Below are 57,671 nucleotides of genomic sequence, written 5' to 3' on the forward strand. Positions count from 1 at the left end.
TGGTGGTTGTGGGAGAGTAAGTGACTGCCGCAATATTTTTTAGGGAGGCCATCCTGTCGTTGACAGGGTGGCCTTCCTGCTTTTTGGTGAGGGGTCATTCCGCTTCGGTGGGATGGCCCCTTTCTCGCATTCATAGGTGTTTCAGGACCAGGGGCGCTGGTGCAAGTGTTGGGTTTTCCCTATTCGACAGTTGAGTTTGCCTCAGTTCAACTTTCCAGCTTCCGTTCTACAGTTGCAGTATGCAACACAACCTGCGTCTCAACGAAGATCCTGTGGCCGACGAAGAGGACGGCGAAGGCTGCCGAAATGGGAATGGCTCCTCGGCCGCACGTGCAACGGATCGCACCCAAGCTCGCAGCCCCGGCAAGACGCGATTGATTACTGTCCGTGTCTTGTGGACCGGACACTGGCTGCTTCGCATCTGGCTGGCAGGCTACCTGCTGATCTACGGGTGGTCGAAGGTGTTCCTCATGCAGATGGGACAGGCCGACTACTCCGACGCGCTCGTCCAATATGGAGAGATGAGTCCCATGGGATTGCTATGGCGTTTCATGGCCTTCTCTCCGAGCATCCAGATCCTGGCTGGCCTGGCCGAGGTCGCAGCCGCAGCCTTCCTTCTGTTTAGGCGCACAGCCTGTTTGGGTGCCCTTCTCGCGGCTCTGAACATGGGGATTGTGTTCCTGCTCAACCTGACCTTCGACGTGCCCGTCAAACAGCTTTCAGGCATCATGGCTCTTGCAGGAGTCATCCTCCTCATTCCCAACCTGCGCCGGCTATGCCGCTTCGTGGTCGGCAAGCCCACAGGTGCAAGAGTGGCAGGTCTGATCTCCACGAACCGTATCTTCGTGGCGATCACACGGTGGGCCGCGCCCCTGCTTGCCATCGCAATGTTGGTCGGCTCGGGCGTCGTATTCGGAAATATGACCGACTGGGGCAGACTCGATGAGCAAAGCGCCATAGCTGGGGTCTACTCGGTCTCAGGCGAGAGCAGAGCGGACTTCAACGACTCTCAAATCACGCAGGCAGCCTTCGGACAACTGTCCAAAGAAAAGACTGCCGCCGTGGGCCTGCGTTACGCCGACGGAAGCCTGCAGAAGGGCTCCTACGGCGTAGATGGGGACAATAAGGTCAGGCTCAAGCTCTACCCGGAGCAGAAGGGCTCGCAAGGTCTCATCAGAGACTATGTCGACGAAGCGACCCTCACCTTCGCCATCGATGACTCGGGCGAAATCACCCTGACAGGTGAGGGCCTTGACGCGACGCTGACGCCCGACCGGGAACGTCGGTACCTCTTCGACCGTGACTTCAGCTGGGAGCCGCGCACACCCGTCAACCGATGACGGGTGGTCAGCACCTGCAGATCAGCGGCCGAAGAGCTTCGAGAACAGACCCTTCTTCTTTTTCGGTTCCTCAGACTTGGTCTCTGCCTCGTCGGTCTGACGATCGGTGTCGTGCGTGCCTTCCGTGCCCGACCCTGCAGGCTCAGTCTCGGCGTCCGCTGCCTGTTCCGATCCGGTTGCAGGCGTGGGACGAGCGTAAGTGGAGTCGAGCTCGTTCTCGGGTGCCGCCTCGGCGGGGGAGGTGGTCGGAACATTCGAGGGAGATGCCTCGGTTGTGGAATCGCCTGGCGACTGTGTAAGCGTTGATGCCGAGTCTGCTGCTTCCACATCGGTCGGAGCAGGTTCTCTGCTCTCAGGCCGTGTTGCACTAACCGGCTCGGAATCTGAGCGCGGTGCGGTGGCAGCAGGATTCGACTCGGTCGCCGCGGCAGGAACATCCGCGGCCTCTTCTGCGGGCGCGGACGTCCCGGTGGCCTGCGCATACTGCTGCGCGGCTTCACCTTCGAGCGGTGCACCCATCTCGCAATTGGAGATCCGGTTCTGGTCGTCAAAGGACAGGTCAGCCGACCCATCGGCGAAGAGCAGACGTAGTCCGGCCTCGGGCAACACTGCGGTGGGGATGCCCCGCTTGGCCACATATGCCTCGAGGGCGACGCGATGATCGGTCACAGTCGTCTGTGTCAGTCCCTGCATGAGAGCTCGCACAGTGGCCTTGACCTGAGGCTCGGGCAGAGTCAGCTCCGGAGCATCGACGAGCAGCCAGACCGTCGTGCCTGCACCGGCTGCAGCAGGATAGTGAGCCCACTTTCCGGTGGCCTCCTTCGACGCCAAGGTCAGACGCAGCGCAAGCTCCTCATCCAGGGGGAGCTCCTCAGAGATCAACTCGGCGACATCCTCGGCGGCGCCGAACTTGCGAACCTCGTGGGCGAGGCCGACGACAGCCTCGGGGAACTCGTTGATGTTCTCCCAACCCCACAGCCATGTACTCTGCCCATTCGACTCCGAACCGAGCAGATGCGGGCGGCCACGCAGAACAGTCCCCTCCGCAGAAGTGAAGGTCAGGTGTGGGTCGGACGAGAAATCGACCTCCCATTCGGCATCGGCGATGAGAGCGCCGAAGTGCGTCTGCATCTCTGTGGAGAAGAAGACGGCGCGATTGACGAGGTCCTGCAAAGTTGTGCTCATGATTTCAAGACTAGAGGTGTCCGCCCGATTAGCGAAGAGGCACGCGGAGCTACCGCCGAGGTCGGAGCCGGTTTTACCTGTTCGTGTCAGTGCCGTGTGGTGAACTGCAACGAGAAGGGAAACAGGTTCAACCTATTGTTCGAGAGGGGAACGCATGTAAGATAGCCTGTTGCGCTTTCGAATTTCTCAACGCCTGTTTCGCGAACTACTACCTTATCTGGACTTCCGCTGTGGCCCTATTACGCCTGTCTCTGAAATACGCCCGATCCTATTGGCTCTACATCATCTTCGTCGTCGTCCTGCAACTGGCCGCAACCATTGCGGCGCTGTTCCTGCCGAGTCTGAATGCGCAGATCATCGACCAGGGCGTCGCGAAAGGTGACACCGATTTCATCTGGTCGACCGGCATGACGATGATCGTCGTCTGCCTCGTCCAGGTCGTCACGGCAGTCACCGCCATCTTCTTCGGTGCTCGCACCGGCATGGGAGTCGGGCGGGATCTGCGCCGTGCCATCTACAGCAAGGTCGATGAGCTCTCGACGCTTGAAGTGGGCAAGTTCGGCAGCGCCACCCTCATCACCCGTAACACCAACGACGTGCAGCAAGTCCAGATGCTGGTGCTCATGACCTTGAACTTCATGGTCTCCACACCGATCATGTGCATCGGCGGAATCATCATGGCACTGCGCGAGGACGTGGGGCTGTCCTGGCTGGTGTGGGTGTCCGTGCCGTCGCTGTTCATCGTCGTCGGCATCCTCGTCTATCTGCTCATGCCGCTGTTTCGACGGATGCAGGAGCAGGTCGATGACATCAACGGAGTCCTCCGCGAACAGATCACCGGCATCAGAGTTGTCCGCGCGTTCGTGCGCGAACCATTCGAAACCGACCGCTATGCCCTCGCCAATCGGGCCCTGACGGAAACCTCGGTGAAGGTCGGCAACCTCTTCGTTCTCATGTTCCCCGCGATCATGATGATCCTCCACCTCGCCACCGCCGCCGTGCTGTGGTTCGGCGGACACCGCGTTGACGCCGGTCAGATGGAAGTCGGATCGCTGACGGCCTTCCTGCAGTACATTCTGCAGATCCTCGTGGCCGTCATGATGGGGGTGTTCATGATGATGATGATTCCCCGCGCAGTCGTCTGCGCCGAACGCATCTCCGAAGTCCTCGATTCGACCACGTCGATGGTCATTCCCAAGGGCGTGGATGAACTCCCTCGCCGAGGTGAGCTCGAGTTCCGCAATGTCACCTTCGGTTATCCCGGGGCCGAGATGCCAGTCCTCGAGAACCTCAGCTTCACCGCACAGCCAGGCACGACGACTGCGATCATCGGTGCCACGGGCGCCGGCAAATCCACGATCGTCAACCTCATCCCGCGGCTGCTTGACCCGCAGTCGGGCGAGGTCCTCATCGACGGTGTTCCGGTCAGCGCCTTCAATAGGCATCAGCTGGCGCAGCTGGTGGGCCTCGTCCCGCAGAAGCCGTACCTGTTCTCGGGCACGATCGCCTCTAACCTGCGGTTCGGAAACGAGTTCGCTGATGATACAGAGCTGTGGGAAGCACTGACGACGGCTCAGGCCGCGGACTTCGTCGCCGATAAGACTCATCAGCTCGAGGAAGGCGTCGCCCAAGGTGGCACGAACTACTCGGGTGGGCAGAGACAGAGGCTGTGCATCGCCAGAGCATTGGCGGCTAAGCCGAAGATCTTCGTCTTCGATGATTCATTCTCTGCTCTCGACGTGGCCACCGACGCCCGTCTGCGCAGCGCCTTGGATGACACCACCGGTGATTCGACCGTCGTGGTTGTGGCGCAGCGAGTCTCGACTATTCGAGACGCCGACCAGATCATCGTCCTCGATGAGGGCAAGATCGTCGGCCGGGGAACACACGAAGAGCTCGTGGACGCGAACGAAACCTACCAGGAGATCGTCGAATCCCAGCTGGCCACGGAAGGGGTGAACTGACTTGACGAACAAGGAATCCAAGGAGTCAACGACGTCAACCACCTCGGCGGCAACAGCGACCGTCGTTCCCGACACAGCGCAGACCACCGAAGAGGACTACCTGCCCCACGGCGACGAGGGGGACATGTTCAGCGATACCCCGGCTAGGAAGGCAAAGCATTTCTGGCCCTCGGTCAAACGACTGTTTGGGCTGATGGGTGCGGAGAAGCTGGGCCTCATCAACGTCGTCCTTCTCGTCATCGGTTCAGTCGTGCTCACCGTCATCGCACCGAAGGTGCTGGGCAAGGCCATGGATATCATCTACTCCGGTGTCATCGGCTCCCAGATGCCTGCGGGCGCCAACGCCGACGACATCATCGCCGGCGCTCGGGCTGAAGGCAGAGACGACTTCGCCAATATGCTCTCCACCGCCGAGGTTGTTCCCGGCCAGGGCATCGACTTCACCGCTCTGGGCCAGATCATCATCCTCGTGCTCCTCATGTACCTCGTGGCCTCGATGCTCATGTGGGCGCAAGGCTACATCCTCAACGCCCTCGTCATGCGCGTCGTCTACCGACTCCGCGAAGACATCGAACGCACCATCAACAAACTGCCTCTGCGATACTTCGACACCAGGCAGCGCGGCGATGTGATGTCGCGCGTGACCAACGACGTCGACAACATCCAGCAGGCACTACAGCAGGCCTTCTCGCAGCTCGTCCAATCCGCTCTGACCATCCTGGGCATCGGCGTGATGATGTTCATCGTGTCCTGGCAATTGGCACTGCTGGCGCTTATCGCACTCCCACTCTCAGCGCTCATCGCCGGTGTCATCGGCACCCGGTCGCAGAGGTTGTTCAAGGCACAGTGGAAGCACACCGGTGATGTCAACGGACATGTCGAAGAATCGTTCTCCGGCCTCGACGTGGTTCGCGCCTTCGGTCGTGACGAGATCATGCTCGAGGAATTCGATCGCCGCAATGAATCCCTGTACCAAGCCTCGGCCGGTGCACAGTTCGTGTCGGGCATGATCATGCCCGCGATGCAGTTCGTGTCCTACCTCAGCTACGTCCTCATCGCCGTCGCAGGCGGCCTCAAGGTGGCCTCGGGGCAGATGACACTGGGCGACGCGACGGCCTTCATCCAGTACTCCCGTGAGTTCTCCCAGCCGATCTCTGAGATGGCTGGTGTGGCGAACATGCTGCAGTCCGGCGTCGCCTCGGCAGAGAGGACCTTCGAACTCCTTGATGCTGAGGAAGAAGAACCCGACGACGCTGAGGAGACGCTGCCGCAGCGCACTCCTGGCAGGGTCGAGTTCTCCGAGGTCAGCTTCCGCTACACCGAGGACACTCCGCTCATCGAGAAGGTCTCGTTCACGGCCGAGCCCGGCCACACGGTGGCCATCGTCGGACCGACTGGGGCTGGCAAGACCACCTTGGTCAATCTGGTGATGCGCTTCTACGAAATCACCGGCGGCCACATCTTCCTCGATGGCACTGACACTCAGGACCTGTCCCGAGCAGATCTGCGGTCCCATGTGGGCATGGTGCTCCAGGATGCGTGGCTGTTCGAGGGCACCATCCGAGAGAACATCCGGTACGGCAGGCTCGACGCCACCGACGACGCGGTCATGGCTGCAGCGCAGGCAACCATGGTCGACCGCTTCGTGCGTCAGCTGCCCGATGGGTACGACACGATCATCGACTCCGACGGCGGCAGCGTCTCTGCCGGAGAACGTCAGCTCATCACGATCGCGCGAGCATTCCTCGCAGATCCGTCACTGCTCATTCTCGATGAGGCGACATCCTCGGTCGACACCCGCACCGAGGTGCTCGTCCAGCAGGCTATGGCCGCTTTGCGAACGGATCGGACATCGTTCGTCATCGCACACCGACTGTCGACGATCCGCGATGCCCACACCATCCTCGTGATGGAGGACGGAGCCATCGTCGAACACGGAAACCACGAAGAGCTGCTGAGCGCAGAAGGAGCGTACTACCGTCTCTACATGTCGCAGTTCCGAGGGGAGGACGCTGAAGAGCAATTCACCGCTGAGGTGCTGGCGGAATCAGAGGCCGAACCTGGAATCCTCATCGAGGAACCCACTGGCGTCGAAGCCGATGAGGGTGGTGACGAAATCGAGACCCAGCGCACCGGTGAGGCCTGACCTAGTGGAGAGTCGCCGGCCACGGACGGTGACAACACCGGTGTGATCGGCTCGAGCGCTGATCGAGCAGCGCCGGATTCGGCCCCCGCATTTCACGTGCGGGGGCCGAATCGTCTTCTGAAGACGGTAACGATCTTTATGCGAAGTCAGGCGATCTCCGGACATTGTGACCATGATGTTCCCTGCACCCAGCGGTACGAGATGCCGGACGGTTGCTGATGAAGATCGAGGTGGGCTCGGTCAGCAGAGCATTGAAAATTCAGAGATCGATTCAATTGACGGATCTGGATGTCTCAAGGGGATAACCATTTCAACATTTCCCTATTGCATTTCCGTCATGAACTAAATGAACAAAAATGTCTCCTTCCTAACTACGTACGTATGGTCTTTTCCATAACCGAACATGGCAGCCACCCAGATCTCTGGAAGGATCCTCATGAAACGGCTGGCACTTGCAGCAGCTTTCGCCTTGGCAGTCTCCACCGTGGGAGTCGGGCCAGCAGCTGCAGAATCTCTGACCACCGCCGAGGCACTCGCCGCTCAGGCTCGCGTTGAAGCTCCGACCGAAGCTGCAGCCGATCCGGGGGACGGCGCCGATCCCGGAACGGGCGAAGGACAGGACGCCTCGGAAACAGATCCGGATCGGGACCAAGATGGAGGTGAATCGACTGGCCCCGGTGAGTCGACCACTGCTGGCGAAGAGGCCTCTGACCCAGAGGATAGCGAGGATGAAGAGAACGAGGACGACGCAGCGAAACCTCAAGCAATCGAAGCGAACTTCGTTCTCGATAAGAAGAAGATGACCGCAGACGAGATAGGCGATCCTGACAAGGGCATCGGTTACACGATTGAACCCCTCGAAGTCGGAGATGTCGTCACCGCCGAACCCGGTGAGGCCGGTTCGACCACTGTTGAAGCTGACGGTGCGTTCACCGGCACAATTCTCGGCAACACCGGAGTCAAGGCTGGCGAGACGCTCGACGTGAGCGTCACGGTCACCCGTGACGGCGAGGATCCGAAGACCTTCAGCGGCAGCGTTCAAGTCGTCGCTCCAGAAGATGATGACGGCGATGGCGACCTCACTGTCTCGCCGAAGACCCAAAGTCTTGGCGATTTTGCCTCAGGCGGTGTCCGGATCGCACTCGACAACTGCACGATCGGTGGCGAGGTCAACTTCCGCATCACCCGCAAGGGCGATTCGGACACGACATTGTGGGAGGACACGCAGAAGGCCGATGAGAACTCGACCGGATCCACCACCTTCGTCCCGGACTCCAGTGAGGACGGCTGGATCGGTGACTTCGTCGTCGAGGCTACCTGTGGTGACAAGAGCACCAAGTCGGCCTTCACCGTGACCGATGAGGGCGGCGAGGATTCCGATGCTGACCTTACGGTGACGCCGAAGAGTCAGGAGCTGCAGGAGTTCCTCAATGACGGTGTGTACATCACGCTCGTCAATTGCCGCGTCGACGATGATGTGAAGTTCAGGGTGAGCACTAAGAATGACCCTGACACTACGATCTGGGAAGAGACGCAGAAAGCAGGAGAGGACGCCGCCGGATTCGTGAATTTCGTTCCCCAAGGCGAACGTGGAGCCTCCTGGGCCGACGAATTCCTTGTCATGGCGTCCTGCGGGGACAAGACCGCGGAGACGACCTACACTGTGACCGATGACGGCAGCGTCATCGATCCGAAGCTCTCTATCGACCCGGAGAAGATCTCCGGAGAGGATTTCATCAACGGCGACAAAGGCGTGACGATCACCGTCACAGACTGCGAACCTGGCAGCGATGCCAAATTCGAGGTCTGGGGATTCGAACCCAGTGAAAAGCTCTATGACCAGAGTGCCGAGGTCGCCAAGAACGGAGCCGCATCGGTTCATGTCTACGGACTCGGCAACAGTTCCGAAGTCTATGTGGGCGCCTACCAGGTGAAGGTGAACTGTATGGACCAGGGTTTGAATGGTGGGTTCGTTGTCACGGGTGCAAGCGATGGGGGCGGCTCTGGCGATTCGGGCAACGCCGGCTCGATGCCGCGCACTGGCGCCGAGCTCACCGGTCTCGGTGCAGGGGCCGTATTGATCTTGGGAGGCGCAGCGACGATCCTCTTCGCTCGCCGCCGAGCTCAAGTAGGTAGGTGAGCTCAATCAGGACAGCGAACGATGACCCGACGGGTTGGTGAAGACTCCCGGCCCGTCGGCGCGAATCGACACTGTTAAGAGGGTATTCGACTCCGGAACATAGATGGATCAGCCTGTGTTCCGGAGCCGAAATGCGTGCTCCGAACATGGTTATGCGTCAGGAGCACACCACCTTGCGGCGACGTCGTCAGGCGAGGACAGGGGGCTCTGCGCAGAGGTCTGGGCGTCGACGGTGTTATCGGCGATGACACGTGGGCAGTGGAGCTGCATGCGGCGTCAGCGACGCTCGGGACGGCCGTCGTGCTCAGATGAGCCGCAGGCTGAAATGGCTGATAACGATTGGATCGCGCACATTGGAAGGCTTCATCCGGACGTGATCCCAGAACTGAGTACCAGCTGAACGCAGGTGTTCGCATTGTCCTCAGGGTTCGTTCAGCCCGTCGCAGTTGCACGCGGGTGACCAGGAATGAAGCTACGTCTGCGGAAGATGTGAGAGTCAGCTGCGAAAGAGTCATCTCAGCGTCGGCTCAGCATTTCGGTGTGTAAGTTTCGTTGCCATTACAGAATGACGGAACTGTCATGACAGGCCTGTCATGACCACAATGAACACAACGCCACAACTCCTGTCTTTCGCTCGTATCGTCGTTGGCACAACTGGATACGGCAACACATCTTGATCTGACCCAATGATGCGAAAGAAGGATGATCACAATGAAGAAGCTCGCACTCGCAGCTACCGTCGCTCTAGGATTCTCCACGCTCGGAACCGGACCGGCGACCGCTTCAGGGCTCGGAACGGCACCCTCGGACTCTGCTCCGTCGGTCGGAACTTACTCGAACGAGGCTGCTTCCCCAGGCGTAGACAGCTCGAATGAAGATTCGGTGATGAAAGAAGCGGACTTGGCGTTGAAGTACAGGACGATGACTCCTCGGGAGGTCACAGGCGATAAGGGCATCGAGTTCACGATAGACGGGCTCAAGAAGGGCGATGACGTCACCACAAGCCTGGACAACGAGATGTGGACAGTGGAGCAGGACGGACCGTATGACGGAGCGGTTGTGATGAATGAGAAGCCTGACGATACGAACGTCAAGTTCACGATCACGGTCAAACGAGGTGATGAGCCGGACCGCTTGTTTCACGCCCGCGTCCACATCATCGAAGGCGATCGGGGCGACTACGATGACGGCACCCTCGTGATGGACCCGGAAGAGAAGATGCTCGACGAAGGGCTCTACCAGGAGGGGCTCAACCTGACGATGGTCAATTGCTCGAGCAAGGACCAAGTCAACTTCCAAGTGTTCAAGAAGAACGAGAAGAACAAGACGAAGGTCTGGGAGAAGAGCCAGCTCGCCGGTGAGGACGAGTCTGCATCGGTGAGATACATGCCCCGAGATGGCATGCCCGATACGGGCAAATACGAGGCCGTCGCCACGTGCGGTGATCTCAAAGACAGCGCATCAGTGACGGTTGACCCGACCGAACCGCCGGCGTGAGGTCATTCCGGCCAATAACGAGGCAAGGACGAACGAGGGTCCCGAGGCTCGGCATCATGCCGCGCGTCGGGACCCTTTCGTGTGCCAGTCGGTGAGGTCAGCGACCTTCGACGAGCGAGCGCACGGCCGAGGAGAAGAATCCCTGGCCGTCGATTCCGCCGCCGTCTTCTGGGCCGAAACCGGCCTCGACAGCGTGTTCGGGGTGGGGCATGAGTCCCACGACGTTTCCAGCTTCATTCGTGATGCCGGCGATGTTGCGCAGGGAACCATTGGGGTTGTGCCCCTGGTAGCGGAAGACCACACGGCCGGAGCCTTCGAGGTCGTCGAGGACCTCATCGGTGGCGACGAATCCGCCCTCACCGTTCTTCAGAGGAATGCGAATCGTCTGGCCTTCGGTGTAGTCGCCGGTCCACGCGGTATTCGTGTTCTCGACAACCAGTTCCTGGTCGCGGCAGATGAAATGCTGGTGGTCATTGCGGATGAGGGCACCGGGCAGCAGGTGCGATTCGCAGAGGATCTGGAAGCCGTTGCAGATGCCCAGGACCGGCATACCGGTATTGGCAGCCGCGACGACGGACTCCATGATCGGAGCAAAGCCCGCGATCGCACCGCAGCGCAGATAGTCACCATAGGAGAATCCACCGGGCAGAATCACTGCGTCCACACCTGCAAGGGTGGAATCGGCGTGCCACAGGTTGACCGGTTTTGCACCGGCCAAACGAACCGCACGTGCGGCATCACGATCATCGAGCGTCCCGGGGAACGTCACGACACCGATCGAAGCACCGGATTCAGCACCCGCCTCGGCGGTGGTGGGATCCGTGGCGACAGCAGTCATCAGGCTTCCTCAGCGACGCGAACGGCCACGACGTTCTCGATGACAGGGTTCGACAGGAGCTTCTCCGCAGCCTCACGAGTTTGGGCGAGAACCTCCTCGGTGACCTCACCTTCGACTTCGAGTTCGAAGCGCTTTCCCTGTCGGACCTCACCGAAACCGGTGAAGCCGAGTCGGGACATTCCACCGGAGATCGCCTTACCCTGAGGGTCTAGGATCTCGGGTTTGGGCATCACCTCAACGACGACACGTGCCATGCGTGTTCTGCTCCTTCAAGAAAGTGTTCGGGAATTCCTCCCGCGCTCGCTGAAAGTCTATCAAGCGCGAGAGGTTCCCCAGCCTCCGGTCCGAGCCGCGGACGTCACTGGAAGGCTCAGGAGTCGAAGCCCATGCCCACCGCATCGAGTGCCTTGAGCAGCGGACCACGTCGGCCTTCGTTGCCGTCGGCCTTGATGAGCGCGTTCGTCGTCATCTGGATGCCCAGCCACGCCACAGGTTCGGGAGGGAAAGGCAGGGGCAGTTTGCGCACCATCTCCAACTGGGTCAGCTCGGTTTCCTGTCCGGTCAGCAGGTCGAGCATGACCGTGCCGGCGAAGCGCGAGGCGCCCACACCCAGTCCGGTGAAGCCAGCAGCCATGGCGACCTTCTTGCCGTAGGCGGTGGTGAAGAAGGAGAAGAACCGCGAACAGGTGTCGATCGGTCCACCCCATTTGTGGCTGAACTTCAGGCCGGCCAGCTGCGGGAAGGTCTCGTAGAAATGTTCGGCCAGAGTCTCGAAGGTCTCCGCGCGTTGGTCATACTTCCACGACACCTGCCGCCCGTAATGATAGACGGCGTCCCATCCTCCGAAGAGGATCCGGTTGTCGGCCGAGAGCCGGTAGTAGTGGAACCGGTTCGCGCAGTCGCCGATGCCCTGCCGCCCGTTCCATCCGATGGACTCAAGCTGCTCATCGCTGAGGGGTTCGGTCATCAGCGCGTAGTCGTAGACCGGAACGGTGTGCAGGCTGGCGCGTTTGAGCAGCGAGGGGAAGACGTTCGTCGCCAGAGCAACGCGTTTGGCGGAGATGGTGCTGTACGGAGCGGTTCTGCAATCTTCCAGGGTTTGAGCCGTCACCCCAGTCGTGACCTGCACTGTTGACTTCCGGTCACTGACATCGGTGACCTTCGTGCCCTCGAAGACCTCGACGCCGAGTTCCCGGATGACCCGCAGCAGCTCCCAGCACAGTTTGGCCGGATTGACCATGGCGACCTCACGAGAGTCCCAGAGAGCACCCTTGTACGTCGGGGACTTCACGATCTGCGCCAGCTCCTGCTGATCGTAGAAGATGAAACCTGACTCCGGGTCGTGTGCCTCTCGCAGCTCGGGGACCTGGTAGTCCTCGGTTGCGACGTCGAGTTCGCCGGTGCGTTCGAACTCGACGTCCATGTCGTATCTGGCTACGGCGGCCGCGATCGCATCGAGGTTCTCGCGCCCCAGCTGTGCCAGGCGGTCGTTCTCATTCGGCAGATGGGACTCGCCGTTGTCATAGCCGTGGGTCAGGCTGGCAGCGCAGAAACCGCCATTGCGCCCAGATGCGGCCCACCCGATCGAGTTCGCCTCAACCAGGAGGACGTGGCGCTTCGGGTCACGCTCCTTCGCCTGCAGCGCCGTCCACAGCCCGGTGAAACCGCCTCCGACGACGACAAGGTCGGCCTCCAGATCGCGGGTCAACGGTGGCAGGGGCTCCGGACGCTGGTCGGAATCGAGCCAGAACGGCACGGTGGAAGCGTCGGCCAATGCGGCATTGACGTCCATGTCACTTCACTTTCTGTTTGACGGCAACTGTGTGCCGTCGATTGATTTTCAGTTTCTGCCTTGCGGCAATCATTGCAGGGATGGCGAGGATCAGCCGGCCATGGTCTTGATGATCTCCGTCGAACTTCCACCGGTCTTCTTCAGCGCAAGCGCACAGACGCCGAGGGCGACCAGAGTGAGCAGGAACATCAACGTCGACACCGCAGCGATCTCGGGACGCAGGGCCACCTTGACCGCAGCGAAGATGTAGACCGGCCACGGAGTCGACCCGGGCAATTGGACGAAACTCGAGAGGATCGTGTTGTCCAGACTCAGCGTGAACGACATCAGAGCACCCGCGAAGATGCCGGGGGCAGCGATCGGCAGGGTGACGTTGGCGAAGGTCCTGATCGGGGTGGCCCCAAGATCGGCCGAAGCCTCCTCCAGCTGACGGTTCATCCCTGCCAGACGAGCACGAACGATGAACGTCACGACCGCCATGGAGAACATGGCATGGGAGATGATGAGGCGGAACATGCCGTCATTGAACGGCACCAGGCCCCAATCGACCCCGAGGGTGACGAACCAGGGGAGGAAGGCGATGCCGTCGACGATCTCTGGAGTGAACAGAGTCGCAGCGAGGATGACAGTCAGCCCGATGGCCCACCAAGCACCCCTCCTGGCTCGGGCCAGGGCGACACCGCCGAGCGTGCCGAAGATCGTGGCGACGAGCGCCGAACCGAAGGCGGCCTTGAGGCTGGTCCATACCGAGGACATGATGACGTCGTTGGCCAGGCCGTGGACATAGGCCTGGAAGCCGAACTCCTTGAAATTGGCGAGCACGGTTCCATTGTTGAACGAATAGACGACGATCACGGCGATCGGCAGGAACAGGTAGATGAAGACCAGGATCCCCCAGACGTCAAGAGCCTTGTCGGTGAATGGTTTGCGAGTAGTGAATGCCATGTCACGCCCTTCCGTTCGTGATCGGAATGCTGTTGGCCTTCGCCGTGATCAGCTGCCCCGTCTTCAGCACGGCGAATCCGATACCGACGACGATGAAGGTTGATGCGATGAGGACCACCGCCATTGCCGATCCCAATGCCCAGTTCTGCGCAGCGTTGAACTGTTCGGCGATGAGCTGGCCGACCATCGACCCGCTTGCCCCGCCGAGGACCGTGGCCGTGACGTAGTCACCGTTGAGGGGGATGAAGACGAGCAGACACCCGGAGATCACACCGGGCATCGCCATCGGCAGGGTCACCCGCATGAACGTCTTCACCTTATTGGCGCCGAGGTCGTAGCTGGCCTCACGCAGCTTCTGGCCCGACCTGTCGATGGCGACGAAGAGCGGAAGGATCATCAGCGGAAGATAGTTGTAGACGACGCCGATCTGGACGGCAGTGTGGGTATAGAGAATGTCGATCTTGTCGTGCGTGATGCCCAGCGACATGAGCCAATTCGAGATGAACCCGTTGGGGGAGAGCATGATCTGCCAACCGAGGGTACGGACAAGGAAGTTCGTCCAGAACGGCACCATGACAAGTGCCAGGGCGAGCCCGCGTCGGGCCGGAGCGACCTTGATCGCAATCCAATAGGCGAAGGGAAGGGCGATGATCAGACACAGGATCGTGCCGAGGATCGAGATCCGCAGCGTCGCGAAGAAGGTGGACAGGAACGCCGGGGTCATCGCCTCGGGGAAGCGATCGAAGCTCAGGTGCTCCGTCGATACCGGGGTGTAGATATCGGGTTTGCTGCCGAAACTGAAGAAGATCACCATCGCCACTGGGATGACGAAGAAGAAGACAACGTATGCCCAGGTGGGAAACGACAGTGCGGCGGCACCGAATAATCTGTTGCGCAGCGGAGTCATGAGCCGGACCTCCTTTGGGCCTCGGTGAGGATGTCGACGCGATCCTGCATGCCGTCGTTGAAGACGCTGGCCTCAAGTCGATCAAGAATGTTCTGAGCAGGGAAGATGAGGTCGAGACCTTCCATCCCCTCAGCCTTCGCCGCCTTCTCCGATCCTTCGACACCGATCGGATAGCCGATGTACTCGATCTGAGTGATGGCGTTCTCGGGAGCGATCATGTAGTCGATGAAGGCGTGAGCGGCATCAGGGTGAGGTGCTCCGGTGGCAATCGCCCAGCAGTCCATCCAGAGATTCGCCGAGGGCGTGGGGAACACGAACTCCCAGTCGTCGGGGTTGTCGACCTCGTCGATTCCCTGCCGGGCGTCGCCGTTGTAGGACTGCATGAGCGTGAAGCTGCCCTGGATGATGCCCGTCGAAGCGCTGCCGAAGTAGGCGCGGACATTCGGTGCCACGTCGTCGACGATGAGTTTCTTGGCCTCGGCGAGCTCCTTCTTGTCTGTCGTGTTGAGGCTGTAGCCGAGGCTGGCCAAGGCGATAGCGGTGACCTCCCAGGCGTCGGAGAGCAGCGTGGTCTTTCCAGCTGCTTCCTTTTGGGAGGCCTTGATGAAATCGTCCCAGGATTTCATCTCCCTCTTGATGACGTCCTTGCGGTAGACGAAGCCCGTCGTACCCCACGCTTTGCAGATGGTGTACTTGTTCTTCGGGTCGAACTCCTGAGCGATGAAGTTCTTATCCATGTGCTTGAAGTTCGGGATCAGTGACAGATCCAGAGGTTGGAGCAGATCGTGAGTGGTGAAGCGCACTACTTCGGACCCGGTGGGGACGACGACGTCGTATCCGGAAGTTCCCCGGCTGGAGGATAGCTTGGCGATGAGCTCCTCGTTCGATCCGTAGGAGTCGACCTGGAGCAGGACATCGAATTTGTCCTTGAAGCCCGACAGCAGTTCAGGTGAGTCGTAGTCGCCCCAGGTGTAGAGGTTGAGCTTCGACTCGAGTTCGCCGTCGGTGTGCGGCGAGGCGGCCATACCGTCGGTGGACCCGCAGGCGGAGAGCGCACCGAGTCCGAGGACTCCGAACCCTGCCAGGGCCGCCCGTCTCGTTATGGCCGGGACCTTCGATGCCGGTGCGAGCACGCTGATCGGTTGAGTCTCAGTCATCTGAGAACACCGCCACTGCATCCTCATCCCAAGACAGGGCCACGTCTTCGCCGTGTTCGAACAAGCGTGCCTGGGCCGCTGGGACCCGAGCGAGGAGCTCATTGTTCGTGCCCGCCCGAATCATGTACTGGACGACATCGCCGAGGAAGGACGAGGAGATCACGGTCCCCTTCGCCGTGTTCGGCCGTGATCCGGCCGAATCGTCAGCGGGCGTTACCTGCATCCGTTCGGGACGGATGGCGGCGCGAACCCGATCGCCCTTGGCCAGGGCCGTCGTCGACGCTGCCGTGTTGGCAGTTGCTGCCTTGGCCTCCAGGTGGGCGGTGCGCATCATCGAGTTGTCGCTGCGCAGGGTTGCTCCGGACTCGTCGATCTCGGTGACGGTGACGGGAATGAAATTCTGCTTCCCGATGAAGCCGGCGACGAACCGGTTGCTGGGATTGGCGTAGATGTCTTCGCCGGACCCGATCTGTTGGACGACTCCGTCATACATGACGACGATGCGATCGCTCATCGCCAGAGCCTCGTCCTGGTCGTGGGTGACGAAGACGAAGGTGGTGTCGAGGGTGGTGTGCAGGCGTTTGAGCTCGAGCTGCATCTCTTCACGCAGTTTGCGGTCCAGCGCCGACATCGGCTCGTCGAGCAGCAGCACCTGCGGCCTGTTGACCAGAGCACGAGCAAGAGCGATGCGCTGCTGCTGACCGCCGGAGAGCTGTTCGGGTTTGCGGCCGGCGAAGTCTTCCATCTGGATCAGAGCCAGCACTTCGCGCACACGCTCGGCGATCTCCGGTTTGGGAACCTTCGCCTGTTTGAGCCCGTAGGCGATGTTGTCGGCGATGTTCATGTGGGGGAACAGGAGGTAGGACTGGAAGACGGTGTTGACCGGACGTTTGTGCGGTGGCCGTCCCACAAGATCCTTGCCGCCGAGGTAGATGTGACCTGCCGTCGGCGTCTCGAACCCGGCGATCATCCTCAGCAGGGTCGTCTTGCCGCACCCTGAGGGGCCGAGCAGGGACAGGAACTCGCCCTTCTTGACCGACAGGTCGATCTTCTCAATCGCGGTGGTATCGCCGAAGCTCTTCTTCACTCCTTGGATCTCGAGATGTTCGAACTGCGGGGGAGCCGTTGCATCGGCTGTGGCTGTCGTAGTCATGATTGCCTTTCAGCGGTGGTGGCGTCGTGGACGATGTGCCCGCCTGCGATCGTCAGTTCGTTGTGCACTTCGGCCAGCCTGCGCGGATCGATGGCGAAGGCGTTCTCACTGGCCAGCGCGAGATTCGCGATCTGGCCGGTGCGGATGGTCCCATTGACCTCCGAGCGCAGCAGGTGCGCGGAACCGGAGGTGTAGGCACACAGTGCAGTGGACAGGTCGATGGCCTGTTCGGGCAGGAGCGGTGCCGGGTCGCCCGCATCCGGGTGCGAACGGTTGACCGCGACGTGGATGGCTTCCCACGGATTCGGCGTCGAAACCGGCCAGTCCGAACCCATGGCCAACTGTGTGCCAGCATCGGCGAAGGACCTGAATGGGTAGAGCCAGCCGGAACGTTCCTCGCCGAGATAGGGGATGTTGAGGTCAAGCAGCTGCTGATCGTGACAGGCCCACAGAGCCTGCAGGTTCGCGGTGATCCCGAGCTGAGCGAAGCGGGGAATGTCGACGGGGTCGACGACCTGAACGTGGGCGATATGGTGGCGGCGCTCTCCGCCCTCGCTGTCGGAGTCGTTCGGGCCGCCGGAGCGGCCTGGACTGGTTCCGATCGCCTCGAACGCGTCCAGGGCCGCCCGATTGGCGGCATCACCGATCGCATGACAGTGGATGTCGAAGCCCGCCGCATCGAGGGCGGCGAAGGATCGGTGCAGGTGTTCGCGGGTGAAGTAGCTGGTGCCGAACCCGCCGCAGGGGCAGCTGTACTCATCACTCATCGCAGCGGTCCGAGATTCGACGATGCCATCGAGCATGAACTTCACCGAGGTCGTGCGGAACTGTCCCTGAGTTCGCCGCAGCTCGAGCAGCGCGGCGACCTGGGCGTCGATGTCCTTGACGTCACGGGGCCACCACAGGCTGCCGACCACCTCGGCGGTCAGGTCGCCTGTGTCCTCAGCAGCGACGTAGGTGTCGAAGGGGGAGCGGTGGCCGGAGTAGTCGCCGACGATGGCGTCCATCCACGCGGTGATGCCGAAGGATTCGAGGTAAGACTGCCCGGCGAGGAGGCCAGCGCGGATCTCAGCGTCGGTGGCGTCCGGAACCTGGGCGGAGATGAGATCCATGGCGGATTCGTGCAGGCACCCGGTCGGGTTCCCGGTCTCGTCCTTCTCGATCACGCCGCCGGGCGGAGTCGGAGTGGAGGCATCGAGTCCGGCGATGTCCATGGCCTTCGAATTCACCCAGGCCGAATGATGGTCGGCGCTGATCAAGATGATGGGCCGGTCCGAACTCAGTTCGTCGAGGATCCCAGCGCTCGGTGCGCCACCGGGGAAGTCGGCCATCGACCAGCCGCCGCCGGTGACCCAGGACCCAGGAGTGGTCGCTGCCAGGTAGTCGCGGATGGTCTCGAGTGCGGCCTGGAGACCCTGCGCCGCACTGAGGTCACAGGCCAGTGACTCCTGCCCGCCGAAGGTCGTGTGCACGTGGGCATCGACGAACCCCGGCGTGATCAGCTTCCCCGTTGCCGTAATGGAGCGTTCGGCGGGGTCCGCGGCCTTGCCGGTGCCGATCTCGGTGATGATTCCACCGCGGATGCTGATGCGGTTCGCAAGCAGGACTGAGTGACCGTCGAAGATGTTGACGTCGAGAACGTCGAGGTCCATGTTCCTCCCGACTTCCTTGTCGAAGGTGAGGCGAGGCGCGCCGTACACGCTTCGCAGGATGTCATTGTATGTGCACTGGCACGGTGGCTCACAGAGCTACTGGCCAGCTGTTACCGGTTCGTGCCCGAGCTCGTGACTCGGCGGTCCCCGGCAGAACGTCAGGACGTGAAGATGGTGTCCTGCCATTCGTGGTGCGGGTCCTCGTGGTGATCGATGAACACGTGCTTGACCTGTGTGTATTCGTCGAACGAGTACTGGCTCATGTCCTTGCCGAACCCGGAGGCCTTGTACCCGCCGTGGGGCATGTCGGAGACGATCGGGATGTGCTCGTTGATCCACACACACCCGGCTTCGATGTCGGCCGCGGCGCGCATCGTGCGATTCGTGGTCGTCGTCCAGGCGCTCGCCGCCAACCCGTAGGGGGTGTCATTGGCCAGTTCGATGGCCTCATCATCGGTGTCGAAGGCGATCGCGACGAGGACAGGGCCGAAGATCTCATCACGCCACACCTCGGCGTCGGTGTCGATTCCGCTGATGAGAGTCGGTGCGTAGTACGCCGTCGACTCGGTGTTCCCGGGCAGAGCCTCGCCGAGGTGGTTGTGCGTCGGTACCTGCCCGCCGCAGTGTATGGTGGCGCCGGCTTCGCGGGCGCGATCGACCATTCCTGCGACCCGTGAGCGGTGGGTCAGAGAGATGAGGGATCCCATGTCTGTGGCGGAATCGGACGGGTTGCCGACACGGACGCCGTCCATGAGCTCGGTGACCCGAGCAGTGAAGGTCTCGAAGTGCTCGCGGGCGACGATGGCCCGGGTGGCCGCGGTGCAGTCTTGGCCGGAGTTGATGAGCGACCCGGCCACGGCACCGCGAGCTGCAGCCTCGATATCGGCGTCATCGAAGACGACGAACGGGGCCTTGCCGCCGAGCTCAAGATGGACTCGGGAACCCTTGGCCGCGGCGAGTTCCATGATGTGACGTCCCACCTTCGTCGACCCGGTGAACGAGGACATGACGACGTCGGGGTGAGTGATGAGCGCTTCCCCGGCTTCGCGCCCGTCGCCGGCGATGACGTTGATGACTCCAGGGGCGAAGCCGGCTGCGGTGGCCGCCTCGGCGAGGATGAGGGAGGTCCCGGGGGTCATCTCCGAGGTCTTGAGCACGATCGTGTTGCCTGCCGCGACGGCGGGGAAGATCTTCCACGCGGCCATCTGCAGCGGGTAGTTCCAGGGGGCGATCGAGCCGACGACTCCGAGGGGTTCGCGCCGGGTCATCGACGTCGATTTCTCCCAGTAGGTGCCGGCTGCCAGGCCGGTGAGCTGCCGGGCGGCACCGGCGAAGAACTTTGCGTTGTCGATCGAGCCGGGCACATCGAATTCCTTGGCCAGGCGGATGGATTTTCCGGTCTGGAGCGATTCGAGTTCGGCAAGCTCATCGGCACGCGCCTCGAGCTGTGCTGCCAAACCGAGCATGAGCTCGGCGCGCTCGCCGGGAGTCAAGGCCTTGAACGCTGGATAGGCGGCCTTCGCCGAGGCGACTGCTGCGTTGACATCGGCGGGGTTCGCGAGCGTGTACTCTCCGGTCGTCTCACCGGTGGCGGGGCTGACGAGGGTGAAGGTATCGCCGCTGCCTTGGTGATAGCTGCCGTTCCAATAATGCATGTCTTCACTTCCAACCGAGTTGCACGTCAATGTGTGGTTCGCGTGACCGCAGGTGTGTCTCCGGTCACCATCGCGTTCACCCTAGCGGAACTCATCGGCAGTTTCCACCGATTTCGTTGCGTGAGACCAATACTCACAGGAAAACTCTCACGGTGTCCGCCAGCAATTGCTGAATCGGTGTCATTCGTTGCGCATTTCGTGGTTATCGGCTACTGGCTCGTGTGCCCGTGAAGCTGAAATGCCCCAGCTTCACGGGCGGCGTCACTGCGGCGCGGTTGCTGCCGAAACTACGCCGGAGCACCGAAACTACGCCGGAGCGTCGAAACTACGCCGGAGCGTCGAAACTACGCCGGAGCGTCGAAACTACGCCGGAGCGTCGAGCCACCTATGCGTGCGTAGGTGTCTCGACGCTCCGGCGTTGTCGGGGTGAAACTGCCGAGCCGCGGCTCCGCAGCGCCTCCTAAGCGGGCGTTCTCGGCGAGGTCAGCCAGGGAACTTCTGGCCGGTGAGCTTCTCGAATGCTTCGATGTAGCGGGCGCGAGTCTTCTCGACCACCTCGGCGGGCAGTGCCGGCGGAGGAGTGTCCGAGGACTTGTTCCAGCCGGACTCTCCGGTCAGCCAGTCGCGGACGAACTGCTTGTCGAAGCTCGCCTGCGCCTTGCCCGCTTCGTAGCTCTCGGCGTCCCAGAAGCGTGACGAGTCCGGGGTGAGCACTTCGTCGCCGAGGACCATCGTCCCGTCGGGCAGAGTCCCGAACTCGAATTTCGTATCGGCCAGGATGATGCCGCGTTCACGGGCGATCGCCTCGGCGCGCTGGTAGATCTCGATCGTCAGGTCGCGGGCCTTCTCGGCCGCCTCGGTGCCGATGGTCTCCGTGATCTGGGCGAAGCTGACGTTCTCATCGTGATCACCGAGTTCCGCCTTGGTCGCGGGCGTGAAGATCGCGGGTTCCAGACGGTCGGCTTCGATGAGGCCTGCCGGCAACTGGATTCCGCACACGGAGCCCGTGGCCTTGTAGTCGGCCATGCCGGAGCCGGTGAGGTAGCCGCGGGCCACGCACTCGATGGGCAGCATCGACAGGTTCTTGACGATGAGACCACGACCGGCCACAGCCTCGGGGACGTTGGAGCTGATGACATGGTTGCCGATGATCTCGGAGAGCTGGTCGAACCACCACAGGCTCAAGCCCGTCAGTACCTTGCCCTTGTCGGGGATCTCGGAGTCGAGGACCCAGTCATAGGCGGATATGCGATCCGAGGCGACCATGAGCAGCTGCTCGGCAGACGCGGCGTCGGTGGCCGTGTCGGGAATGTAGAGGTCACGGACCTTGCCTGAGTAGATGTGCGTCCAGCCCGGAAGTTCGGGCGCTGTGGAGTTGAGCCCCGCAACCGCAACCGCAACCGCTTCTTCGGGGGCTGGGTAGATATCGGCCACGGTGATCTGCCCACGGGCGGCCACCTCGGCGATGTCGGTGCGGTGCTGTTCGCCGTCCCATTTGACCTCGTCCACGGCGGCATAGGCCTTCGACCTGGCCTCGTTGAGGTCGTTGCCCAAGGAGACGACGGAGAGCACGCGTCCACCGGCGGTGACGATGTCACCGGTCTCGGCGACGTCCTCGGAGATGACGGTGTCCTCCGGGGCGAACCCGGCTCCGGTGTCCGTGGCACGTGCTGTTCCGGCGTGGAGGATGTGGACGTCCTCGAGCCCGTCGGCGGTGTTGAGGCCGCGGATGATGTCGCCGGTGCGCGGAGTATTCGGGTAGTTCTCGGCGGCCATGACCACGGTCACCGAGGTGCGCGGATCCCATTCGAGTTCCCCGACTTCGTCGAGGCGACCTTCGGCGGCGGCGAGCATGGTCTGACCCAGTGGGCTGCGTAGGCGGGAGAGCACGGACTGAGTTTCGGGATCGCCGAAGCGGACGTTGAACTCAACGACTCGCATGCCCTTCGAGGTCAGGGCGAGTCCGCAGTAGAGGAGACCGGTGAACGGGGTGCCGCGACGGGTCATCTCATCGACGACCGGCTGGGCGACGGTGTTGACGATGTCATCGACTGTGCCGGCCGGGATCCAGGGCAGCGGCGAATAGGCGCCCATGCCGCCGGTGTTGGGTCCGGTGTCGCCATCGCCGATGCGTTTGAAGTCCTGAGCGGGAGCCAATGGCAGCGTGTGCTGGCCGTCGCAGAGGACGAAGAGTGAGACCTCGGGGCCGTCGAGATAGTCCTCGATGACGACTCGGTCTGAGACCTGGAGGCAGGAGGTGGCGTGGGTCAGGGCCTCGGTGCGATCCGAGGTCACGACGACGCCCTTGCCTGCTGCCAGGCCATCGGCCTTGACCACGTAGGGGGCACCGAAATCGTCGAGGGCCGCCGCCGCCTCGTCGGTGGTGTAGGCGACCACGGCACGTGCGGTGGGCACGTTCGCAGACTCCATGATCTCCTTCGCAAACGCCTTCGATCCTTCGAGGACCGCGGCCTCAGCGCTGGGGCCGAAGACTGGGAACGAGGACTCACGCAGGGCGTCGGCGACCCCGGCGACCAACGGTGCCTCGGGGCCGATGACCACGAGGTCGACGTCGAGCGTCTCCGCCAGTGCAGTGACTGCCACGGCGTCGTTCATATCGACGGCTTCGGTGTGCGCGATCGCTGCGATTCCCGGGTTGCCGGGTGCAGCGATGACGGCGTCGACCTGGGGGTCGCGACTGAGAGCAAGGACGAGGGCGTGTTCGCGGGAGCCCGAACCGATGACAAGAACCTTCACCCCTCCAGCCTATAAGGTCGTAGGCTTGGGTGCGTGACTCCTTCCACTTTCACTTCCGCCGAGGCTGTCGAATTGGCCACAGTCATTCGCAGCGGATTCGAAGAATCCCGCCATATCGGTTCCGCCGTTGTCCTCGATCCGAGCGGATCACCCCTGATCAGCCTGGGTGCGCCCGAGGTACCCGTGTTCACCCGGTCGAGCCTCAAGCCCCTCCAAGCCATCGCCGCAATGAAACTCGGTGCGAATGTCAGCGGCACGTGGGCAGCCCTGTCGACCGCGTCCCACAAATGCGAGGCCGGCCATGCTGAGGCGGTTGCCGGGATGCTCGGATCCGTGGGTCTGAGCCCGGCTGACCTGCAGTGCCCGTCCGCGCACCCCACCGATGGAGCCTTCCGCCGGAGTCTGCAGGAGACAGGTGCCGGCGACCCGAAGTCGGCCCTGTACTTCAACTGCTCCGGTAAGCATGCGGCCTTCCTCATGGCCGCCACGGCCATCGGCGCCGATACCGGAGGCTACCTCGACCCCACCCATCCGGTGCAGGCCAAGGTCGCCGAGGCGGTCGAGACCTTCGCCGGCGAGCCCCCGGCCGCCGTGGGCACAGACGGCTGCGGTGCCCCGGTGTTCGCGCTGAGCCTGGTGGGACTGGCGCGGGCGATTGGCTGTGTGGTGCAGTTGGGCAGCGCACACGAGAATCCGGCGACCGCCTCGGCGACGGAGGACTTCACCTCCTATGCACCCGAGGCCCGCACCCTCATGCAGGCCGTCTTCGCCGACCCCTGGGCGATCGAAGGCCACGGCAGACCGAACACCACCGTCATCGACCGCCTTGGCATCTTCGCCAAGGGCGGGGCCGAAGGCGTCATCGTCATGGCCACGAAATCCGGGTACTCGGTGGCGCTGAAATGCCTCGACGGGTCTTCTCGGGCGACCGGGCTCGTGGCCCTGATCCTGCTGCGCAAGGCCGGGGCGCTGGCCGATGTCAGCGATGAACTCCTCGACGAAGTCATTGCGGCGATCACAGACCCGGTCACCGGCGGCGTCGATTCCGAGGGGCGGACGGCGGTTGTCGGTCGCGTCGTCGTGGGTGAAGATGTAGCGAAGATCAGGTAAGAGGGAGAGTCACTGATGGCGATTCGCAGAAGGATCGACCCCGACGAGGGTCGCAACGCCCTAGAGATGTGGGTGGCGCATTCGGACGCCGATGCGGCACCGGCGGACAGGTCGACCCTGGCCACCGCGGTGAGGTTCACGCTCGAGGAGCTGGCATCGCGGGCCGAGGGCAACAGTGTTGAGGTGCGTGTCCCTCCGTTCGGAGTCACCCAGTGCATTCCCGGTCCCCGGCACACCCGCGGCACACCGCCCAACGTCGTTGAAACCTCGGCGCAGGTGTGGTTGGACATCGTGACCGGCAAGACAGAATTCTCCGCAGCGCTCGCCGAGGGGACGGTCGACGCATCGGGCACCCGCGCGGACATCTCCGACTTCGTCCCTCTGTACACAGCAGCAGAATTGGAAGGCCGGCGATGAACGCCCAGATCACCCAGACCACCTCATTCATCGGCGGACGCCACGTCCCCTCACTGACCACCTACGCCAACGTCGACCCGGCCACCGGCGAGCACCTCGGCGATGTCTCCCGGGGCGGAGCCGACGAGGTCGACCGTGCGGTCAAGGCCGCGGCCCGGGCACAGCGGGAGTGGAAGCGTTCGAGCACAGAGCAGCGCTCGAAGCTGCTGGTCACCACCGCCGAGGTGATCCGAGCCAACCGTGATGAGATGGCGGCCCTCGAATCGGAGGACACCGGCAAACCCCTGACTCAGGCCTATGCCGACGTCGATGTCTGCGCCCGCTACTTCGAGTTCTACGGTCACACCATCGAGTCCTACTACGGGCACTCGATCCCCATGTCCGAGGACATGCACGTCTACACTCGCCGCGAACCCTACGGTGTGACCGGGCACATCGTGGCCTGGAACTACCCGCTCCAGCTCATCGGCCGTGCTGCCGCAACATCATTGGCCACCGGCAACTGTGCCGTGGCGAAACCTGCCGACGAGACCCCGCGCTCCACGGTCCGCCTGGCCGAACTCATCCATTCCGTGGGTTTCCCCGCCGGTGCGTTCAACGTGGTCACAGGCCTGGGCTCCGAGGCGGGTGCGGCGCTGGCAGCCCACCCCGGCATCGCTCACCTCGGCTTCGTCGGCTCGACCCAGAACGGTTCGCAGATCGCCCATGCTGCCGCCGATCGGGTGATCCCGACGGTGCTCGAACTGGGTGGGAAGTCCGCGAACATCGTCTTCTCCGACGCCGATGTCGATGCCGCCATCCCGTCCCTGGTCCGCTCGATCATCCAGAACGCCGGCCAGACCTGCTCGGCCGGTTCCCGGCTCATCGTCGCCCAGGACATCCACGCCGAGGTGGTGGAGAAGATGGCGGCCGCGATGGAGAAGGTGACCATCGGCTACGGCAGTGACGATCCCATGCTCGGACCTCTGATCTCGACAAAGCAGCAGGCCCGCGTCGAATCGTTCCTCTCCGATATCGGCAGCGCCCAGATCATCACCGGCGGCACCCGCCCCGAAGGCCTCGCCGCCGACCTCACCGGGGGCGCCTTCATCACCCCGACCCTCGTGGACAATGTCTCCCCAGGTTCGAGGATCGCGCAGGAAGAGGTCTTCGGTCCCGTCGTCGCGGCCATGGCCTTCGGCGACGAGGAAGAGGCGATCTCCCTGGCCAACGGCACCGACTACGGTCTGGTCTCGGCGCTGTGGACGCAGAACATCTCACGTGCGCATCGGGTTGCCGCCGAGGTGGAGGCCGGGCAGATTTTCGTCAACACCTACGGTGCCGGCGGGGGAGTGGAGCTGCCCTTCGGCGGGTTCAAGAAGTCCGGGTATGGCCGTGAGAAGTCCATCGAAGCCTTCGACGAGTACACGCAGACGAAGACCGTCGTCGTGAAGCTGTGAGCATGGCAGCACCCGAGGTCAGGGCAGTGCCTGAGGTCGGTGCAGTACCCCGGGTCGGAACGATATCGTCCGTGCGGAGCCTCGTGCGCAGTTGTGGTCGTCGATGACTCCTGCGGTCCTGGGACTGGTGCTGGTCGCCTCGGTGGCCCATGCCCTGTGGAACATCGCAGCGAAGTCCGTCTCCGGCAAAGGCTACGCTTTCGTACTGGCCTATCACGGACTGTCTGCGATCCTGCTGGCACCGATTGCGATCTGGCTGCTTGTCTCGGTCACCGATCAGATCAATCTGGGCATTGTGGCCGCCGCGGTGCTCAGTGCGGTCTTCCACATCGCCTACTCGGTGTCTCTGCAGTCCGGCTATGACCATGCGCCCTTGGGCGTCGTCTATCCCACGGCGCGCGGGGTCGGGCCGATCATCACGATCATCATCGCCGTGCTGTTCCTGGGCGAGCGGCCGACGCCTCCTGAAACCATCGGCGCCTTCGTCGTCCTCGCCGGCATCGCGGTGGTGACGGTGCGACCGCGAGGCGCAGGCATCGGGGCTTCGAAGAGCAGCCTCGGCGGCGGCCACCACGGCTCTCACAGCTACGGCATCGGACGCGGCTTGGCCTGGGGTGGGTTGATCGGATGCTTCATCGCCTCGTACACACTGTGGGATGACTTCGCCGTCAACCACATCACCGACTCACCGCTGCTCTACTTCGCTGTGTCCGAGGCCTGCGTCGCGGTCATCATGGCCTTGGGCATCGTGGCGCTCCCAGGCGGTGCGGGACGCAGGGCGGACGTCGCATCGATCCTGTCCGGGCACAAGCGAGCCCTGATCACTGTCGCCATCCTGTCCCCGTTGGCCTACCTGCTCGTCCTCTTCGCCATGCAGCAGGCACCGGTGTCCCTGGTGGCTCCGGTGCGGGAGACCTCGATCATCGTCGGCACACTGTTGGCCTGGTGGTTCTTCGGGGAGAAGAACATCGCCATGAAGCTGACCGGCGCGGTGGTCGTCGTCGCCGGGATCAGCCTCATCGCTCTGGGCTGACGGCCCCGTCCACGCCGCCGCAGCGCGCCAACCTCAGCGCTTCTTCGCTGCCTTTCGGCGGAGTACACGCACCACTCGGATGGGGCACACCGCGTGGGAGAGCACGGCTTGGGACGTCGACCCGAGGATCGTCGACACGAAACCACCGCGACCGCGCGAACCCATGATGATGAGTTCGGCGGTGTAGGTGGCGCTGATGAGCACCTCGGTGGCGGGGGCATCGAAGATCGACCAGCGAACCTCGATTTCGGGGAACTCCTCCCGCAGCGACTCCACCGCATCTTCCCTCGAGGTCACGGCTTCGTCGTACATCTTCTCCAGGTGCGTTTCGCTGGGCATCCACTCCGGGGAGAGCACGTGAGCGGCGGTGATGCCAACCAGGTGCAGGGGCAGACCATAGATCCGCGCCTGCTGCGCAGCCTCACGCAGGACCGGACCATCGGTCTCGAACGGATCGATCGCGGCGACGACTTCACCGGTGAAATCGGGACGACGGTCTCTGGACTCGGTGGTGGTCGTCCGTGCGTCGGAGGAGCGCACTGGCAGGTCGATGGGCAGGGGCCTCTCGGGCAGCGGGCGCTCCGGCCAGGTGCTGGGGATGACCACAGTGGGGCAGAGTGCGTGCGCGGGCATCGCCAACGCCACCGACCCGAGCAGGCGGCCGGCGAAACCTCCGCGACCGCGGGCGCCGATGACAGCGAGATCGGCGTTCTTCGAGTTCTCGACCAGCGCACCCGAGGCATCCCCGGGGAAGACCACTGTCGACACCGGCACCGAGGCGTCGGTGACGGTTCGTGCGTTGTCGTCGACGAGCTGCTGCACCGACCTTTTGATCGTGATGTCGAAATCGGCCGGGTAGACGATGTCCGCTTGGCTCATATTCACGCCGGGGACGGTGTAGGCCGCCACGAGTCGAATCTCCGAAGCGGTCAGCTGCGCATGTTTGATCGCCCACTGCAGCGCGCATTGACTGTTGGCTGAGCCGTCGACTCCGACGATGATCGTATGAGACATGTCCACCCCTATGTGAAAACCACTGCTGTGTCTGTCTCCACCTTATGGGATGGGTCGCACAACTGCCTGGGAGTCAGTGGAAGAGTTCTCGACTAGACTGTCCGCGACTTGAAATGCGGGTGCCACTGACCCGCCACCGACACTCTTGCCCGAGGAGACCATGAAGGATCAGATCGACGTCGCCGTTCGTCGCAGCCCCAAGTACTCAGTATTCATGGGACTCGGCGCGATTCTCGGCGCTCTCGTCGCGGGCGTGCTCACCCTCTTCGTCGATCCCACAGCGATGCCCGCCGGCTACACCGTGGGCAAGGGGGCAGGGCTTCTGCTTCTCATCCTTGCCGTCGGCGGCTTGTTCCTCGGTGGACTTCTGGCCGTGATCCTCGACTGGATGGGTCGGAGGAAGGCCCGCAAGTACCGCGTCGGTGCAGAGATCGACGTCGTCGACGATCCGAAGGAGATCGCGCGTCGGCGTATTGCCGAAGCCAACGGAGAAGATCCCGATGCGGGCTCGCACACACCATCTGAGCCCGTCGCCGAGGCGGATGCCAGTGCCGATGACGAGCCCTGCAGCGGGTCGTCCGACGGGCCCCGCAACGGGTCTTCGAGTACCGGAGTCTGAACTCCCTGCGAAGTGGGGCCCGTCGATGTGAGACAATCTTTCACGTGGCAAGAGGAGACGGGCAACTAACGCACGAAATTGACCCCCTGGACCGCGGACCTCAGGATGCTTGCGGAGTATTCGGAGTGTGGGCGCCAGGCGAGGAAATCGCCAAACTCACCTACTTCGGGCTATACGCTCTGCAGCACCGTGGGCAGGAGTCCGCAGGCATCGCTGCCAGCAATGGCAAACAGATCCTGATCTACCGCGACATGGGCCTGGTCTCACAGGTCTTCCATGAACGCGATCTGGAACTTCTGCAAGGCCACATCGCACTCGGACATACGCGCTATTCGACGACGGGTTCCCCCTCGTTCGAGAACGCACAGCCCACGCTCGGGCCCACCCCGTTCGGCACCATCGCCTTGGCGCACAACGGCAACCTGACGAACTTCGATGAGCTCGAGGCCCTGGCCGATGGCCGTCGCGACGATGCGAACAAGGTCGTCAAGGACGCCACGAAGAAGGTCAGCCGGACTCGCCCCTTCCGCGACTCCTCCAATGACACCTCCCTGGTCACAGAACTCTTCGCCACCGAAGAGGGCGAGAACCTCACCGAGGCTGCGCTCAACCTCCTGCCCAAGGTCGAAGGCGCGTTCTCTTTGGCCTTTATGGACGAGAACACCCTCTACGCGGCACGTGATCGCCACGGAGTCAGGCCCCTGTCGTTGGGACGCATGGAGAACGGCTGGGTCGTGGCCTCCGAGACTTCGGCTCTCGACATCGTCGGCGCCTCCTTCGTGCGTGATGTCGAGCCGGGCGAACTCATTGCCATCGACGAAGACGGACTGCGTTCCTTCCGGTTCGCCGAACAGGACCAGGCTCGCTGCGTTTTCGAGTACGTCTACCTGGCTCGTCCCGACAGCGTGCTCAACGGCAAGACCGTGCATTCGGCCAGGACTCAGATGGGCCGCCAGCTGGCCGACGAGTTCCCCGTCGATGCCGATCTCGTCATCGCCACCCCGGAATCAGGGACACCAGCGGCCGTCGGCTATGCCGAACAGTCAGGCATCCCCTTCGGCCAGGGTCTGATGAAGAACGCCTATGTCGGGCGCACATTCATCCAGCCCTCGGACACGTTGCGACAGCGCGGCATCCGCCTCAAACTCAATCCGCTGCGTGAGAACATCGAGGGCAAACGCCTCGTCGTCGTCGACGATTCGATCGTGCGCGGCAACACCCAGCGTGCCCTCGTCCGGATGCTCCGCGAAGCCGGAGCGAAGGAGATCCATGTGCGCATCTCCTCACCACCGGTCAAGTGGCCCTGCTTCTACGGCATCGACTTCGCAACCCGGGCCGAACTCATCGCCAACGGTCTGAACATGGACGAGATCCGTGACAACCTCGGCGCCGATTCCCTGGGATACATCTCTCTCGATGGGATGGTCGAAGCCACCCAGCAGAAGCGCAGCCAACTGTGCACCGCCTGCTTCTCGGGCGAGTACCCGATTCCTGTCAACAACACCCCCGCAGAAAAAGGATGTTGAGTTGAGCACCGATCCAGCAAAGTCCACCACCTATGCCGCTGCCGGCGTCGATGTCGAGGCCGGTGACCGCGCCGTCGAACTGATGAAGTCCGCGGTTGCAGCGACTCACAATGCGAATGTCGTCGGAGAGGTGGGCGGTTTCGCCGGACTCTTCGACGTCTCTGTACTCAAGAACTTCGAGCGCCCGTTGTTGGCCTCGTCGACCGATGGTGTGGGCACGAAGGTCGCGATCGCGCAGGCTCTCGATAAGCACGACACCATCGGATACGACCTGGTGGGCATGGTCGTCGATGACATCATCGTGTGCGGTGCCAAGCCTCTGTTCATGACCGACTACATCGCCTGCGGCAAGGTCGTGGCCGAACGCATCGCCGACATCGTCCGCGGCATCGCCGAGGCATGTGCTGGCGCCGATGTTGCACTGGTCGGCGGAGAGACCGCTGAGCACCCGGGCCTGCTCGGGGTTGACGACTACGATGTTGCCGGTGCCGCCACCGGCGTCGTTGAGTCATCCAAACTGCTGGGACCTGAGAAGGTCACCGCCGGGGATGTGCTCATCGGGTTGCCGTCATCCGGCATCCATTCCAACGGCTACTCCCTGGTCAGGCACATCATCGCCGAGGCGGGCTGGAGCCTGGATCGCAACGTGCCGGAATTCGGCCGCACCCTGGGCGAGGAGCTCCTCGTTCCCACGCACGTCTACACCGGTGAACTCAACGCCTTGTTCTCGGCTCTGCCCGACGCTGTGCATGCGGTCTCGCATGTCACCGGCGGGGGACTGTCTGCGAACGTGGCCCGCGTTCTGCCCAAGGGCCTCGTGGCCAAGATGTCGCGTGCCTCCTGGGAGATCCCTCCGGTCTTCTCGACTCTCGGCGATCTTGGCGGAGTGCCGCAGGATGACCGGGAGCGGACCTGGAACCTCGGCGTCGGAATGGTCCTCGTGACCTCCGCAGACTCCGTCGACAGCGTGCTCGCCGCCAGCCCCGGCTCCTGGGTGCTCGGCGAGGTCAGCGTCGACGACGGTTCACTGGCCTCGGAACTCGACTACGTCCAGGGCGCCAAAGGCGTCGACGGCGGAGCCGCAATCCTCCGCTGAGAGTAGGCGGTCTCACCTGCAGGTGGGCAGGGCCATCTCAGGGTGCGGCAGCACGCTGGAGCCACGGATATGAGATGCCACTGTCTGTAGGGCGAACACCTGCCTTGAGTCAACGCACCTGCCATCAGACAACGCAGAAGGCGGAGGCCGTAGCCTCCGCCTTCTCACTTGCGCGAATCCGATGCTCTGTGTATCTGAGCGTCGGTCACATCAGTGCTGATCGGTCAAGATTCGCGCTGTGTATAGTCGTCTTCTTCGTCGTCATCGTCGACGTTGTACTTGTCGGCGTAATCCGAATAGTCCGGCTCGTTGTCGTACGGATCTGACGAACCGGACGCCTGCGACTCGGAACCCAGTTCCTGCTGGAGTCTATTCAGGTCGGTGTCCGGGCTGTAATATTTCAGCTTCCGGGCAACCTTGATCTGTTTTGCCTTTGCGCGGCCGCGACCCACTGGCGTGACCCCCTCCGTCGTCATTTGGGGCGAAGCGCCCCGGACTAGATCTCTGCTATGCGCTTAAATCCTACCTGTTCGCAGTGGGAAGTTCCATTTTGCGGCCCGACCTTGGATAGGGTGAACCCATGTCCTACAGTCGCGATTATGTTGTCACTCTGCGGATCTTCGAGCCCACCGTGGTTCATTCCGCATTGCAAGACGAGCAGGTAGAAGACAACCGTGCTCGGGTCGAGGAGCAGGTCTCCGATGATGCCGATCAGCGCTTGATCTCACTGCCGCCGAGCCCTGTGGCCGAATCGTTTCGCAATACCCCGATCTTCCTTCCTGCGTCTCAGACTTCGGACGGAGTCGATCGTTACTGCCCCGCTCAAGAGGACATTCGCGGGTGGGAAGCACTTGAAGCGCTGAGCGAACACACCTCGAAGGCGACGCTGGACATCATCGCTCCGAAGTCGGCGCGCAGGCGTGCGGCCAGCCGTCGAGCCGAGTGGCTCCAGGACGCAAAGGACACTCGGGTCTTCACACGAGTCTCGGCCTGGGACGTGCCACCGTCATGGTGGCTGTTCTTCTCCCTCAGCGAAGACCAGATCATTACGAACGAAACCGATGCCGGGCTGAGAATCCTCATCCGTACGGACATTCTGGCCGCCTCGGCGAGGATGGAATGGGCGGCGGAGACCGTGGCCGACAAGTCCAAGGTCGTCGACATGGTTGAGCAGACATCGATTCTGGCTCAGTGGGTCGACGGCTTCGATATGAACTCCGTGCTCGAACTCGACCTGGGCGGTATGAGCGATGTGCTCTGGCCCAACGAGGCACCGGAACTCGTCGATTCGTGGGTGACCGCGCTGAGCAACGACGACCCTGAAACTGCGGTCGCATCCTTCCAGAAGTATGCGGCGATGTGGGAACAGCTCAATCTCTACGCTCGCAGTTCCTGAGTCCTCCGACTACCCAGTGGCGGTTACGATAGTCTGCGTAACTGCGGCGTCGAGAGAGTGAACCACACAGCGCATGGATGAGAAGAAGCACCGACTTCTGACGAGCAGGAAGCCGCATTCGGAACCTGCCGACCAGACCCAGTCTGCCGACGAGTCACCGACCGCCACCAATCCGAAGCCGATGACGACCTGGTCGATCGTGTGGCGCCTCGGCGCGACTGCTGTGGCCCTCATCATCCTCACCTGCGGGCAGTTCCTCAACACCAACGACTTCTTCCCGCTCGGGTCACTGACTCAGTACGCGACAGCCAAAGATCTCAACGGCACGGTGAACTCGACCTGCATCGAAGCGCAGTTCCCCGGCGAGGACGAACCGCGCCGGCTCGGCTTCAACCCGGCGACTGTGGGCATCGAACGCGGCGACATCGAGTCTCAGCTCGACCGGGTCATCACCCACCCCGAGCTCCTGCAGACCCTGGCAGATTCCTTTGAACGCCTCCATCCGGACGAGCCGAAGCCGGAGAAGATGATCCTCTGCCGCAGCGTGACCCAGTTGGAGAACGGCCGCAGCGTCGGCGAACCCGAACACAAGATCCTGGCGACTTGGGAGGTGCAGTGAACAAGCCCACCACAGCCGAGGCGAAGGCCGGAAACCCAGTCATCGCCTGGTTCACGCCGCAGCTCCCTCTGGCCCGGGTCGCGGTCTTCCGCGTCTTCATCTACCTCTTCGTCATCATCGATGTCCTGACCATCTCCGCCGATGTCATCCCACACGGGTGGACTCCCGACCTCTACCAGCCGCTGTGGCTGGCCAGGTTCCTCCACATCCCACCGGTCAGCGTCGTCGGCGCACAGATCCTGCTCGCCGCGATCATCGTCTTCTCGCTGCTGGCGGCCGCCGGAATTCTGCAGCGCCTGAGTGGGTGGATCGTCGCGCTGACCTTCGGGTTGTGGATGTTCTACACCCAGGGTTATGGCTACGTCGCCCACGATCACATGGCCCTCGTCATCGCTGTGGTGGTTTTGCCGACGGTCGGAGTCGCGCGATTCCGGGACGTGGGAACCACCTCGGCGAAGGCGGGGTGGGCACTGCGGGTCGTGCAGATCGCTGTCGTCCTCACCTACTTCTACTCGGTGGTTATGAAGTGGATCGCCTCGGGCAACATCACTCACTGGGCCAACGGTGCCGTCATCATCTGGGCACTCATGCGCCGCGGTGCCGAATGGTCGAAGCCGTTCCTCGAAATGCCGGGCCTGCTCATCGCCGGTCAGTGGGCGACGTTAGTCTTCGAGTTCCTGTCGCCGATCGTGCTGTTCTTCAAGGGCAAATGGCTCTACGGTGCCGTCATCTTCTTCATGCTCTTCCACCTCATGACCTACATCGCCCTGGGCATCCACTTCCTGCCGACGGTCATCTGCTGGGCGGCATTCCTGCCCTTGGAGAAGCTGGTGCCGAAACGGTTCGCCGCCCGGCGTTAGCCGATTCGCGCCGGAGTGTCAGGCGATGTGCCGTAAGGCGTCGAGCACCCGTTTGAGGGCTGCGCGTTCGGCGGTGTCGGGGCGCATGACCGCGACAACCCAGCGCGTGGTCGTGACTCCGGTCAGAGGCACGAGAGTGAGACCTGCGTTCTGCGGAGTCGTGAGTCGCGGCAGCAGCGCAAGGTGATCGCTGGAGGCGACGATCGCTTCAATGAGACGGTTGTCCCTGATGCGTTGAGTGACTTCGAGTGCCCGTCCGGTCACGTGCTCGATCGACGACATGATCGTGGCGAACGGGTATCCTTCTGGCACGCCGATCCACCGGGCATCGACGAGGTCGTCTGGAGCCAGTTCGCTGCGCCTGGCCAGCGGGTGGGAGTCGGACATCGCCACATCGATGCGTTCCCGAGCCAAGGATTCGACCGTGAGTCCTTCTGTATTGGAGGGGCGTCGGGAAATCAGGCTGTGGGCGACGACGATGTCGAACTCCGAAGTCAGACCCGCGAATTCGTGTTCAGCGAGGTCCACATCGGTGGTGGTCACGACGATGCTCGGGTTGGTTTCACGCAGACGCTGCAGTGTGGTTGGAATGAGATAGGTGAGTGCGCTCGGCAGTCCCGCGATCTTCACTTCGCCGGCGGCCTCGCCGAGGTAGTCCTCCCAGTCCGCCTGCACACGGGCGATCGCAGAGGCCACGTCCTTGCCTCCCGAGGCGAGAAGTCTCCCGGCCCTCGTCAGCTTCAGTCCGCGACCCTCGGGTTCGACGACCTCGTGCCCCAGTTCTCGTGCTGCCTGTTTGAGCTGCTGAGAGACCGCCGATGGTGTGCGGTACGTGGCTCCGGCTACGGCGGTCACGCTGCCGAGTTCGGCGAGGCGCCGCAGCAGCTCAAGGTGTCTGGGGTCCATGTCCCAATGCTACAAGTGTTAAGTCAGGCTACAAATACATTGAAGAACATGTCGATTGTGTCAATTGTGGTGCTGACTCGAGAATGGAGTCATGTCCTTCAAGCACTGCCTTCTCGCCGCCACGGTGGCGGTGATGTGGGGATTGAACTTTCTGGCGATCGATTTCTCGCTCGAGCAGTTCCCTCCCTTCTTCCTCGTTGCTCTGCGTTTCGCCGTACTTGCGCTTCCGGCACTGTTCTTGGTCCCGAGACCCGATGTGAAGTTCCGCTGGATCGTGGGTTATGGAATGGGTTTCGGGCTCCTGCAGTTCCTGTTCCTCTACTGGGCGATGGCAGCAGGAATGCCTGCAGGACTGGCCTCACTCGTCCTTCAGGCCTCGGGGCCATTCACTGTGCTGTTGGGGATGACGTTCCTGCGGGAGAAGGTGCGCGGTTCGCAGATGGTGTTTCTACTCGTCGCGATGGCCGGTCTTGGAGTCGTCGGGTGGCAGAGATTCGACTCGAATGCGAGCTTCCTGCCATTCCTGCTCACCGTCGCAGGTGCCTTTGGTTGGGCGATCGGAAATATCTGCAATCGTCAGGCCCATTCCGTTGAGCCGGTGAAGTTCACAATGTGGATGTCGGTGATCCCACCGGTGCCTATGCTGCTTCTCGCTCTGGTGGTCGAAGGTCCGGCCAGAATCGGAGAGTCGTTGACGACGCTCATGACCCCCACTGGTTGGCTGGGTCTGGCAGGACTTGCGTACACGGTCGTCATCGCTACGATCCTTGGGTCCGGAATCTGGTCGTGGCTGATGTCGCGCAATCCTGCCGGAGTCGTCGCCCCGTTCTCGATGCTCGTGCCAATCGTCGGCATGAGCACCGCCTGGTTCGTCCTCGGCGAGACGGTGTCCTTGGGTGAGCTGTTCGGAGCGGTCCTCGTCATCATCGGTGTCCTCGGCGCAGGGATGCGAGCGGCGAAGGGGCACAAGATACTCGCCGAGGCGGTGTCCACCGGCATGGACTCCGTTGTCGACGTCCCAGCTGGGACGCGGTGAGCGCCCGGGTGCACCGGCGAGGGCACCCGGGCATATCGTCATCCGCGTTCGACCGGCATCCACAGTTCGGTCGTGGCGGTGCTGAAATCTTCCGACCGTTCGGCAATCGCCACGATGGACGGCCCCGGCCGAAGCTGCCACGGATTCGAGGGGAACCACTCACTTGCCGTCGCCGCCCAGGTCGTCTGAAGGGCTTCGGGGTAGGGCCCTGAGGCGGTGAAGACCGCCCAGGTGCCTGCCTCGAGGGCGATGACATCGAGGTCCTTCGGTGCCGAGGCGTCTGACCCGACTGCGACTCCGTGCAGGTAGGTGAGCTCGGTGCCCTCGCGGTGGTCCGGGTCGACATGGGCCGTGACCTGAAGGAGCCCACGGGGTTCCATCTCGCTGAGGGCCTTGAGCCGAACGTGCTCGTCATCAGGCAGTGACGAGATGTGTTCGCGGATGTGCGGATTCTCGCCCTCATGGATGAGAGGCACGCGCGCGGCATGGCCGATGAGTGAGAATGCTGGTTGTTCGGTGATTCGAGTGTCCATGGAGGATGTCCCTTCGATCGTCAGGCGGAACCTGATGGTTGGTTGACTGCGAAGGGGTCCACCGCTGCGCCGCACCACTGCAGGGCTCGTGCCGTGGACCGAGCGGAATGCTCGTCCGAATGCTTCCGCCGAACCGTATCCGAAACGGACGGCGATGCCCAGCAGTTCTCGCCCGGCGACGACCTCAGCAGCGGCCACAGTCATGCGCCGTCTGCGAACGTATTCCGACAGCGGCATTCCCGACAGGGACGAGAACATGCGCCGGAGGTGATATTCGGTGGTGCCGATCTGCGCCGTCAACGTCTCGAGGTCGAGGCCCGGATCGAGCGCAGCGTCAGCAGTTCCGTCGCCTCTGTTCAGATCCGATTCGATGAGGTCGATGAGCGTATTGAGTTCAGCGATCACGATGTCTCCCTTCGCTCATCAATACTTCCAATCGCCGAGCCTGCTCCGCCCGATAGTTCCGGTCCGATACTGTCGTGTTTCGGCTCCATCTCTCGTTATGTGCTCGACTTCTGTTCTAAGAGCTCGAGCATTCCGTTGATGGCGTCGGCCATGGGCTGGGGGTCGCCGAGTGCACGAGAGATGACGTAGCCGCCCTGAACGGTCGCGATCGCGGCTGTTGCCCGCTGTTGGGCCTTCGTTCGGTCCATCCCGTCTTCGGCAAACACATCGGTGACGATGGCGATGAGCTCCACGAAGTAGTCGGCGATCAGGTTCTGCAGTTCGGAGTCCGACATGACGGCGGCATCAGCAGTGAGCCGGCCGACTCGGCACCCGGCCACTGCATCTCGGGGATGGAACAGGTACTCGCGGATACGTTGCGGCGGAGTTGAGGAGGCGAGCAGTGTCGAGCGTGCCGACTCCAGCATTTCTTCGACGGTGCGAGTGACCGCTGCCAGGGAGAGGTCCCGCTTCGTCGGAAAATGGTGATAGAGACTGCCCTGCCCCACGCCGCTGCGCTCCAGGACCTGGCGCGGTGTAGTCGCGGCTACACCGTGCTTCCAGTGCAGATCTTGGGCGGCCTTCACCAAGCGTTCCCGGCTAAGGGTGCCGGTGGTATGTTTCGTGGTCATTGTGCCACTATACAAGCGTGCATACCTATAGGTATGGTCAGCTGTACAGTCATCTTGACAGACGGGACCGACCATGACTCGAATTGCTCATCTCAGCGACACTCACCTTGACGGCGGACCAGCTCGAGCCAAGCGCCTGCGCAGAGTCCTCGACGCGGTCCACGACCTCGCCGATATCGATGCCATCGTCGTGACCGGCGACATCGCCGACCACGGGGAAGTCGCGGAATACCAGCAGTTCTCTGAGCTGATGGAAACCGAGCTTCCAACGCTTGTCGTTCCCGGAAATCACGACAGACGTCAGGACATGGCGCATTTCATGACGCCGACGCAGCAGGAGCGGTTCGACTCGGTGCAGACAGTCGGCGATGTGACCATCATCGGCCTCGACAGCCTCATCGAAGGCGAAGACGCGGGATATCTCAACGCGGTGACCGTGGAGTTTGCGAACGAGGCAATCGCCGCCAGTCCCGGGCCTGTCGTGCTGGCGCTCCACCACCCACCCGTCGCGATCGGGCACTCGGTCATGGATGGCCTTGGGCTCCGCAACGCCGACGATCTCAGGGATCTCATTGAGGCGAATGACTCGGTCATCGGGATGTTCACAGGGCACGTGCACTGTGCCGTAGCAACGACCTTCGCCGGCCGGCCCATGCTGGGGGCGCCGGGAATCGTATCGACCATGCACCTGGTGGAACAGCCGGACCAGATCGCCGATGACAGCGCACTGCCGGGGCTGGCTGTTCACACCATTGATCCGAGCCAGCGCATCACCACCCGCTTTCACACACTGAGCCCAGAGGAGGACCCGGCGCATAAGGTGGGACTATGACCAGCGTCGAAGACAGCTTCGGGTCTGAGCGCGCGCTTGCCGCCTGCGGATCCGAGAAGACATCCGGCATCCTGGAGATCAACCGGCCCGACGGCTGAACCGGGCTGTGTCGACGCTATCCACTTGATGTCACTCAGCACCGCTACGACTGGGGCGAAACGACCGGACGCCGCGGGCGCTGGGTAATCCGTGACTGGTCACAGGTGGCCGAGGAGTTCGACTGTGTGAATGTCAGTCACGCAGGATACCTGTGCATTGCCGGTGCGGCCGTCGACGTCGGCGACGACAACCTGGTCGACGATCCGTCGTCTCTGCCGACGACAGGCAAAACCGACGACTGGATGCGAGCCTGACTCGCTTCTCTGATATCGCTGTTGAACCATCACACGGACACCGGTGACCGCGCTCGCGATTCGACGCTACGATCACCTCATCACCACTGGTGAACCGCACGGATCCGTAAGCGGGGCTGCAGGTTCGCCACCACGTTTCAAGGGAGAAGAAGTGTCTCGCAAGTTCGCCGATCGCATCGACCGAGTACAGCCGTCCGCCATCCGCGAGCTGCTCAAGTACGGCGATGACCCTTCCATCACCTCCTTCGGCGGTGGCTACCCGGATGCCGCGCTCTTTCCCGCCGCCGAACTCCAACGGATCTATACCGAGGTCCTGGCCACGGAGAGTGCGACCGCTCTGCAGTACACCGCCTCGGCGGGATTGCCGAGTCTGCGTGCGCAAATCGCCAAGCGAATGTCGAATGCGGGAGCGGCAACCGATGCCGATGATGTCCTCATCCTCCATGGAGCCCAGCAGGGCCTCGACCTCGTCGCGAAGCTGCTGATCAATCCCGGCGACGTCATCCTCACAGAGAACCCGACCTTCCTCGGCGCCCTCATCGCCTTCAACCCCTGCCAACCTGAGTACGTCGCCGTCGAGATGGACTCCGATGGCATGGACGTCGACGCCCTCGAAGCAACGTTGCGGGAGGCAGGCAACGTCAAGTTCATCTACGTCATCCCCGACTTCCAGAACCCGACGGGCGTGAGCCTCAGCCTCGAGCGCCGCAAGCGCATCATCGAATTGGCCAATGAGTTCGATGTGCTCATCCTCGAGGACTCGCCTTATCGCGAGCTGCGCTTCGAAGGCGAACAGCTGCCCACCCTGGCCTCACTCGACACCGAGCACCGAGTCATCCACCTTGGCAGCTTCTCGAAGATCCTTGCTCCAGGCGTGCGCCTGGGGTGGGTGAGCGCGGCACCGGAGATCCTGGACAAGCTCAGCCTGCTCAAACTGGCCGCCGACACCCAGTCGTCGACCCTGAACATGACCGCGGTGACACGGTTCCTCGAGACCGTCGACATCGACGACCACATCTCGGAGATGCGTGAGGTCTACCGCGCCAAACGTGACCTCATGCTCTCGACCATGGCCGAACATTTCCCCGCCGAGGTGGCTGTGACCAGACCCGAAGGTGGACTCTTCACCTGGGTGGCCTTCCCCGACGACTTCGACGCGACCGCGTTCATGGCCGAACACGCCCTGCCCGAAGCCCGAGTCGCCTACGTGCCCGGGGAATCGTTCTTCCCTACCGAACAGCGCAGCAACTTCGCCCGGTTCAGCTACTCTGGTCAGTCGGATGAGGACATGGTCGACGCCCTGACCCGACTGGGCACGATCCTGCGCGAGCACATCTGATCGTCCCTGCTGCGTCCCTGGGCTGCAGTGACATGTGCCGGAGGTAGTGCCAAATCGCAGCCGCGGGCTTACGGTCAACATATGACCGTCGCCCCCAGGGTCGCTCCAGCGCCGGAGCCGCCAACCGCACTCGCCGCCTCGGCGGTGCTTGCCGGTGCGCTGTGCCTGTCGATCTCGGCGATCCTGGTCAAACTTGCGGGTGTGGACGCGGCGACGACGGCCGTGCTGCGGTGCGCGATCGCCGTCATCGCACTCGTGCCCCTGGCGCTGTTCGAACGCAGGCGCCACAGTGGTCTTTCACGATCTGGCATCCTCTGGGCAATCGCGGCCGGCGTTGCGCTGGGCATCGACTACATTGCGTGGACGGCCTCGATCTACCTCGTGGGTGCCGGCGTCGCCACTGTGCTCGTCAACGTTCAGGTCATCGTGTTGCCCCTGCTTGCCCTGCTGATCGACCGGGAGCGTGTGAGCGTACGCTTCCTCATCTCCCTGCCGCTGATGCTCATCGGCGTCGGCCTGGTCGGTGGGATCGTGTCTCTGGCCGCGGTGGGGGAGAACGCTGTTCTCGGCACCGTTCTCGCGCTTATCGCCGGAATCGGATACGGGGTGTACATGTTCCTCACCCGCCGGGGAACCAGGCGTAAGGCCGAGGGGGCCATTCAGCCCCTGGCCTGGGCGACTGCCTCGGCGGCTGTGACCGCGGCGGTCATCGCCCAGTTCACCGGCGGCATCCACCTCGCGGGGATCGGTCCGAGGTCGTGGATGTATCTCATCGCCTTGGCTCTGCTGGGGCAGGTGGTGGCGTGGCTGTTCATCAACAGGGGAAGTGCCCGGTTGGTGCCGTCGATGACGGCGAGCCTGCTGCTCATCCAACCTGTGCTCGCCCTTGTGCTCGCGGCCCTGATCCTGGGCGAGAAGCTCACTCTGGGGCAGGCGCTTGGTGCGGGCCTCGTCGTCGTGGCGGTGGCCGTGGCCAACGGAGTGTGGCGGATGCGTTCGCACCGGCACCGGCAGGTTATCAGGGAGCCAGGCTCGGGGCCTCGCTGATGCCGAACTGCGTCTTCAACGCTCGCCGAGCCGCGAACCACCCGTTCATTCCGTGGACGCCGGGTGCCGGTGGGGTCGCGGCCGAACACAGGTAGGCGCCGGGGACGCCGAGGCTGTAGTTGTCCCAACTGGTGCGCGGGCGAGCCATCATCCGGTAGAAGGAGACGAGCCCGGTGGCGATGTCGCCGCCGATGTAGTTCTGGTTGTGACCAGCCATCTCTGAAGCCGGGATGGAGTTGTACGTGACGATCGTGTCGCGGAAGCCGGGTGCGAAGCGTTCGATCTGGTTGATGATGTATTCGGCCGGGTCGAGTGGGCAGTCGAAGGGGACGTGGGCATATGTCCACAGTGGGCGTAGGCCGTCCACCTCACGCGCTGGGTCGAAGACGGTCGGGTCGGAGACCAAACTGACCGGGTGGGCTGGCATGCGCCCGGCGATCACATCCGCCTCGGCTGCGGCCATCTGTGCCCGGGTTCCGCCCACATGGATGGTGCCGGCGCGGTTGATATTAGGGTCGGCCCAGGGCACGGGTCCGTTGAGGACGAAGTCCACCTTGGCTGCGGCGTTGCCCTGCTTGAAGGACCGCAGCGACTTGGCGACCTTGGCCGGGATGAGGCCGGAGAAGATCTGTGCCGCGTTCAAGGCGGAGGTGTCGAGGAGATATGACCGGGCGGCCGGCATATCGGAGACATGATCGATGCGCGCGTTCGTCGTCACAGACCCGCCGTGGGCTTCGAGGTCGGCAACCATGGCGTTGATGATCGCCTGCGAACCGCCCACAGGCGACGGCCATCCGGCGGCGTGGGCGACGGTCGAGAGCATGGTGGCCGTGGCAGCTGTGCCCATGGCCGGCAGTCCGCCGATCGCGTGCGCGGCGACACCGGTGAACAGGGACTGGGAGGTCTCATGTGAGAGCGGAATGTTCCAGGCCGGGCTGGCTTGGGACAGCAGCCGCAGCCCGAATCTCATCACATTGGCGATGCCGGGAACATCGCGCAGCGTCTCCGGAATGGAGCGTTTGTCACCGAGGGACAACCAGATCGCATCATCGACGCGTTCGAGCAGCGGGGCGAAGAAGCGCCGCCATTCGGGTCCGGCCGCGCCGAGGTGATCGACCGTTGTATCGAGATCGTGGAATGCCAGCGCGGCGGGCTGATTGTCCAGAGGCTGAGCGTAGGAGACTTCCGGAGTGGTGAACTCGAGGCCCCGGGAACGCAGGTCGAAGTCGACGAAGAAGGGGCTCGAGATCGCCAAGGGATGCACGGCCGAGCAGATGTCATGGCTGATGCCAGGGGCCAGGCCAAGGTCGAGGGTGCGTGCGCCGCCGCCGATGGTGGACTGGGCTTCATAGACCTGCACGGACAGGCCCGCCCGAGCCATGGTGACCGCGGCGGCCATGCCATTGGGCCCGGATCCGACGACAACCGCATCTACCTGGGGATTGCTCATGGGTTCATTCTAGGGGAGAGGACTGACACGACCAGGGCGAGGACCGGCATGAGCAGGGGCGAGCGGTGGACTTTCTCTTGCATCGAACATCCCAGGTACCCCCATGGCTCGCCAAGCTTTCAGGCGTAGCCTCAAAGTACATCGCGAGTTGCGCAGACGGCGTCGACGGTGATCAGGATCGAAGGTGATCGGCGATGAGCACATTGAACATACGGGAGCGTCGGGGGACGCTGCCGACTCGGCTGGTGAAGACAGCCGGCTTCTTCCTCGCTTTCAGCATGGTGGCATTCGCCGCTGTGAATATTCTGGCGAACATGTTCCAACACACTTTCGTCATGATCGTCGAAACGGTGATTGTCGGAGTGCCATTCCTCATCGCAGTAGGCTGCGCCGTCGCTGCGATCGTTGCGAAGATCGTCAAACACAATCAGCATGCCCCTGTGTGAGGCAGATGGTGCGTTGCCTGCCCCTTTCCAGTTCTCGGCTACTGAGTTATCGGTGGCCCTGCTCGCGCGGCAAGGCGGGGGTGTGCCAGATCCTCGTTGTCGAGGACCCATGTCGCCATCTCCCACGGCGAGCATTGTGCGAAATAGAGCCGCTGCCCGCCGACATAGCGATGGTTGGACTCTGCCTCGGGATCAGGATCGTACTGCCCGGAAAAGCGCTCGTTCCCGCGCGGAACAGAGACCGCGAAAGGTACCTGCACCCAAATGCTGGCGTCCCACAACTCACGGAGCTCAGGCCGATGGAGGAAGATGCCATCCACGAGAAGGACGCAATCCTGTGGCAAGTCGAGACTGGAATGTGCACTCTCGATACTGGTATCGGCAACAACATCCCAAACGGCTGTGACAACAGGCAACCCCTGCTTGAACGCAGTCGCGACTGACCGCTTGAGCGCTGGGTAGTCGTAGGAGTCACGGTAGAACGACTCGGGTCCTCGCCCCCTCGCATACCGGGTCGAACGTGGGTGATGGAAGCCGTCGATGCTCAGTGAAGCAACAGAGCGGAGTCCATCCTGGGCAGCCAGCCGAACAAGCTCCCCGGCGAGAACGGTCTTGCCCGCTCCGTCGACCCCGTCGACGGCGATGAGGCTCCGCCCACCAGAATTGATCTCGCGGATCTGTGCAAGCAGCTGCCGCAGAACCGCACGACGGGTACTCACCTGGTGCCGCCCTCAGTCGAGCACATGGGCCTCCTCGAAGAACGCCAACTCCACATCAACCGTCCGCTGCCAGAGGCGCGCCAGCCGGGCCCGGGCCGTGGCGGATTCAGCCTCGTCGCCGGTGGGAAACACCCTCTCAAGTTCGTCGACGAGGAACTGCACCCAGGCACGGAAGTCCTCACCATGATGCAGCTCGATCCATCCGGTGTGAACGTGGCGACGGGGCATCGGGTCCTCGCGCTCGCCCCAGTCGAGGTAGAGCCATTCGGCGATGACGAGCACGACGAGCAGGTCCGGGTAAGAGGCAGAAACGACCGCGTCATCCATGATGGTGCGAAACCGCGCGGTCGGATCGGTCAGCACCGGATCGTCGTATTCATCGGCACTGGCACCCACCTCGGCGAAGGCCCGAAGGAAGTAGGAATTCTCATCTGCTTCGAGGAATCCGAGCTGTTTGGAAAACCGGAGTTTGGGGCCGATGCCATCGGCGTGGGCGACGCAGGCGCCGAGCATCGACAGGAACGATTCGAAGAACTGATAGTCCTGAATCAGATACTTCTTCATCACGGAATCGTCGAGGGTCCCGGCGAACAGTTCCTTAACGAACCTGTGCCCGACCGCGGCGTCCCAGGTGGGGGCGGTCGCCGCTCTCAATGTCGCCACCGGCCCGCCTGGGTTCAGGTGAATACTGGTGCTGGTCTGCTGTGGGACGTCGTTCATCCTTGTCATCTCTCACTTCCTCCGCCGGTGCTCACCGGATCAGGTTCGAAGGGTCTGCTTGCGCACTCTCAGCACCGGTCTCGTCGGCGCTCCCCTGTGGTGTTTCGAGCCTAGCACCGGCGAAGCACCTGTGCCCTTCACCGTGACACCGGTGGCGCGTAGACTTCCAGCATGGCAATCGCAAAGCAGCCCGTCGTCGTTCTCGACGCCCCTGACGCACGCGAACTCGCGGAGTTCTACGGTCAACTCCTCGACTGGCAGGTCAGAGTCGATGACGACGGCACCTGGGCAGAGATCACATCAGATTCCTGGCCGCCGATCTGCTTCCAGCAGGTCGAGGACTATCACGCCCCCAGCTGGCCGAGCCAGGCCCACCCACAGCAGATGCACCTCGACGTCGTCGTCGATGACCTTGATGTCGCCGAGGCAGCAGTGGTCGAACTCGGTGCAGGGAAGGCAGTTGACCAGCCAGGCGAGACCTTCCGCGTCTTCCTCGACCCGGCAGGTCACCCGTTCTGCATCGTTCTGAACTGAGGTTGTCACCAGGGTGGGCCGCCCCTGGGTGCGCTCGCCCTCTGGGTGTTTCAGACCCTGAGGAGACAGCACCGGCTCAGGTCGCTTCGGTCTCCTGGTTGAGCTCTTCTGCCAAGTCCTCGGCCTCTTCCTCCGAAGCCGCCGACGGAGTCGATCCCCACAGCGGACGACCATTGCTCTCTTCCACGAAATGGATCGCAACGAGTCCGATGATTCCCGCGGCCACGAGGTAGATCGCCGGCCACATGAGGAAGCCGGTGGCGCTGATGAGGCTGGTCATCACGACCGAGGTGGTGCCGCCGAACAGTGAGATCGAGATGTTGAAGGCGATCGCCAGCGCACCTGCTCGCACCATCGTCGGGAACAGGGAAGGCAGCGTCGAGGGCATCGTCGCGCTGAAGCAGATGAGGCTGAGCCCCATGATCAGCAGACCGAGGAACACGATGATGTCGCTATGACCGCGGATGAGCATCAGAGACGGGAATGAGAGCACGATGAGTGAGATCGATCCCGCGCGCACAACTGCCTTGCGACCCACCCGATCAGAGACCTTGCCGATGACCGGAATCAGTCCGAGACAGACCGCCATAACGAGGATCTGCAGAATCTGGGACGTGAGTTCTGAGACCCCGCCGCTGCCCTGAATGTCTTGGACCATCGGGAAGTAGAGGGGAATGAATGAGGTCAACATGTAGTTCGTGACGTTCCACGCCAGGACCAGACCGCAGCAGGCCAGAAGGTTGGGCCACAGCGCGAAGATCTTCTTGAACTCGCCCTTCGTGCGGTTGCTGGATTCTTCCTGTTCGGAGAGCTTCTCCATCTCTTTGTATGCCGGGGTGTCGGCGAGTTTCGTCCGCAGGTAGACGCCGACGAAACCCAACGGCAGGGCGACGAAGAAGGGAATGCGCCAGCCCCAGGTCTTCAGGAAGCCTGTGGTGGATACGGCCTGCATGATTGTGGCAACCAGAGCGCCGAGGACGTAGCCGGTGAAGGTACCGACCTCGAGCAGGCTGCCGAGGAATCCTCGGCGCCGATCCGGTGCGTATTCGGCGATGAACGTCATCGCGTTGCTGTACTCGCCGCCGGTGGAGAATCCCTGCAGGAGTCGGCAGGCAAGCAGAAGGAAAGGCGCCCACAGACCGATCGTCGCATAGTCAGGGATCACGCCGATGAGGAAGGTGCCGGCTGCCATCATGATCATCGTCATCGCCAGGACCTTGTTGCGGCCGATCCTGTCCGCCAAGGGGCCGAAGAACATTCCGCCGAGCGGGCGGACAAGGAAGGCGACTGCAAAGAGCCCGGCCACGATGACATGGCCGATGGGGCCGGAGTCCTTGGGGAGGAAGATGCCCTCGATGACGACGGCGAGGTAGCCATAGACGCCGAAGTCGTACCACTCGGTGACGTTTCCGATCGCTGCTGCTCCGATGGCACGTTTCGTGACGTCGGGTTTCGTCACGGTGATCTCGTCTGGGCGCCAGCGCTTGCGGACGTTGTCTGGTCCGAACATGTTTTTCCCTTCCGATTGCCGGGGGAGAGACACACGAGAACTGCTGTTCAGGGCACTTGAGAATCACGCGGAGGAAACCCCGGCGTGCCTCTCTTCTGTATGGGTGATGTTTCCGCTGTATCTGTTCGCAACCCGATCGTTATGGGCAAAACGCACGTTCCAAGGCTAGTCCTCTGCGCTCACTTGGCAAGTGGTGCGCCGCGACTACAGTGATCACATGCGCGTGATCACTTCATTCGACGACCTCGAACCGGTTCCCTGGGCCAATGGCGCGGGGGAGACGACCGAGCTCGTCTCGCTCACCGATTCGCAGGTCCTGACACCGGCCCTTCGGCGCTGGCGCCTGAGCATCGCGCGTCTGGACCGTCCGGCTGAGTTCTCGCCTATGCCCGGCATGGCGCGCACCTTTCTTCCCACCGGCGCCGAGGTGGTCCTTGAGATCGACGGTCACAGGCACCCGGTGACGCCGGCCGAGCCCGCACTATTCCGTGGTGAGCAGAAGGTGTCCCTCGTCGGATTGGGCGCCCCGTGCTTCGCGCTCAATCTTATGGTCGAGATAAACAAGAGGCTCGGCTCAGGTCAGCGTGGACTGGAGCTGTCGACGCGATTCACCGGCACCGGGCTGTTCGCAGTGACCTTGGATTCGGTCCCCGGGTACCCGAGATTCCAGTTGCTGGAGTTCGAGGAATCGGACGTTCTTCCGGACCACCTCGGCGTGGCCGTCCTGCACTGAGGCACAGGTCGTCGCAGACACCGAATCCGGACCTGCGAATATCATGCGAAGCGCATGTCCCATGCGTCACATTGACCATCATCGTTGCAGGTCAGGGCCCTTAGGGTGACTTCCTGTTCACAGTGTTGTCCCAGCTTCTACGGGGGTGGGTCAGGAACTCCGGAAATCGACGGACGATACTGGACTCAGGGACCAGTCATCGGAGGAACTTTGGGGTCGAATCAGAATGAGTCAAGCAGATTGAATGGGCAGGACGGATCAGCGTCCGATCACGACGGATCAGCAAAAGATCACCACAGATCAACCTCCGGAGTCGGTGATTCCGAGATGATCGTGCAGGCATCTCAGACCCTGCCTCTAATCACCGAAGAACTTGCAGCCACCCACGCCGAGAATGCTCATTCGACACCGACGACGACCCCGCATGTGACCACACCGGTGATGCCGCCGAATCCCATCCGACGCGAAGAGTCGCCGGCGTCGGCGACTCGGATGAGGCAGGAGGACACAGCTGCCGTCGGCACACCTGCGACGGCTGCAGACGCAACCGCGACGGTCGTGAACGCCACTGCTGATCACGGTGACTCGACGGCGAAGAACGACGTGGTCGAGAAGAAGGAGAAGAACGAAGGCAGGGTCTCAGCGACCCAGCTTCTCGCCGGTGCGGCGGCCGCGGCCACCTCATCGGTCATCGGCGGACAGTTGGGCGTCGCCGGAACCGTCGTCGGCGCGGGCGTCGCGAGCATCATCACCGGGCTAGCTGTGACGCTCTACACCAGCAGCCTCGACAAGGGCAAAGAGAAGATCAAGGAAGTCGGCTCGAAGCTCGCCCCAGCGGTCAAGGCGAAATCGCCTGGCGCCAAGACGCAGCGATCCGCCGCGGTAGGCGACCAGGCCTCAGGAGCTCTTCGGGCTACCAGCACCTTCGGTCATCTGAGCGATAAAACGGCCGCTGGCAGAAGTGACGCAGGTGCGCCAGATTCCGGCTCGCCTGATGCCGATACAGCAGCCGCTGAATCGGAGACAGAAGGCAGTGACGCCAAGTCATGGTGGCAGAAGCTGCGTCGCAAACGGGTGCTCTACCCGGTGGCCATTGGAGTGGCGACATTCGGAATCGGATTGGGCGCCGTCGTCATGGCCGAATCATTCACCGCTGCCGACATCTCGCCCGGCACCTCGCAGATCTCGCGGTCCGTCACGGGGAATTCGAGCTCCGGCGATGAGTCCGGCACCTCGCAGGACGGCGGGTCAACCTCCAACTCGGATTCCTCTGGGTCGGCCTCCCAGTCCGGCCAGAACCCGAATCAGGGAAGCGGGAACGAGAGCTCGACGACGAGCGAAGGGCAGTCCACCTCGGCAAGCGACGGCGGCTCCGCCAGTTCCGACAGTTCCGCGACCGCTGATCAGACGGGAACCGAGCAGGCAGGAGACACCGGCAGCAGTGACAGCTCTTCGGGATCGAGCACCGACTCGAGCGGCTCCAGCAGCACTGGCGCAGACACCTCGGGAAGCGCGAGTTCGAGTGACGCTTCGGGATCCAGCTCCGACTCACAGGGCAGCAGCTCCAGCGGCTCCGGCGGATCAAGCTCCAGCTCAGGCTCTGGATCAGGCTCTGGCAGCGATGCCGGTGGGGGATCCAGTTCAGGCGGAGACGGAAGCGCCGCGACCGCGCAGGGCTGAAGACACTCCCACCTGTGGTCAGACCAGAAATGCCGGTCTGGAATATTTGGGAGGGTGGCCTTGGTTGAACACTGTGAGGGACGTGGCTAGCGTGAAAATTGGTGACGACAGTTTTCTGTCCGCTGCCAGGAACTCGATATCAGGGGAGTCGATGTCGACCTTTCGCATCAGCATGCTGATGCGTGCTGCTCGTCCTATGATGGATGTAGTGGACCGGGAAGAATGACCCCCCGTCGCTCAATCGGTTGAAGGAGAAGCTATGACAAAACACGCTGATCATGAACATCCAGGATTCGACGGCACGAAGCCCTCGACGACCGAGTCGGGTGCCGCTCGAGAGTCCGACGCGCATTCGCTGAGCGTCGGAGCAGATGGCCCACTCCTCCTCCACGACGTCGCACTCGTTGAGAAGCTGGCTCGGTTCGACCGCGAACGCGTTCCCGAGCGCAGCCCCCATGCCAAGGGCTCCGGTGCCTTCGGTGAGCTTGAGATCACCGCAGACGTCTCCAAGTACACCCGCGCAAAGTTCCTGCAGCAGGGCAAGAAGACCGAGATGCTCGCACGGTTCTCCACCGTTGCTGGTGAGCTCGGATCACCCGACTCATGGCGCGATGTGCGCGGATTCGCACTGAAGTTCTACACCGAAGACGGAAACTTCGACATGGTGGGCAACAACACCCCGGTGTTCTTCGTCCGCGACCCCATGAAATTCCCCGACTTCATCCACTCCCAGAAGCGCACCCCTGATTCGGGTCTGCGCAGCAACAACATGCAGTGGGACTTCTGGTCGCTCTCGCCCGAGTCGGCACACCAGGTCGCCTACCTCATGGGGCCCCGCGGTCTGCCCAAGACCTGGCGGAACATGAACGGCTACTCCTCGCACACCTACATGTGGGCGAACGAAGCCGGCGAACGTTTCTGGGTCCAGTACCACTTCCACACCGATCAGGGCGTGGAGAACATGAGCAACGAGGAAGCCGGCAAGCTCGCCGGTGACGACGCTGACATCCACCGTCGCGATCTGTTCGACGCGATCGAGCGCGGCGACTACCCGTCCTGGACCGTCAGCGTCCAGATCATGCCCTACGAAGAGGCCAAGACCTACCGGTTCAACCCCTTCGACCTGACTAAGACCTGGTCGAAGAAGGACTACCCGCTCATGGAGATCGGTAAGTTCACGCTCAACAAGAACCCGTCGAACCACTTCGCACAGATCGAACAGGCTGCGTTCAGCCCCTCGAACACCGTGCCGGGCACCGGAATCTCGCCCGACAAGATGCTCATGGGCCGTGTCTTCTCCTACCCAGATGCGCAGCGCAACCGCATCGGCACGAACTTCAACCAGCTGCCGGTCAACGCGCCCATCACCAAGACCAACTCCTATGACAAGGAAGGTCAGATGGAGTACCACCATTCAGGTGATGCTCCGAACTATGCCCCGAATTCCTACGGCCGCCCATACCAGGCCGAAGAGACTCAGGTCGAGGCACGGTGGGAATCCGACGGCGACCTCGTCCGTAGCGCAGCCACTCTGCACGCCGAGGATGACGACTTCGGCCAGGCGCACACCCTGGTTCGTGAGGTCTACTCCGAAGAAGAGCGCCAGGGCCTCATCGAGACCGTCGTCGGTGCACTGAAGGACGGTGTTGAAGAGCCCGTGCTCTCCAACGTCTTCGCGTACTGGCGCAACATCGATGAAGAGGTCGGCCGCGCAATCGAGGACAAGTACAAGTCCGAAACCGCGTGATCTGACTGGCGGCAGCGGCATCAGCCCAGCGCTGAGGCCGCTGCCGTCCTTCTTTGAGAACTCAGCAACCCTCCGGGCGCTGGACAACTCCGCTTTGGAGTGGTCAGCGCCTGGAGGGTTGCTTTCTTGTGTGTGCGAGCTCAGTCGTCGATCTCGTCGAGAAGCTTCTTCTCATCGATGGCCAGCTGCTCCTTGTCGAGATGCTGCATGAAGTGCTTCTTGCCCCGGGCGTACCAAAGTACGACGCTGATGACGAGCACCCCGAGGACAGCGATGGGGGAGTAGTTGAAGGTCGAGATCGTGATCGGCAGGGTGGGTGGCAGCACGAAGAGGATGCAGATCAAGATCACCCAGACGACAGCGACCCACCCGATGACTGCGCTCCACCGTCCCAGATTCCAAGGGCCGGCCTTGAATCCTTTGCCCTTGAGCCGGCGCAGCAGAACGGGTGCAACGTAGGCGATGTAGAGCCCGATCACCGCCACGCTCGTCACCGCCAGGTAGGCGGTCTCATTGAACAGCGCCGGCACGGTCAGAATCGAGGACAGCACGATGCACAGCCAGATCGAGTTGGTTGGTGTTCCGGTGCGAGGGTTGACCTTCTTCCAGTACTTGGATCCCGGGATCGCATCGTCACGGGAGAACGCGTAGCTCATCCGCGAATTCGCCGTCACCGATGCCATGCCGCAGAAGAACTGGGCACCGCAGACGATGAAGAGCAGGAATTTCGCCATCGTCGGGTTGTTCAAGGCATCGAGGAACACCTGCGCAGGCGGCAGGCCGGTCGCGGTGGCGTTGAGCGCGGTCAGTCCGGCTTCGGAACCGTCCTGAATTGCGGCCGTGATCGAGTACAGCAGGATCCAGCCGCCGATGATCGAGATCAGGACGCTCATCACGATGCCTTTGGGAGCGGCAGTGGAAGCGTTCTTCGTCTCCTCCGCCACGTGTGCCGAAGCGTCATACCCGGTGTACGTGTACTGCGCCATGAGCAGACCCATGAGGAAGACGAACGGCATGAACGTAAACCCGGTTTCGTTGTGCCACGCCGTCATGGTCCAACTGAACGACTGATGTTTCGTGGGCATGATCCACAGGGCGGCGACGATGACGAGCACACCGACGATGTGCCACCAGGCGGAGACGCCGGAGAGCAGGTTGACCAGGTTGACGCCGAAGGTGTTGAGCAGACCGTGCAAGGTGATGATGACGAGGAACAGGATGAAGGTGTTCAACGCGGTGGGCACCACGCCGAAAGTCAGTGCCGCGAAGGCCATCATGGTCGTCGCCGCACCGTAGTCGATAGCAGCGGTGACAGCTACCTCGCCGAGGAAGTTGAACCATCCGACATACCAGGCCCAATGTCGTTTGTTGCGTTTGGCCAGACGCCCGGCCCAGAAATAGAGTCCACCCGCCGTCGGGTATTTGGAGCAGACTTCAGCCATGGCCAGGGCCACGCAGAGGACGAAGATGCCGACCAGCGGCCATCCGATCGTGATTGCGGCCGGCCCGCCCGAACCCAGCGCAATGCTGTAGGAGGTGATGCAGCCGGCGAGGATCGAGATGATGGAGAAGGAGACCGCGAAGTTGCCGAAGCCCGACATGCCGCGCTTGAGTTCCTGCTTGTACCCCAGCTCGGCAAGACTGGCTTCGTCAGCGCTGAGGGCCGGGGCCGCACCTCCCTGAGCGCCGGTGCCATCGGGAGGCGTCGGCCCGGGAGCCGCCCCGGATGTCGGGTCAATGGGTGGAGGGGCTTCATTGCTCATGGAGAACACCGTTCTTCTCGAAATGATTGCTTCCGCGGGCCAAACCCATATGGCCCAGATCTGCGACCCGGAGCGGTCGTCGCTGACCTACCGGCGTCGTCGGAATCTGGCCGTTGTCTATCGGGTGCAGATGCCGAGACCCAAGCGTGCGCGTCCTTGTGGAACGTGACTGTGGAACGCGTGCGGCAGTCACGAAAATAGTGCGTGATGCAGTTCACAACTCTGTTCTGACGTTGAGCCTGTCACCGTGCAAATGGTTTGTCAATAGGTATTTGTTCAGACCGCAAGGCCGCGCTGTCATCAATTTTCCCTCATGTATTGCGCATGAATGGTTCGGTGGCATACCTTAAATGGGAGAGTCTTCCTGAACTGCCGCAAGGCACGACCACCGCAACGATGCGTGACCACCACCGGGATGCAGTCCATCGCAAAGATGCGTACACATCGCGAAGGTGGGCTACCGAGAAGAGGAACCATGAGCGTGACTTCATCAGATATGACCCTGGAGCAGCTGCAGGCCGAGATCGCCGCCGGCCGCGTCGACACTGTGCTCGTCGCCGCCACGGACATGCAGGGTCGCCTTCAGGGGAAGAGAATCACGGGCCGATTCTTCCTCGACGAGGTGATGGACAACGGCACCGAAGGCTGCAACTATCTCATGGCTGCCGATGTTGAGATGAACACCATCGACGGGTACGAACTCACCTCTTGGGAACGCGGCTACGGCGATCTCATGTTCGTCCCCGACTATTCGACTCTGCGTCGCATCCCTTGGCACCCGGCGACGGTGATGGTCCAGTGCGACCTGGCCTTCGTCGACGGCTCACCGCTGACCGTCTCCCCACGACAGGTCCTCAAAGCACAATTGGAGCGACTTGAGAATTTGGGCTATTCGCCCATCGGCGCCACCGAACTCGAATTCGCCCTTTACAACACCGGCTACCGGGAAGCCATGGCCAACGACTACCGCAACCTCGAAGCCGCCAGCACCTACAATATCGACTACTCCCTTTTCGGCACAGGACAGGTCGAAGGCTATCTGCGCCGTCTGCGCAACGAGATGGACGGAGCCGGCCTCTACACCGAAAGCGCCAAGGGCGAATGCAACCTCGGCCAGCTCGAGGTCGGATTCCGCTATACCGACATGCTCGCCACCTGCGACAATCATGTCGTCTACAAGCTCGGCGCGAAGGAGATCGCAGATCAAGAGGGCAAGTCGGTGACCTTCATGGCCAAACCCAATGACCGTGAAGGCAGCTCATGCCACATCCATATGAGCCTCAGTGACACCGCGGGCACACCGGTATTCCCCACCGGCCACGGCACCGAGATGTCAGAGACGATGAAGCACTTCGTCGCCGGAGTCGTCGCCACCCAGCATGACTTCACCTACCTCTACGCACCGAACATCAACTCCTATAAGCGCTTCGCCGAGGGCTCCTTCGCCCCCACCGCCGTCGGCTGGGGATGGGACAACCGAACGTGTGCCGTGCGCATCGTCGGCCACGGTCCGGCACTGCGCTTCGAGCAGCGCGTGCCCGGCGCAGACGCCAACCCCTACCTTGCGAGTGCAGCACTCATCGCCGCCGGAATCCACGGACTCGAGAACAAACTCGACCTGCCCGAAGCGCTCGCCGGCAACGCCTACACCCAGGACGTGCCCAACATTCCGCGTCGCCTCCACGACGCCGTCGCGGCCTTCGAATCCTCCGACGTCGCTCGCCATGCCTTCGGCGACGAGGTCGTGAACCACTACAGCCATGCGGGCCGTGTTGAGATGGCAGCCTTCGACGCTGCAGTCACCGATTGGGAGGTCCGGCGTGGCTTCGAGCGTCTCTGACCCGGTCCTTGATCCTGCGACGCGTCGCCCGCTCATCGGACTGCCCACCTACTACGGGCGCGGACAATTCGGGGTTTGGGACCGAGACGCGGCCTTCCTGCCCAGCGTCTACGTCACTGCCGCGACTCGGGCCGGTGGCCGCGTCGTGCTCCTGCCTCCGGAAGATCCCTGGAGCCTCGCCGAGGTGGCCGAGCTCGACGGCATCATCCTCACCGGAGGCGATGATGTCGATCCCGCCCTCTACGAGGCGCAGCGAGACCCCCGCACCCAGGTGGCGAACACGCGTCGCGACTCCTTCGAAACCACCCTGTACCGTCACGCCCGCACCGCGAATGTACCGGTCTTCGCGATCTGCCGCGGAGCCCAGATCGTCAACACCGTTCACGGCGGAACCCTGCACCAGCACCTGCCCGACCTCGACGGCTACGACGCTCACGAGGCACCGAAGAAGGACGAATTCGCCGAGGTGGCAGTGCGAACCGCACTAGGTACCGCCGTGTCCGGCCTGATCGGAGACGGGACCACAGTCCGGTGCCATCATCACCAGGCCATCGACCGCCCAGGTGAGGGACTGATCGTGAGCGCACGCTCCGACGACGGCTGCATCGAAGCCCTGGAGACACCAGACGGTTCGATGCTCGCGGTCCAATGGCATCCGGAGGAGACGCTGGACGATCTGCGCCTGTTCACCGGCCTCGTCGAAGCCGCGGCCCGACGCGCGAGCACAGCACCACCGAACACCACGCCAGCTACGACGCCCACGACGCCCACGACACCCCAGACGAATGCGGAGGCTCAGCGATGACCGAAGTGATCAACCCCGCGACAGAGGCACTCATCACCTCGGTCGACGCTCACAGCGCCGAGGCGACGAAGGATGCGATCGGCCGGTCCGCCGACGCTTTCACACGGTGGCGGGCCACAGCACCGGCCGAACGGGCCGAGTTGCTGCGTGCCTTCGCTCGCGCCGTCGACGCCGACATCGACAATTTGGCCGCGCTTGAGGTTGCAGAGGCCGGGCACACGATCGGCAACGCCCGGGGCGAGGCCGGAAACGTCCGCGACGTCCTCAACTACTTCGCCGGCGGAGTCGAGCGCCACCTCGGCGACCAGATTCCCGTGGCAGGGGGAGTCAACATCACGTTCAACGAACCACTCGGTGTCGTCGGCATCATCGTGCCGTGGAATTTCCCGATGCCCATCGCCGGATGGGGTTTCGTGCCCGCGCTCGCCGCGGGAAACACTGTGGTCCTCAAACCTGCCGAGCTGACCCCGCTGACGGCGATCCGCCTCGGCGAACTGGCCCAGCAGGCAGGGATTCCCGCCGATGTCTTCCAAGTCATCCCCGGCAAAGGTTCCATTGTCGGTCAGACCTTCACGGATGATCCGAGGGTCGCGAAGATCGTGTTCACCGGATCGACCGCGGTGGGTGAGAAGATCATGGTCGACGCAGCGAAGACGATGAAACGCACAACGCTGGAACTCGGCGGCAAATCCGCGAACATCGTATTCGACGACGCCGACCTCGAACTCGCAGCGGCCACCGCACCCTACGGGGTCTTCGACAATGCCGGCCAGGACTGCTGCGCCCGCTCGCGCATCCTCGTCCACGACTCCGTCTTCGACCGTTTCATGGAACTCCTCGAACCCGCGGTCTCCGGAGTCGTCGTCACCGATCCCAGCCTCGAGGAGGCAGAGATGGGCCCGCTCATCTCGAAGAGCCACCACGAGAGCGTGGCCGGATTCCTCGACGGCGTCGACATCGCGTTCACCGGCAGCGCCCCGACCGGTGCCGGCTACTGGATGGCGCCGACGGTCGTGCTCCCGAAAACATCGCGTGATCGCATCGTCACCGAAGAGGTGTTCGGGCCCGTTGTGAGTGTGCAGCGCTTCAGTGACGAAGCCGAGGCGATCAGCATGGCCAACGATTCGCCTTATGGCCTCTCTGGCTCGATCTGGACCCGTGATGTGGGCCGCGGACTGCGGGTCGCCCGCGGTGTCGACTCGGGGGCGCTGTCGCTGAACTCCCATTCCGCGGTGCGCTATTCGACCCCGTTCGGCGGGTTCAAACGCTCCGGCATCGGCCGCGAACTCGGCCCCCACGCGATGGACTCATTCACCGAGACGAAGAACCTCTTCATCGCCACGGACTGAGCAGACTCACCCTCCCCACGAGCACCACCACCAACGGGCAAAGGACACACCATGAACGAGACAGCAGAGCAGATCATCTGCCGCCGCCTCCCGGGGCGCACCGCAGTCGTCACCGGAGGGGGCAGCGGCATCGGGCTGGCCACCGCAAAACGTCTCGCCTCCGAAGGGGCGAACGTCGTCATCGCCGACACCAACACAGACTCAGGAACGGCCGCCGCCGAGGCGGTCGGGGGCCTCTTCTTGTCCACCGACGTCACCGATCCGGACCAGGTGGGCAAGCTGTTCCAGACTACCTTCGACACCTACGGCAGCGTGGATGTCGCTTTCAACAATGCGGGAGTCTCCCCACCGGCCGACGCCTCGATCACGGAGACCGGTCTCGATGTGTGGCGCAAGGTCCAAGACATCAACCTGACTTCGGTGTACCTGTGCTCGAAGGCGGCGTTGAAGCACATGCGCAAGCAGGGGAGCGGCTCGATCATCAACACGGCCTCATTCGTGGCGCTGATGGGATCGGCGACCTCCCAGATCTCCTACACCGCGTCGAAGGGCGGGGTGCTGGCCATGTCACGAGAACTCGGCGTGGAGTTCGCACAGGAAGGCATCCGCGTCAACGCCCTGTGCCCTGGACCGGTCAACACCGAGCTGCTGCGCGAACTCTTCGCCAAGGACCCGGAGATGGCAGCCAGGCGTCTGGTGCACGTGCCGATGGGACGCTTCGCCGAGGCCGACGAGATGGCCGCGGCTGTGGCGTTCCTGGCCAGTGACGATGCTTCCTTCGTCACAGCACAGTCGTTCACCGTCGACGGGGGACTGTCCAACGCCTACACGACCCCGCTGTGAGTGACGATGGTTTGATGGCGAGTACCCCAGCTGCGGGCAGGCAGACCGGCAGCCAGGTGACGGCGTTGCGGGCGATCGCCCCTGCTCGCTCGGGCAACATCTTCGAGGAGACGATCGAGTGTCTGCTCCAGATCATCCGCCTCGGGATCATTC

51 protein-coding genes and 1 riboswitch (1 of these 52 running past the window's edge) are annotated in these 57,671 nt (G+C 62.7%); of the genes, 30 read left to right on the forward strand and 21 right to left on the reverse strand.

From position 1 onward, the window contains the following. The first annotated feature begins 239 nt into the window (after positions 1–239). Complete coding sequence (locus tag BSP239C_RS08175; protein ID WP_257930133.1) at positions 240–1,340, forward strand: DoxX family protein; 1,101 nt, start codon at positions 240–242, stop codon at positions 1,338–1,340. A 21-nt stretch (positions 1,341–1,361) separates the two neighbouring features. Here the strand turns inward: BSP239C_RS08175 and BSP239C_RS08180 are convergent, their stop codons facing one another. Further along, positions 1,362–2,525, reverse strand: a complete 1,164-nt coding sequence (locus BSP239C_RS08180) for a DUF6882 domain-containing protein (RefSeq protein WP_180958953.1) — start codon at positions 2,523–2,525, stop codon at positions 1,362–1,364. Between the two features lie 230 nt (positions 2,526–2,755). Here BSP239C_RS08180 and BSP239C_RS08185 point away from each other — a divergent pair, with 230 nt between their 5' ends. The 4 genes from BSP239C_RS08185 (at position 2,756) to BSP239C_RS08200 (ending at position 10,272) form a co-directional block, all read left to right on the forward strand. Continuing rightward, positions 2,756–4,489, forward strand: a complete 1,734-nt coding sequence (locus tag BSP239C_RS08185; RefSeq protein WP_101571745.1) for an ABC transporter ATP-binding protein — start codon at positions 2,756–2,758, stop codon at positions 4,487–4,489. Positions 4,490–4,613: 124 nt separating this feature from the next. After that, on the forward strand, positions 4,614–6,635 hold the full coding sequence (locus tag BSP239C_RS08190) for an ABC transporter ATP-binding protein (protein ID WP_226841900.1): 2,022 nt from the start codon (positions 4,614–4,616) through the stop codon (positions 6,633–6,635). Between the two features lie 436 nt (positions 6,636–7,071). Next, positions 7,072–8,775, forward strand: a complete 1,704-nt coding sequence (locus BSP239C_RS08195) for a hypothetical protein (protein ID WP_101571749.1) — start codon at positions 7,072–7,074, stop codon at positions 8,773–8,775. A gap of 711 nt (positions 8,776–9,486) precedes the next feature. Further along, a complete protein-coding gene (locus BSP239C_RS08200) occupies positions 9,487–10,272 on the forward strand; it encodes a hypothetical protein (RefSeq protein ID WP_101571751.1) in 786 nt (261 codons plus the stop codon). Positions 10,273–10,369: 97 nt separating this feature from the next. Here the strand turns inward: BSP239C_RS08200 and purQ are convergent, their stop codons facing one another. From purQ to purD, 10 genes are all read right to left on the reverse strand, one after another. Next, a complete protein-coding gene (purQ, locus tag BSP239C_RS08205; RefSeq protein WP_101571753.1) occupies positions 10,370–11,110 on the reverse strand; it encodes a phosphoribosylformylglycinamidine synthase subunit PurQ in 741 nt (246 codons plus the stop codon). Continuing rightward, positions 11,110–11,364, reverse strand: a complete 255-nt coding sequence (gene purS, locus BSP239C_RS08210) for a phosphoribosylformylglycinamidine synthase subunit PurS (protein ID WP_101571754.1) — start codon at positions 11,362–11,364, stop codon at positions 11,110–11,112. Before purS ends, purQ begins: the two co-directional genes overlap by 1 nt. 116 nt (positions 11,365–11,480) lie before the next feature. Next, a complete protein-coding gene (locus BSP239C_RS08215; RefSeq protein WP_101571757.1) occupies positions 11,481–12,902 on the reverse strand; it encodes an FAD-binding oxidoreductase in 1,422 nt (473 codons plus the stop codon). A gap of 90 nt (positions 12,903–12,992) precedes the next feature. Then, positions 12,993–13,847, reverse strand: a complete 855-nt coding sequence (locus BSP239C_RS08220; protein ID WP_101571759.1) for an ABC transporter permease — start codon at positions 13,845–13,847, stop codon at positions 12,993–12,995. A 1-nt stretch (position 13,848) separates the two neighbouring features. Beyond that, on the reverse strand, positions 13,849–14,754 hold the full coding sequence (locus tag BSP239C_RS08225; RefSeq protein WP_101571761.1) for an ABC transporter permease: 906 nt from the start codon (positions 14,752–14,754) through the stop codon (positions 13,849–13,851). Continuing rightward, a complete protein-coding gene (locus BSP239C_RS08230; RefSeq protein ID WP_101571763.1) occupies positions 14,751–15,911 on the reverse strand; it encodes a spermidine/putrescine ABC transporter substrate-binding protein in 1,161 nt (386 codons plus the stop codon). Before BSP239C_RS08230 ends, BSP239C_RS08225 begins: the two co-directional genes overlap by 4 nt. Beyond that, positions 15,904–17,064, reverse strand: coding sequence for an ABC transporter ATP-binding protein (locus BSP239C_RS08235; protein WP_101571765.1), 1,161 nt, complete (start codon positions 17,062–17,064; stop codon positions 15,904–15,906). The genes BSP239C_RS08230 and BSP239C_RS08235 overlap by 8 nt, the downstream gene beginning before the upstream one ends. Beyond that, a complete protein-coding gene (locus BSP239C_RS08240; protein WP_101572040.1) occupies positions 17,061–18,716 on the reverse strand; it encodes an amidohydrolase in 1,656 nt (551 codons plus the stop codon). The genes BSP239C_RS08235 and BSP239C_RS08240 overlap by 4 nt, the downstream gene beginning before the upstream one ends. Positions 18,717–18,874: 158 nt before the next feature. Further along, positions 18,875–20,371 carry an aminobutyraldehyde dehydrogenase gene (locus BSP239C_RS08245; RefSeq protein ID WP_101571767.1) on the reverse strand — a complete coding sequence of 499 codons (1,497 nt, stop codon included), beginning with the start codon at positions 20,369–20,371 and terminating at the stop codon, positions 18,875–18,877. A gap of 483 nt (positions 20,372–20,854) precedes the next feature. After that, on the reverse strand, positions 20,855–23,128 hold the full coding sequence (gene purD / locus BSP239C_RS08250) for a phosphoribosylamine--glycine ligase (RefSeq protein ID WP_101571769.1): 2,274 nt from the start codon (positions 23,126–23,128) through the stop codon (positions 20,855–20,857). Positions 23,129–23,161: 33 nt separating this feature from the next. Here purD and BSP239C_RS08255 point away from each other — a divergent pair, with 33 nt between their 5' ends. From BSP239C_RS08255 to BSP239C_RS08270, 4 genes are all read left to right on the forward strand, one after another. Continuing rightward, a complete protein-coding gene (locus tag BSP239C_RS08255; RefSeq protein ID WP_101571772.1) occupies positions 23,162–24,238 on the forward strand; it encodes an asparaginase in 1,077 nt (358 codons plus the stop codon). Between the two features lie 15 nt (positions 24,239–24,253). Beyond that, a complete protein-coding gene (locus BSP239C_RS08260; RefSeq protein WP_101571774.1) occupies positions 24,254–24,655 on the forward strand; it encodes a sterol carrier family protein in 402 nt (133 codons plus the stop codon). Beyond that, positions 24,652–26,094, forward strand: a complete 1,443-nt coding sequence (locus BSP239C_RS08265; protein WP_101571776.1) for an aldehyde dehydrogenase family protein — start codon at positions 24,652–24,654, stop codon at positions 26,092–26,094. The genes BSP239C_RS08260 and BSP239C_RS08265 overlap by 4 nt, the downstream gene beginning before the upstream one ends. Positions 26,095–26,197: 103 nt before the next feature. Then, positions 26,198–27,127, forward strand: coding sequence for a DMT family transporter (locus tag BSP239C_RS08270; RefSeq protein WP_101571779.1), 930 nt, complete (start codon positions 26,198–26,200; stop codon positions 27,125–27,127). Positions 27,128–27,160: 33 nt separating this feature from the next. Here the strand turns inward: BSP239C_RS08270 and BSP239C_RS08275 are convergent, their stop codons facing one another. Further along, positions 27,161–28,141, reverse strand: a complete 981-nt coding sequence (locus BSP239C_RS08275; protein WP_101572042.1) for a universal stress protein — start codon at positions 28,139–28,141, stop codon at positions 27,161–27,163. A 160-nt stretch (positions 28,142–28,301) separates the two neighbouring features. On the opposite strand from BSP239C_RS08275, the gene BSP239C_RS08280 reads away from it, so the two are divergent. Genes BSP239C_RS08280 through purM form a run of 3 tightly spaced genes read left to right on the forward strand, consistent with a single transcriptional unit; the run spans position 28,302 to position 31,382 of the window. After that, a complete protein-coding gene (locus tag BSP239C_RS08280) occupies positions 28,302–28,760 on the forward strand; it encodes a hypothetical protein (RefSeq protein WP_180958954.1) in 459 nt (152 codons plus the stop codon). A 44-nt stretch (positions 28,761–28,804) separates the two neighbouring features. Then, a complete protein-coding gene (gene purF / locus BSP239C_RS08285) occupies positions 28,805–30,286 on the forward strand; it encodes an amidophosphoribosyltransferase (protein ID WP_101571781.1) in 1,482 nt (493 codons plus the stop codon). Position 30,287: 1 nt separating this feature from the next. Beyond that, positions 30,288–31,382, forward strand: a complete 1,095-nt coding sequence (gene purM, locus BSP239C_RS08290; protein WP_101571783.1) for a phosphoribosylformylglycinamidine cyclo-ligase — start codon at positions 30,288–30,290, stop codon at positions 31,380–31,382. Between the two features lie 224 nt (positions 31,383–31,606). Here the strand turns inward: purM and BSP239C_RS08295 are convergent, their stop codons facing one another. Next, positions 31,607–31,834 (reverse strand): DUF3073 domain-containing protein, encoded by a 228-nt coding sequence (locus BSP239C_RS08295; RefSeq protein WP_009881540.1) that lies wholly within the window; start codon positions 31,832–31,834, stop codon positions 31,607–31,609. 128 nt (positions 31,835–31,962) lie between these two features. Between BSP239C_RS08295 and BSP239C_RS08300 the strand changes: the two genes are divergently transcribed. From BSP239C_RS08300 to BSP239C_RS08310, 3 genes are all read left to right on the forward strand, one after another. Next, the gene (locus BSP239C_RS08300) at positions 31,963–32,778 is read left to right on the forward strand and encodes a hypothetical protein (RefSeq protein ID WP_101571785.1); all 816 of its coding nucleotides are present in this window, start codon (positions 31,963–31,965) and stop codon (positions 32,776–32,778) included. A gap of 73 nt (positions 32,779–32,851) precedes the next feature. Further along, the gene (locus tag BSP239C_RS08305) at positions 32,852–33,397 is read left to right on the forward strand and encodes a hypothetical protein (protein WP_101571787.1); all 546 of its coding nucleotides are present in this window, start codon (positions 32,852–32,854) and stop codon (positions 33,395–33,397) included. Continuing rightward, positions 33,394–34,257: a hypothetical protein gene (locus BSP239C_RS08310; protein ID WP_101571789.1), complete on the forward strand. Its 864-nt coding sequence runs from the start codon at positions 33,394–33,396 to the stop codon at positions 34,255–34,257. The genes BSP239C_RS08305 and BSP239C_RS08310 overlap by 4 nt, the downstream gene beginning before the upstream one ends. A gap of 18 nt (positions 34,258–34,275) precedes the next feature. Here BSP239C_RS08310 and BSP239C_RS08315 read toward each other — a convergent pair whose 3' ends face one another. Next, complete coding sequence (locus BSP239C_RS08315; RefSeq protein ID WP_101571791.1) at positions 34,276–35,163, reverse strand: LysR family transcriptional regulator; 888 nt, start codon at positions 35,161–35,163, stop codon at positions 34,276–34,278. A 91-nt stretch (positions 35,164–35,254) separates the two neighbouring features. Between BSP239C_RS08315 and BSP239C_RS08320 the strand changes: the two genes are divergently transcribed. Then, positions 35,255–36,199: an EamA family transporter gene (locus BSP239C_RS08320; RefSeq protein WP_101571793.1), complete on the forward strand. Its 945-nt coding sequence runs from the start codon at positions 35,255–35,257 to the stop codon at positions 36,197–36,199. 38 nt (positions 36,200–36,237) lie between these two features. Here the strand turns inward: BSP239C_RS08320 and BSP239C_RS08325 are convergent, their stop codons facing one another. Together BSP239C_RS08325 and BSP239C_RS08330 are read right to left on the reverse strand one after the other, a co-directional pair. Further along, positions 36,238–37,137, reverse strand: coding sequence for a GyrI-like domain-containing protein (locus tag BSP239C_RS08325; protein WP_219618865.1), 900 nt, complete (start codon positions 37,135–37,137; stop codon positions 36,238–36,240). A gap of 95 nt (positions 37,138–37,232) precedes the next feature. Continuing rightward, positions 37,233–37,808: a TetR/AcrR family transcriptional regulator gene (locus BSP239C_RS08330; RefSeq protein ID WP_180958955.1), complete on the reverse strand. Its 576-nt coding sequence runs from the start codon at positions 37,806–37,808 to the stop codon at positions 37,233–37,235. 73 nt (positions 37,809–37,881) lie between these two features. Between BSP239C_RS08330 and BSP239C_RS08335 the strand changes: the two genes are divergently transcribed. From BSP239C_RS08335 to BSP239C_RS08345, 4 genes are all read left to right on the forward strand, one after another. After that, on the forward strand, positions 37,882–38,640 hold the full coding sequence (locus BSP239C_RS08335) for a metallophosphoesterase (RefSeq protein WP_101571798.1): 759 nt from the start codon (positions 37,882–37,884) through the stop codon (positions 38,638–38,640). A gap of 224 nt (positions 38,641–38,864) precedes the next feature. Beyond that, positions 38,865–38,993: a hypothetical protein gene (locus tag BSP239C_RS21085; protein ID WP_257930134.1), complete on the forward strand. Its 129-nt coding sequence runs from the start codon at positions 38,865–38,867 to the stop codon at positions 38,991–38,993. A gap of 151 nt (positions 38,994–39,144) precedes the next feature. Next, a complete protein-coding gene (locus tag BSP239C_RS08340; protein WP_101572044.1) occupies positions 39,145–40,332 on the forward strand; it encodes a PLP-dependent aminotransferase family protein in 1,188 nt (395 codons plus the stop codon). 81 nt (positions 40,333–40,413) lie between these two features. Next, the gene (locus BSP239C_RS08345; RefSeq protein WP_101571801.1) at positions 40,414–41,379 is read left to right on the forward strand and encodes a DMT family transporter; all 966 of its coding nucleotides are present in this window, start codon (positions 40,414–40,416) and stop codon (positions 41,377–41,379) included. Here the strand turns inward: BSP239C_RS08345 and BSP239C_RS08350 are convergent. Then, positions 41,351–42,829, reverse strand: a complete 1,479-nt coding sequence (locus BSP239C_RS08350) for an NAD(P)/FAD-dependent oxidoreductase (protein ID WP_101571803.1) — start codon at positions 42,827–42,829, stop codon at positions 41,351–41,353. The two genes, BSP239C_RS08345 and BSP239C_RS08350, sit on opposite strands and share 29 nt — an antisense overlap. A 194-nt stretch (positions 42,830–43,023) precedes the next feature. Between BSP239C_RS08350 and BSP239C_RS08355 the strand changes: the two genes are divergently transcribed. Next, on the forward strand, positions 43,024–43,275 hold the full coding sequence (locus tag BSP239C_RS08355) for a hypothetical protein (RefSeq protein ID WP_101571805.1): 252 nt from the start codon (positions 43,024–43,026) through the stop codon (positions 43,273–43,275). Positions 43,276–43,313: 38 nt separating this feature from the next. On the opposite strand, the gene BSP239C_RS08360 is transcribed toward BSP239C_RS08355, so the two are convergent. Continuing rightward, entirely contained in the window at positions 43,314–43,994 is a 681-nt protein-coding gene (locus BSP239C_RS08360; protein WP_101571806.1) for a uridine kinase, read from the reverse strand. A gap of 12 nt (positions 43,995–44,006) precedes the next feature. Then, complete coding sequence (locus tag BSP239C_RS08365; RefSeq protein ID WP_257930135.1) at positions 44,007–44,723, reverse strand: TenA family protein; 717 nt, start codon at positions 44,721–44,723, stop codon at positions 44,007–44,009. Continuing rightward, positions 44,714–44,820, reverse strand: a riboswitch (TPP riboswitch). Its footprint overlaps the gene before it by 10 nt. A gap of 65 nt (positions 44,821–44,885) precedes the next feature. Here BSP239C_RS08365 and BSP239C_RS08370 point away from each other — a divergent pair. Beyond that, positions 44,886–45,248 (forward strand): VOC family protein, encoded by a 363-nt coding sequence (locus tag BSP239C_RS08370; protein ID WP_101571811.1) that lies wholly within the window; start codon positions 44,886–44,888, stop codon positions 45,246–45,248. Between the two features lie 76 nt (positions 45,249–45,324). Here BSP239C_RS08370 and BSP239C_RS08375 read toward each other — a convergent pair whose 3' ends face one another. Then, positions 45,325–46,758, reverse strand: coding sequence for an MFS transporter (locus tag BSP239C_RS08375; RefSeq protein WP_101571813.1), 1,434 nt, complete (start codon positions 46,756–46,758; stop codon positions 45,325–45,327). A 217-nt stretch (positions 46,759–46,975) separates the two neighbouring features. Here BSP239C_RS08375 and BSP239C_RS08380 point away from each other — a divergent pair, with 217 nt between their 5' ends. The 3 genes from BSP239C_RS08380 to BSP239C_RS08390 all read left to right on the forward strand — a co-directional run bounded on the left by BSP239C_RS08380 (position 46,976) and on the right by BSP239C_RS08390 (position 50,918). Continuing rightward, positions 46,976–47,491, forward strand: coding sequence for a HutD family protein (locus BSP239C_RS08380; protein ID WP_101571816.1), 516 nt, complete (start codon positions 46,976–46,978; stop codon positions 47,489–47,491). A 327-nt stretch (positions 47,492–47,818) separates the two neighbouring features. After that, positions 47,819–49,171, forward strand: a complete 1,353-nt coding sequence (locus tag BSP239C_RS08385; protein WP_145997422.1) for a hypothetical protein — start codon at positions 47,819–47,821, stop codon at positions 49,169–49,171. A gap of 259 nt (positions 49,172–49,430) precedes the next feature. Continuing rightward, positions 49,431–50,918 carry a catalase gene (locus BSP239C_RS08390; RefSeq protein ID WP_101571820.1) on the forward strand — a complete coding sequence of 496 codons (1,488 nt, stop codon included), beginning with the start codon at positions 49,431–49,433 and terminating at the stop codon, positions 50,916–50,918. A 140-nt stretch (positions 50,919–51,058) separates the two neighbouring features. On the opposite strand, the gene BSP239C_RS08395 is transcribed toward BSP239C_RS08390, so the two are convergent. Next, positions 51,059–52,681: an amino acid permease gene (locus BSP239C_RS08395; protein WP_101571822.1), complete on the reverse strand. Its 1,623-nt coding sequence runs from the start codon at positions 52,679–52,681 to the stop codon at positions 51,059–51,061. Positions 52,682–53,156: 475 nt separating this feature from the next. Between BSP239C_RS08395 and BSP239C_RS08400 the strand changes: the two genes are divergently transcribed. The 5 genes in view from BSP239C_RS08400 to BSP239C_RS08420 are tightly spaced (at most 51 nt apart) and all read left to right on the forward strand, a layout consistent with a single transcriptional unit that may run on beyond the window. Further along, on the forward strand, positions 53,157–54,521 hold the full coding sequence (locus tag BSP239C_RS08400; RefSeq protein WP_101571824.1) for a glutamine synthetase family protein: 1,365 nt from the start codon (positions 53,157–53,159) through the stop codon (positions 54,519–54,521). Further along, complete coding sequence (locus BSP239C_RS08405) at positions 54,502–55,326, forward strand: gamma-glutamyl-gamma-aminobutyrate hydrolase family protein (RefSeq protein ID WP_257930136.1); 825 nt, start codon at positions 54,502–54,504, stop codon at positions 55,324–55,326. The genes BSP239C_RS08400 and BSP239C_RS08405 overlap by 20 nt, the downstream gene beginning before the upstream one ends. Next, positions 55,323–56,675 (forward strand): aldehyde dehydrogenase, encoded by a 1,353-nt coding sequence (locus tag BSP239C_RS08410; protein ID WP_101572048.1) that lies wholly within the window; start codon positions 55,323–55,325, stop codon positions 56,673–56,675. Before BSP239C_RS08405 ends, BSP239C_RS08410 begins: the two co-directional genes overlap by 4 nt. Before the next feature lie 51 nt (positions 56,676–56,726). Next, entirely contained in the window at positions 56,727–57,518 is a 792-nt protein-coding gene (locus BSP239C_RS08415; protein WP_101571827.1) for a 3-oxoacyl-ACP reductase, read from the forward strand. A gap of 14 nt (positions 57,519–57,532) precedes the next feature. Further along, positions 57,533–57,671 carry the 5' portion of a FadR/GntR family transcriptional regulator gene (locus BSP239C_RS08420; RefSeq protein ID WP_101571829.1) on the forward strand. 626 nt of this gene lie beyond the right edge of the window, so 139 of the gene's 765 nt are visible here — the first part of the coding sequence; its start codon is at positions 57,533–57,535; the stop codon falls past the right edge of the window.

Origin of the sequence: Brevibacterium sp. 239c (assembly GCF_900169365.1) — a bacterium.
Taxonomy (GTDB): domain Bacteria; phylum Actinomycetota; class Actinomycetes; order Actinomycetales; family Brevibacteriaceae; genus Brevibacterium.

Coding starts and splice junctions, on each gene's coding strand:
- BSP239C_RS08280 (WP_180958954.1), top strand. CDS start 28,302: ATGAAGGATCAGATCGACGTCGCCGTTCGTCGCAGCCCCAAGTACTCA.
- BSP239C_RS08235 (WP_101571765.1), bottom strand. CDS start 17,064: ATGACTACGACAGCCACAGCCGATGCAACGGCTCCCCCGCAGTTCGAA.
- BSP239C_RS08335 (WP_101571798.1), top strand. CDS start 37,882: ATGACTCGAATTGCTCATCTCAGCGACACTCACCTTGACGGCGGACCA.
- BSP239C_RS08375 (WP_101571813.1), bottom strand. CDS start 46,758: ATGTTCGGACCAGACAACGTCCGCAAGCGCTGGCGCCCAGACGAGATC.
- BSP239C_RS08265 (WP_101571776.1), top strand. CDS start 24,652: ATGAACGCCCAGATCACCCAGACCACCTCATTCATCGGCGGACGCCAC.
- BSP239C_RS08320 (WP_101571793.1), top strand. CDS start 35,255: ATGTCCTTCAAGCACTGCCTTCTCGCCGCCACGGTGGCGGTGATGTGG.
- BSP239C_RS08350 (WP_101571803.1), bottom strand. CDS start 42,829: ATGAGCAATCCCCAGGTAGATGCGGTTGTCGTCGGATCCGGGCCCAAT.
- BSP239C_RS08200 (WP_101571751.1), top strand. CDS start 9,487: ATGAAGAAGCTCGCACTCGCAGCTACCGTCGCTCTAGGATTCTCCACG.
- BSP239C_RS08385 (WP_145997422.1), top strand. CDS start 47,819: ATGATCGTGCAGGCATCTCAGACCCTGCCTCTAATCACCGAAGAACTT.
- BSP239C_RS08315 (WP_101571791.1), bottom strand. CDS start 35,163: ATGGACCCCAGACACCTTGAGCTGCTGCGGCGCCTCGCCGAACTCGGC.
- BSP239C_RS08240 (WP_101572040.1), bottom strand. CDS start 18,716: ATGGACCTCGACGTTCTCGACGTCAACATCTTCGACGGTCACTCAGTC.
- BSP239C_RS08395 (WP_101571822.1), bottom strand. CDS start 52,681: ATGAGCAATGAAGCCCCTCCACCCATTGACCCGACATCCGGGGCGGCT.
- BSP239C_RS08300 (WP_101571785.1), top strand. CDS start 31,963: ATGTCCTACAGTCGCGATTATGTTGTCACTCTGCGGATCTTCGAGCCC.
- BSP239C_RS08400 (WP_101571824.1), top strand. CDS start 53,157: ATGAGCGTGACTTCATCAGATATGACCCTGGAGCAGCTGCAGGCCGAG.
- BSP239C_RS08190 (WP_226841900.1), top strand. CDS start 4,614: ATGTTCAGCGATACCCCGGCTAGGAAGGCAAAGCATTTCTGGCCCTCG.
- BSP239C_RS08245 (WP_101571767.1), bottom strand. CDS start 20,371: ATGCATTATTGGAACGGCAGCTATCACCAAGGCAGCGGCGATACCTTC.
- BSP239C_RS08180 (WP_180958953.1), bottom strand. CDS start 2,525: ATGAGCACAACTTTGCAGGACCTCGTCAATCGCGCCGTCTTCTTCTCC.
- BSP239C_RS08275 (WP_101572042.1), bottom strand. CDS start 28,141: ATGTCTCATACGATCATCGTCGGAGTCGACGGCTCAGCCAACAGTCAA.
- BSP239C_RS08370 (WP_101571811.1), top strand. CDS start 44,886: ATGGCAATCGCAAAGCAGCCCGTCGTCGTTCTCGACGCCCCTGACGCA.
- BSP239C_RS08225 (WP_101571761.1), bottom strand. CDS start 14,754: ATGACTCCGCTGCGCAACAGATTATTCGGTGCCGCCGCACTGTCGTTT.
- BSP239C_RS08215 (WP_101571757.1), bottom strand. CDS start 12,902: ATGGACGTCAATGCCGCATTGGCCGACGCTTCCACCGTGCCGTTCTGG.
- BSP239C_RS08415 (WP_101571827.1), top strand. CDS start 56,727: ATGAACGAGACAGCAGAGCAGATCATCTGCCGCCGCCTCCCGGGGCGC.
- BSP239C_RS08330 (WP_180958955.1), bottom strand. CDS start 37,808: ATGACCACGAAACATACCACCGGCACCCTTAGCCGGGAACGCTTGGTG.
- BSP239C_RS08410 (WP_101572048.1), top strand. CDS start 55,323: ATGACCGAAGTGATCAACCCCGCGACAGAGGCACTCATCACCTCGGTC.
- BSP239C_RS08195 (WP_101571749.1), top strand. CDS start 7,072: ATGAAACGGCTGGCACTTGCAGCAGCTTTCGCCTTGGCAGTCTCCACC.
- BSP239C_RS08305 (WP_101571787.1), top strand. CDS start 32,852: ATGGATGAGAAGAAGCACCGACTTCTGACGAGCAGGAAGCCGCATTCG.
- purQ (WP_101571753.1), bottom strand. CDS start 11,110: ATGACTGCTGTCGCCACGGATCCCACCACCGCCGAGGCGGGTGCTGAA.
- BSP239C_RS08270 (WP_101571779.1), top strand. CDS start 26,198: ATGACTCCTGCGGTCCTGGGACTGGTGCTGGTCGCCTCGGTGGCCCAT.
- BSP239C_RS08345 (WP_101571801.1), top strand. CDS start 40,414: ATGACCGTCGCCCCCAGGGTCGCTCCAGCGCCGGAGCCGCCAACCGCA.
- BSP239C_RS08260 (WP_101571774.1), top strand. CDS start 24,254: ATGGCGATTCGCAGAAGGATCGACCCCGACGAGGGTCGCAACGCCCTA.
- BSP239C_RS08365 (WP_257930135.1), bottom strand. CDS start 44,723: ATGACAAGGATGAACGACGTCCCACAGCAGACCAGCACCAGTATTCAC.
- BSP239C_RS08175 (WP_257930133.1), top strand. CDS start 240: ATGCAACACAACCTGCGTCTCAACGAAGATCCTGTGGCCGACGAAGAG.
- BSP239C_RS08390 (WP_101571820.1), top strand. CDS start 49,431: ATGACAAAACACGCTGATCATGAACATCCAGGATTCGACGGCACGAAG.
- BSP239C_RS08220 (WP_101571759.1), bottom strand. CDS start 13,847: ATGGCATTCACTACTCGCAAACCATTCACCGACAAGGCTCTTGACGTC.
- BSP239C_RS08355 (WP_101571805.1), top strand. CDS start 43,024: ATGAGCACATTGAACATACGGGAGCGTCGGGGGACGCTGCCGACTCGG.
- purS (WP_101571754.1), bottom strand. CDS start 11,364: ATGGCACGTGTCGTCGTTGAGGTGATGCCCAAACCCGAGATCCTAGAC.
- BSP239C_RS08380 (WP_101571816.1), top strand. CDS start 46,976: ATGCGCGTGATCACTTCATTCGACGACCTCGAACCGGTTCCCTGGGCC.
- BSP239C_RS08230 (WP_101571763.1), bottom strand. CDS start 15,911: ATGACTGAGACTCAACCGATCAGCGTGCTCGCACCGGCATCGAAGGTC.